At 67.5% G+C, this 54225-nt stretch carries 44 protein-coding genes and 1 tRNA gene (1 of these 45 only partly in view); 27 read left to right on the forward strand and 18 right to left on the reverse strand.

Going from position 1 to position 54225, the window contains the following annotated elements; all coding sequences use genetic code 11:
• The 6 genes from QRN07_RS05595 to QRN07_RS05620 all read left to right on the forward strand — a co-directional run.
• Window positions 1-1316 carry the 3' portion of an MFS transporter gene (locus QRN07_RS05595; RefSeq protein ID WP_056595734.1) on the forward strand. It extends 88 nt beyond the left edge of the window, so the window shows 1316 of its 1404 coding nt (coding positions 89-1404); its start codon lies beyond the left edge, outside the window; its stop codon occupies window positions 1314-1316.
• A 95-nt stretch (window positions 1317-1411) separates the two neighbouring features.
• Window positions 1412-2512 (forward strand): Gfo/Idh/MocA family protein, encoded by a 1101-nt coding sequence (locus tag QRN07_RS05600; protein ID WP_285240574.1) that lies wholly within the window; start codon window positions 1412-1414, stop codon window positions 2510-2512.
• A complete protein-coding gene (locus QRN07_RS05605; RefSeq protein WP_285240575.1) occupies window positions 2509-3453 on the forward strand; it encodes a DUF6807 domain-containing protein in 945 nt (314 codons plus the stop codon). The genes QRN07_RS05600 and QRN07_RS05605 overlap by 4 nt, the downstream gene beginning before the upstream one ends.
• A gap of 38 nt (window positions 3454-3491) precedes the next feature.
• Entirely contained in the window at window positions 3492-4184 is a 693-nt protein-coding gene (locus tag QRN07_RS05610) for a cupin domain-containing protein (protein ID WP_235504630.1), read from the forward strand.
• Window positions 4185-4224: 40 nt separating this feature from the next.
• Window positions 4225-4707 (forward strand): cation:proton antiporter regulatory subunit, encoded by a 483-nt coding sequence (locus QRN07_RS05615; protein WP_050685267.1) that lies wholly within the window; start codon window positions 4225-4227, stop codon window positions 4705-4707.
• A 5-nt stretch (window positions 4708-4712) separates the two neighbouring features.
• Entirely contained in the window at window positions 4713-5894 is a 1182-nt protein-coding gene (locus QRN07_RS05620; RefSeq protein WP_285240576.1) for a cation:proton antiporter, read from the forward strand.
• Between the two features lie 29 nt (window positions 5895-5923).
• Here the strand turns inward: QRN07_RS05620 and dcd are convergent, their stop codons facing one another.
• The gene (gene dcd / locus QRN07_RS05625) at window positions 5924-6499 is read right to left on the reverse strand and encodes a dCTP deaminase (RefSeq protein ID WP_285240577.1); all 576 of its coding nucleotides are present in this window, start codon (window positions 6497-6499) and stop codon (window positions 5924-5926) included.
• 111 nt (window positions 6500-6610) lie between these two features.
• On the opposite strand from dcd, the gene QRN07_RS05630 reads away from it, so the two are divergent.
• On the forward strand, window positions 6611-8440 hold the full coding sequence (locus QRN07_RS05630) for a CAP domain-containing protein (protein WP_285240578.1): 1830 nt from the start codon (window positions 6611-6613) through the stop codon (window positions 8438-8440).
• Window positions 8441-8448: 8 nt separating this feature from the next.
• On the opposite strand, the gene QRN07_RS05635 is transcribed toward QRN07_RS05630, so the two are convergent.
• Window positions 8449-8910, reverse strand: coding sequence for an SRPBCC family protein (locus QRN07_RS05635; protein ID WP_285240579.1), 462 nt, complete (start codon window positions 8908-8910; stop codon window positions 8449-8451).
• A 232-nt stretch (window positions 8911-9142) separates the two neighbouring features.
• On the opposite strand from QRN07_RS05635, the gene QRN07_RS05640 reads away from it, so the two are divergent.
• From QRN07_RS05640 to QRN07_RS05655, 4 genes are all read left to right on the forward strand, one after another.
• Window positions 9143-9216 (forward strand) — tRNA-Gly (locus tag QRN07_RS05640).
• A 152-nt stretch (window positions 9217-9368) separates the two neighbouring features.
• On the forward strand, window positions 9369-9509 hold the full coding sequence (locus QRN07_RS05645; protein WP_197273550.1) for a hypothetical protein: 141 nt from the start codon (window positions 9369-9371) through the stop codon (window positions 9507-9509).
• A complete protein-coding gene (locus QRN07_RS05650; protein WP_050685271.1) occupies window positions 9506-10687 on the forward strand; it encodes a N(5)-(carboxyethyl)ornithine synthase in 1182 nt (393 codons plus the stop codon). Before QRN07_RS05645 ends, QRN07_RS05650 begins: the two co-directional genes overlap by 4 nt.
• Window positions 10688-10865: 178 nt before the next feature.
• On the forward strand, window positions 10866-12116 hold the full coding sequence (locus QRN07_RS05655) for an amidohydrolase (protein ID WP_285240580.1): 1251 nt from the start codon (window positions 10866-10868) through the stop codon (window positions 12114-12116).
• 2 nt (window positions 12117-12118) lie between these two features.
• On the opposite strand, the gene QRN07_RS05660 is transcribed toward QRN07_RS05655, so the two are convergent.
• Window positions 12119-13501 carry an MFS transporter gene (locus QRN07_RS05660; protein WP_285240581.1) on the reverse strand — a complete coding sequence of 461 codons (1383 nt, stop codon included), beginning with the start codon at window positions 13499-13501 and terminating at the stop codon, window positions 12119-12121.
• A 140-nt stretch (window positions 13502-13641) separates the two neighbouring features.
• Between QRN07_RS05660 and QRN07_RS05665 the strand changes: the two genes are divergently transcribed.
• Entirely contained in the window at window positions 13642-14496 is an 855-nt protein-coding gene (locus QRN07_RS05665; protein WP_050685274.1) for a LysR family transcriptional regulator, read from the forward strand.
• 132 nt (window positions 14497-14628) lie between these two features.
• The gene (locus QRN07_RS05670) at window positions 14629-14943 is read left to right on the forward strand and encodes a hypothetical protein (protein ID WP_285240582.1); all 315 of its coding nucleotides are present in this window, start codon (window positions 14629-14631) and stop codon (window positions 14941-14943) included.
• A gap of 85 nt (window positions 14944-15028) precedes the next feature.
• Here QRN07_RS05670 and QRN07_RS05675 read toward each other — a convergent pair whose 3' ends face one another.
• Window positions 15029-18523, reverse strand: a complete 3495-nt coding sequence (locus tag QRN07_RS05675) for a bifunctional proline dehydrogenase/L-glutamate gamma-semialdehyde dehydrogenase (protein WP_285240583.1) — start codon at window positions 18521-18523, stop codon at window positions 15029-15031.
• A gap of 232 nt (window positions 18524-18755) precedes the next feature.
• Entirely contained in the window at window positions 18756-20216 is a 1461-nt protein-coding gene (locus tag QRN07_RS05680; RefSeq protein WP_285240584.1) for an amino acid permease, read from the reverse strand.
• A 149-nt stretch (window positions 20217-20365) separates the two neighbouring features.
• Between QRN07_RS05680 and QRN07_RS05685 the strand changes: the two genes are divergently transcribed.
• The gene (locus QRN07_RS05685; RefSeq protein WP_285240585.1) at window positions 20366-21328 is read left to right on the forward strand and encodes a LysR substrate-binding domain-containing protein; all 963 of its coding nucleotides are present in this window, start codon (window positions 20366-20368) and stop codon (window positions 21326-21328) included.
• Here the strand turns inward: QRN07_RS05685 and QRN07_RS05690 are convergent.
• Window positions 21281-21709, reverse strand: coding sequence for a hypothetical protein (locus QRN07_RS05690; RefSeq protein ID WP_285240586.1), 429 nt, complete (start codon window positions 21707-21709; stop codon window positions 21281-21283). The genes QRN07_RS05685 and QRN07_RS05690 overlap by 48 nt on opposite strands.
• Before the next feature lie 133 nt (window positions 21710-21842).
• Here QRN07_RS05690 and panD point away from each other — a divergent pair, with 133 nt between their 5' ends.
• From panD to QRN07_RS05705, 3 genes are all read left to right on the forward strand, one after another.
• Window positions 21843-22274 (forward strand): aspartate 1-decarboxylase, encoded by a 432-nt coding sequence (panD, locus tag QRN07_RS05695; protein ID WP_197273551.1) that lies wholly within the window; start codon window positions 21843-21845, stop codon window positions 22272-22274.
• A gap of 116 nt (window positions 22275-22390) precedes the next feature.
• The gene (locus QRN07_RS05700; RefSeq protein ID WP_056595764.1) at window positions 22391-23317 is read left to right on the forward strand and encodes an AEC family transporter; all 927 of its coding nucleotides are present in this window, start codon (window positions 22391-22393) and stop codon (window positions 23315-23317) included.
• A 49-nt stretch (window positions 23318-23366) separates the two neighbouring features.
• Complete coding sequence (locus QRN07_RS05705) at window positions 23367-24497, forward strand: FAD-dependent oxidoreductase (protein WP_285240587.1); 1131 nt, start codon at window positions 23367-23369, stop codon at window positions 24495-24497.
• 3 nt (window positions 24498-24500) lie between these two features.
• On the opposite strand, the gene QRN07_RS05710 is transcribed toward QRN07_RS05705, so the two are convergent.
• Both QRN07_RS05710 and QRN07_RS05715 read right to left on the reverse strand, forming a co-directional pair.
• Entirely contained in the window at window positions 24501-27167 is a 2667-nt protein-coding gene (locus tag QRN07_RS05710) for a trehalase-like domain-containing protein (RefSeq protein WP_285240588.1), read from the reverse strand.
• A gap of 180 nt (window positions 27168-27347) precedes the next feature.
• Window positions 27348-28337, reverse strand: coding sequence for an LLM class flavin-dependent oxidoreductase (locus QRN07_RS05715; protein WP_050685284.1), 990 nt, complete (start codon window positions 28335-28337; stop codon window positions 27348-27350).
• A 140-nt stretch (window positions 28338-28477) separates the two neighbouring features.
• On the opposite strand from QRN07_RS05715, the gene QRN07_RS05720 reads away from it, so the two are divergent.
• The 6 genes from QRN07_RS05720 to QRN07_RS05745 all read left to right on the forward strand — a co-directional run bounded on the left by QRN07_RS05720 (window position 28478) and on the right by QRN07_RS05745 (window position 36171).
• Entirely contained in the window at window positions 28478-29347 is an 870-nt protein-coding gene (locus tag QRN07_RS05720; protein WP_050685285.1) for an aldo/keto reductase, read from the forward strand.
• Window positions 29348-29566: 219 nt separating this feature from the next.
• Entirely contained in the window at window positions 29567-30550 is a 984-nt protein-coding gene (locus tag QRN07_RS05725; RefSeq protein ID WP_285240589.1) for an ABC transporter substrate-binding protein, read from the forward strand.
• Between the two features lie 94 nt (window positions 30551-30644).
• The gene (locus QRN07_RS05730) at window positions 30645-31247 is read left to right on the forward strand and encodes a TetR/AcrR family transcriptional regulator (RefSeq protein WP_050685287.1); all 603 of its coding nucleotides are present in this window, start codon (window positions 30645-30647) and stop codon (window positions 31245-31247) included.
• Between the two features lie 123 nt (window positions 31248-31370).
• A complete protein-coding gene (locus QRN07_RS05735) occupies window positions 31371-32888 on the forward strand; it encodes an aldehyde dehydrogenase family protein (RefSeq protein ID WP_285240590.1) in 1518 nt (505 codons plus the stop codon).
• Window positions 32889-34529: a GMC family oxidoreductase gene (locus QRN07_RS05740; protein ID WP_285240591.1), complete on the forward strand. Its 1641-nt coding sequence runs from the start codon at window positions 32889-32891 to the stop codon at window positions 34527-34529.
• 46 nt (window positions 34530-34575) lie between these two features.
• Entirely contained in the window at window positions 34576-36171 is a 1596-nt protein-coding gene (locus QRN07_RS05745) for an APC family permease (RefSeq protein WP_285240592.1), read from the forward strand.
• Between the two features lie 72 nt (window positions 36172-36243).
• Here the strand turns inward: QRN07_RS05745 and QRN07_RS05750 are convergent, their stop codons facing one another.
• From QRN07_RS05750 to QRN07_RS05780, 7 genes are read right to left on the reverse strand one after another with little or no spacing between them, the layout of a single operon-like run.
• Entirely contained in the window at window positions 36244-37632 is a 1389-nt protein-coding gene (locus QRN07_RS05750) for an NtaA/DmoA family FMN-dependent monooxygenase (protein ID WP_285240593.1), read from the reverse strand.
• Window positions 37633-37641: 9 nt separating this feature from the next.
• Entirely contained in the window at window positions 37642-38718 is a 1077-nt protein-coding gene (locus QRN07_RS05755; protein WP_056595785.1) for an LLM class flavin-dependent oxidoreductase, read from the reverse strand.
• Complete coding sequence (locus QRN07_RS05760; RefSeq protein WP_285240594.1) at window positions 38715-39542, reverse strand: DUF1684 domain-containing protein; 828 nt, start codon at window positions 39540-39542, stop codon at window positions 38715-38717. The genes QRN07_RS05755 and QRN07_RS05760 overlap by 4 nt, the downstream gene beginning before the upstream one ends.
• A complete protein-coding gene (locus QRN07_RS05765; protein WP_285240595.1) occupies window positions 39526-40656 on the reverse strand; it encodes an LLM class flavin-dependent oxidoreductase in 1131 nt (376 codons plus the stop codon). Before QRN07_RS05765 ends, QRN07_RS05760 begins: the two co-directional genes overlap by 17 nt.
• Window positions 40653-41684, reverse strand: a complete 1032-nt coding sequence (locus QRN07_RS05770) for an ABC transporter substrate-binding protein (RefSeq protein WP_285240596.1) — start codon at window positions 41682-41684, stop codon at window positions 40653-40655. Before QRN07_RS05770 ends, QRN07_RS05765 begins: the two co-directional genes overlap by 4 nt.
• 10 nt (window positions 41685-41694) lie before the next feature.
• Window positions 41695-42504 carry an amino acid ABC transporter ATP-binding protein gene (locus QRN07_RS05775; protein ID WP_050685296.1) on the reverse strand — a complete coding sequence of 270 codons (810 nt, stop codon included), beginning with the start codon at window positions 42502-42504 and terminating at the stop codon, window positions 41695-41697.
• The gene (locus QRN07_RS05780) at window positions 42504-43544 is read right to left on the reverse strand and encodes an amino acid ABC transporter permease (protein WP_050685297.1); all 1041 of its coding nucleotides are present in this window, start codon (window positions 43542-43544) and stop codon (window positions 42504-42506) included. The genes QRN07_RS05775 and QRN07_RS05780 overlap by 1 nt, the downstream gene beginning before the upstream one ends.
• 314 nt (window positions 43545-43858) lie before the next feature.
• Between QRN07_RS05780 and QRN07_RS05785 the strand changes: the two genes are divergently transcribed.
• From QRN07_RS05785 to QRN07_RS05800, 4 genes are all read left to right on the forward strand, one after another.
• The gene (locus QRN07_RS05785; protein WP_285240597.1) at window positions 43859-45835 is read left to right on the forward strand and encodes an FAD/NAD(P)-binding protein; all 1977 of its coding nucleotides are present in this window, start codon (window positions 43859-43861) and stop codon (window positions 45833-45835) included.
• 4 nt (window positions 45836-45839) lie between these two features.
• A complete protein-coding gene (locus QRN07_RS05790; protein ID WP_285240598.1) occupies window positions 45840-46379 on the forward strand; it encodes a GNAT family N-acetyltransferase in 540 nt (179 codons plus the stop codon).
• A gap of 45 nt (window positions 46380-46424) precedes the next feature.
• A complete protein-coding gene (locus tag QRN07_RS05795; protein ID WP_285240599.1) occupies window positions 46425-48149 on the forward strand; it encodes a helicase HerA-like domain-containing protein in 1725 nt (574 codons plus the stop codon).
• 180 nt (window positions 48150-48329) lie between these two features.
• Complete coding sequence (locus tag QRN07_RS05800) at window positions 48330-49322, forward strand: hypothetical protein (protein ID WP_285240600.1); 993 nt, start codon at window positions 48330-48332, stop codon at window positions 49320-49322.
• 63 nt (window positions 49323-49385) lie between these two features.
• Here QRN07_RS05800 and QRN07_RS05805 read toward each other — a convergent pair whose 3' ends face one another.
• The 3 genes from QRN07_RS05805 to QRN07_RS05815 form a co-directional block, all read right to left on the reverse strand.
• Window positions 49386-51386, reverse strand: a complete 2001-nt coding sequence (locus QRN07_RS05805) for an NHL domain-containing thioredoxin family protein (protein ID WP_285240601.1) — start codon at window positions 51384-51386, stop codon at window positions 49386-49388.
• A complete protein-coding gene (locus tag QRN07_RS05810; protein WP_285240602.1) occupies window positions 51386-53551 on the reverse strand; it encodes a bifunctional copper resistance protein CopD/cytochrome c oxidase assembly protein in 2166 nt (721 codons plus the stop codon). The genes QRN07_RS05805 and QRN07_RS05810 overlap by 1 nt, the downstream gene beginning before the upstream one ends.
• A 111-nt stretch (window positions 53552-53662) precedes the next feature.
• Window positions 53663-53950 (reverse strand): HU family DNA-binding protein, encoded by a 288-nt coding sequence (locus QRN07_RS05815; protein WP_009358243.1) that lies wholly within the window; start codon window positions 53948-53950, stop codon window positions 53663-53665.
• Window positions 53951-54225: the final 275 nt, after the last annotated feature.

Below are 54225 nucleotides of genomic sequence, written 5' to 3' on the forward strand. Positions count from 1 at the left end.
CCTGGGCGGCCTGGGACTGGGGTTCCGCTGCCTTCAACGCGGTCATGACCACGTTTGTGTTCACCGTTTATCTCACCTCGGATGCGTTCGGCGGCGAGGACCGCGCCTCGGCGGTGCTGGGCGGTGCGCTGGCCATCGCGGGCCTCGCCATTGCCCTGCTGGCCCCCGTCACCGGGCAACGCTCTGATGCCGGCGGCAGGCGAAAGCTGTGGCTGGGGGTCAACACGGCCGCCGTGGCACTGCTCACCGGGCTGTGCTTTTTTGTCTTCCCCCAGCCCGGGTTTCTGATTCTGGGCGTCACCCTGATTGCGCTCGGCAACGTCTTTTTTGAGTTTGCCGGGGTCAACTACAACGCCATGCTCGCCCAGATCTCAACGCCGAAAAACATCGGCAAGGTCAGTGGATTCGGCTGGGCCTCGGGGTACCTGGGCGGCATCGTTGCACTGCTGATCGTGCTGCAGCTGTTCGTCCAGCCCAGCTTCGAGTGGTTTGGCTCCGCCACCGCGGACGGCCTGAACATCCGGCTGGTGGCCGTGTTCTCGGCGCTCTGGTTCCTCATTTTCGCTTTGCCTGTCCTCTTCGCCGTCCCCGAGGTGCCGGCAACGGCCGCGGCGGGGCGGCTGGGGTTCCTTGCCAGCTACGGGTTGCTGTTCCGGCGGATCAAGGCCATCTACGCCACCAGCCCGCACACCATTTACTTCCTGCTCGCCAGCGCCGTGTTCCGCGACGGCCTGGCCGCCGTGTTCACCTTCGGCGGCATCATCGCCGCCGGCACCTTCGGGTTCGCATTGCCGCAGGTGATCTTCTTTGCCATCTTCGGCAACGTGGTGGCAGCCGCAGGGGCGGTACTCGGCGGCTTCCTCGACGACAGGGTGGGGCCCAAGGCCGTGATCATCGGCTCCCTGGTGGGGCTCCTGGTTGCCGGCACGCTCATCCTGGTCCTGGGCAACGCCGACCATGTCTTCTTCGGCACGGCGTGGGCAGGCAGCACCACCTTCTGGGTGTTCGGGCTGTTCCTCTGCCTCTTTGTGGGCCCTGCGCAGTCCTCGTCCCGCGCGTACCTGGCGCGGCTTGCCCCGCACGGGGAATCCGGCGAACTGTTTGGCCTGTACGCCACCACCGGCCGGGCCGTCAGCTTCCTGGCTCCGGCGCTGTTCACCCTGTGCATCGCCATCGCCACCCCGCTGGTCGCGGCCGGAGAGGCCCAGCGCTGGGGGATCCTTGGCATCATGGTGGTCCTGCTGGCCGGCCTGCTGGTACTGCTTCCCGTGAAATCGCCGGGCAAAGCGCCCATCGCCGTGGTCCCGTCGTCCTGACGCATCTCCGAACCAGCCCTTGACGGCATTACGTTATCGATCACATAATAAAGGTGATCGATAACATTCTGCTTCAATGACGAGGAGTTCCGCCCATGACACCACCCCTTCCCCGCCCCCGGGCGGGAATAGTCGGCACGGGCGGGATCGCCAACGCCCATGCTGAAGCACTGCTGGCGGGGGGCGCCGAACTGGCGGTGGCAGTGGACATCGATCCCGGCCGCGCCGCGGCCTTTGCCGAAAAGTGGGGCATCAACGCCACTGCCCCGACCCTCGCTGACGCCGCCGCCGCCGGCCTGGACTTGGTTGCAATCTGCACGCCGCCGTCGTCGCACGCCCCCCTGGCACTGGAAGCCCTGGCGCTGGGCTTGAACGTGGTCCTGGAAAAGCCGCCGGCGCTGTCGCTGCGGCAGATGGAGGAACTTGAGGCTGCGGCGCGGGCCTCGGGCCGGCAGGTCAGCTGCATCTTCCAGCACCGGTTCGGCTCCGGCGCCAGGAAACTTGCGGCCCTGCAGGAGAGCGGCGCCCTGGGCAGCCCGCTGACCGGATACTGCAACACGCTGTGGTTCCGGGACCAGGACTACTTTGATGTGCCGTGGCGCGGTAAGTGGGATGTTGAAGGCGGCGGGCCCACCATGGGGCACGGCATCCACCAGTTCGACCTGCTCCTCCACCTGTGGGGGCCGTGGCAGGAAGTCACGGCATTTGCCGGCCGGCTGGCCCGGCGCACGGAAACCGAGGACGTTTCCACCGCAATTGTCCGGTTTGAATCCGGCGCGCTGAGCACGGTCATCAACTCCGTCATCTCCCCGCGGGAGACCTCGCAGCTGCGGTTGGACTACGAAAACGCCACCGTTGAACTGGAGCACCTCTACGGCTACGACGACGCGCACTGGCGTTTCACGCCCGCCCCGGGCAACGAGCACCTGGCCGCAGCGTGGGCCGACGGCCAGCCGGTGACCCCCAGCGGACACGCCGCCCAGTACGCGCACATCGTCGCTGCACTCAGTGCGGGCACTCCGCTGCCCGTACCACCGGCCGATGCATACCGCACCATGGAACTCGCCGCCGCCATCTACGCGTCCGCCATCGGCGGCAGCACCGTTCGCCGCGGCGAAATCACGGACGGAAACCCGTTCTTCGACCGCGCCGACGGCAACCTCGAACCCTGGAAACTTGAAAAGAGCACCGCATGAGCACCTCCGCCAGCCCGTTCTCGTGGACTGACGACGGCGCCGCCGTCGAACTTTCCCTCGACGGCGTCCAGGTCCTGACCTACACCTACGCGGCGGACGACCCGCAGGTGGAGTCCCCGCGCCCCTACTTCCACCCCGTCCGGACCCCCGCCGGGGATGTGGTGACGGCGTACCGTCCGCACGACCACACCTGGCACAAGGGCATCGCCTGGTCCCTGCCGCACCTGGGGCCCGACAATTTCTGGGGCGGGCCCAGTTACCGGCGCGGCAAGGACTACCAGTGGCTGCCCAACAACGGAGCCATGCGGCACCGGGGGCCGGCCGCCGTGACGGACGACGGCGGGACGTTCCGTTTTGCCCACACCCTGGACTGGATCACGCAGCAGGACGTCATGGTGGTGGCGGAGGAGCGTTCCTTCCACGTGGTGCCCGGCCCTGACAGCAGCTACACCCTGGTGTTTGCCACGGCCATGACAAATGTTTCCGGGGCCGATATCCAGATTGGCTCCCCCACCACAGAAGGCCGCGACAACGCCGGTTATGGTGGGCTGTTCTGGCGGGGGCCCCGGGAATTTGCCGGCGGCACCATCCTGGCTCCCGGCGGCGCCACCGGAGAGGAACTGCGCGGCAAGCGCGCACCGTGGCTCTCCTTTGTGGGCCAGCACGACGAAACCTGCCGCTACTCCACCCTGGTCATGGTGGACGATCCGGCCGCCGGAAACCCCCAGCCCGAATGGTTTGCCCGGTCCGAGCCGTTCGCCTGCATGGGGCCGGCCCCGTTCTTCAGCACCGAGGTCCTGTTCGCCGCCGGCGCCACGCTGCACTTCCGCCACGCAGTGGTGATCGCCGATGGCCAGTCGGACGCCGGCCGGATTGAAGCCCTGGCCGGAACCGCGCTGGAGGCCCTGGCCGCCGGCTCAGCCGGGGGGGCGGACCGGTGACCCGGCCGCCGGTTCCAGGGTTTCCGGGCGGCACGGCCGTGACCGGCCTCCGCGTCTACGACTGGGAGGCGGCGGATGGGTTATGCGGCGGCTCACCTCACCTGCACACCGTTTCCGCCGAGGCATACCTGGTCACGGCAGGCTCGGGGGCGGTCCATACCCTGACCATGGCTGGCGCTGAAGAGCACGTCCTGGAACCGGGTTCCCTGTTGTGGTTCAGCCCCGGCACCGTGCACCGCCTGGTCAACCCGGATGGCCTCACCCTGACCGTCATCATGTCCAACGCCGGACTGCCCGAGGCCGGCGACTCCGTGCTGACCTTTCCGCGCCGGATCCTCGAGGATCCGGAGCTGTATGCCGCAGCCGCGGCCCTGCCCGCGGGCGCTGCAGACTCCGCGGTGGCCGCCGCAGCCCGGCGGCGGCGGGACCTCGCCCTGGAAGGGTACGCCGAACTGCATACATCGGTGCGGCGCGATGGACCGGCGGCCCTGACGGCCTTCCACCACCTCGCGGCAGCACTGGTGCGCCCCAAAGTGGCCCAGTGGACAAAAATCTGGGAAGACACGGTGCGCCGGCAGGTGGAGGCAACCGGGCAGGCGCTGGCAGACCTGGCTGCGGGCTCCGCTGCGCCGCTCTCCGGTTCCGCCGTGGCCACCGCCCGGCAGCGCCCGGAGGAGGGGTACGGCATGTGCGGCCGGCTGACCACGTGGGCGGATTCCCGGCAGTCCTGAATCCACCCCACAAGGGGCCGGCGCAGACTAGGCTGGACGCATGAATGTGGATGAGACAGACCTTCCCGGCCTTGGCCGACGGAAGGATTTCATGACGGCGACAGGACGCCGGATCGGTGTCGTTGAGCTGCGCGAGGGGCAAACCGAACTCATCGTTTCCACCTGGGACGATCCGGATACCTGCCAGGCCTCAATCCCGCTGACCGGCGACGAGGCCGCCACCCTGGGAAACCTCCTGGGCGGGCAGCACCTGGCCATGAAACTGACGGAAGAGCACAAGGACATTCCCGGGATCGTCACGCGGCAGTTCTCCATTACGCCGGGCTCCCCGTTCCAGAACCAACCCATGGGAAAAGCGTGCATCCGGACGCGGTGCGGCGTATCCATCGTTGCCATCATGCGGGAGGGCGAAGTCCTGCCCTCCCCCGGCCCGGATGCCATCCTCCACACCGGTGACCTGCTGGTGGCTGTCGGAACCCAGGAAGGCCTTGACTCCGCGGCCGATATCCTGCGTAACGGCTGATCCCGGTGGACCCGCTGGCCCTGACCCTCATTGAACTGGGGGCCGTTGTGTTCTGCCTGGGCCTGCTGGCCCGGCTGGCCGGACGGATCGGAATGTCACCCATCCCGCTGTACCTCCTGGGCGGCCTCGCCTTCGGTGCCGGCGGCGTCATCAAACTCGACGGCATGCACGAGTTCGCCCACCTTTCCGGCGAAATCGGCGTGATCCTGCTGCTGCTTATGCTCGGACTGGAATATACGGCGGCCGAGCTTTTCACCGGTCTGCGCAGGTCCTGGCAGGCCGGCGTCCTTGACCTGGTCCTGAACTTCCTGCCGGGCGCCGCCCTGGCCCTGCTGCTGGGGTGGGGCGGCGTAGGCGCCATGGTGATGGGCGGCGTCACCTACATCTCCTCGTCCGGCATCGCCGCCAAGGTGATCACGGACCTGGGCCGGCTGGGCAACCGCGAGACGCCGGTGGTGCTGTCCATCCTGGTGTTCGAGGACCTGGCCATGGCCGTGTACCTGCCCATCTTGACCGCCACCCTGGCTGGCGTCAGCTTCCTGGGCGGCCTGACCACCGTGGGCATCGCCCTGGCGGTGGTCACCTTCGTCCTTGTGGTGGCGCTGCGCCACGGGCACCACGTGTCCAAGGCGGTGCACAGCGAGAACTCCGAGGTGTTCCTGCTCAACGTGCTGGGGGCCGCGCTGCTGGTGGCCGGCGTCGCCTCGGCCATGCAGGTTTCCGCGGCGGTGGGCGCCTTTATGCTGGGCATCGCCATCTCCGGAGCCACCGCCCATAACGCCACCCGGATCCTTGAGCCGCTCCGGGACCTGTTTGCCGCCATCTTCTTTGTGGCCTTCGGGCTGAACACCGATCCCACGTCCATCCCGCCGGTGCTGGGATGGGCGCTGGCGCTGGCACTTGTCACCGCAGCCACCAAGATGGTCACCGGCATCTGGGCAGCCAAAAGGGCGGGCATCGCCCGGCCCGGCCGGTTCCGGGCCGGGGCAGCCCTTATTGCCCGTGGTGAGTTCTCCATCGTCATCGCCGGGCTCGCGGTCACTTCAGGCGCCGTCCCGGACGAGCTCGCGGCCCTGGCCACCGCGTACGTGCTGATCATGGCCGTGGTGGGACCGCTGGCCGCCCGCTTTGTGGAACCTTTGATGAAGGCCATCCTGGGCGGTCCCCGCGTCACCGCCAAGGCGTAGCGGAAGCCGGCGCCGGACCCGGCCGGGTCCTAAATGTCCGTGCGGTGGAAGTTCAGGTGGCTGCGGCTGGCGGTGGGACCGCGCTGGCCCTGGTAGCGGTTGCCGTATTCGCCGGAACCGTAGGGATGCTCCGCTGCGGACGTCAGCCGGAAGAAGCAGAGCTGGCCGATTTTCATACCGGGCCACAGTTTGATGGGCAGGGTTGCCATGTTGGAGAGTTCCAGGGTCACGTGGCCGGAGAACCCGGGATCGATGAAGCCTGCGGTGGAGTGCGTCAGCAGCCCAAGCCGGCCCAGGGAAGACTTGCCTTCCAGGCGGGCGGCGATGTCATCCGGCAGCGTCACCGTTTCGTAGGTGGAGCCCAGCACGAACTCGCCCGGGTGCAGGATAAATGCCTCGCCCTGCTCCACTTCCACCAGGCGCGTGAGCTCCGGCTGTTCCTCGGCCGGATCAATGTGCGCGTACTTGTGGTTGTCGAAAAGCCGGAAGAACCTGTCAATCCGGACGTCCACTGAGGACGGCTGGACCATTGCGGGATCGTACGGTTCCAGCACAATCCGCTGGGAGTCTATTTCGGCACGTATGTCGCGGTCAGAGATCAGCACGATCCCAAATTACCGTATGCATTGTTCCTGCTGCACGGCGCGGCTAATGTTGCCTCAGGATCTCAGGCGCCGGATGGTCTCCCGGATGGCCCAATTTAGCTGGGGAAAATAGTGAATAAATTCTTTGCGCCTTCAATTGTTGGCGCTTTCTGCGCCCTTGCGCTCGTTTCGTCGTCTGCAGGCCTCTCCGCCGCGCAGCTCGACGCCGGCCCCGGCACCGGCGGCCAGGTCCAGGCGCAGGACGCCCCGGCCGGGTCGACGGCGGGGCTGGAACCCGGCAGCCTGACGGGCACGGCGGCACAGCCCGCTCCCGCAGCATTGACGGTCGACGCTCCGGAAACTGCCCCGGCCGGAGAAACGGACGCTGCGGCACCTGCCCCCTTGGCACCCGACCTTTCGATGCCGGTCCTTCCCGCGGTGGACGCTCCGGACCCGGAGGCCTCAGCTCCGGACACCCCACACACGGTGCTGGCTCCCGCGTCCGTTCCGGCGGCCCCGGCCCAACCGGCCGCGCCCCAGCCGGCTGCTAAGCCGGCAACCAACCCGGTCCCGGCCCCAAAACCCGCAGCCGAGCCGGTTGTCCCGTCCATCGGCCCGCTCTGGGCACCGGACGAGGAGCTCGCCGCGAACCAGGCCCAGCGCCGCGCAGCTCCCGAGGCCACAGCCAGGAGCCTGCAAACCGAGTCACTGGTCCCGGACAGCAACGCAGCCGCGGTCCTCACGGTCTTCACAAAAATCAATGAATACCGTGTTTCGCGTGGCCTGAACCCGTTGAAATACCACGCCACCGTTGCCGGGTTGGCCCAGGAATGGTCCAACAACATCGCTTCCCGGGAGGTCATCGAGCACCGGGCAAACTTCTGGACCGATCCACGGGCCATGAACCCCAACAACGGCGCGGGTGAAGTGATTGCAATCCGTACGGACCGGGATGCCGCGCAGCTGGTGGAGTGGTGGAAAGGCTCCCCCGGCCACAACGCCATGCTGCTCGATCCCCGCTTCAACGTTATGGGCGCCGGGATCACCTACACGGACCGGCAGTACCGAATCTGGGGCGTGGTGAACTTCTTCGGCTACACCACGCTTCCGGCCGGAACCACCAACAGCCCGGGCGGCGCCGCCGTCACACCGCCGCTTCCTGCTCCTGCGCCCACCATGTGCGACGCGCCGGGCAAGCAGATGCCGCCCACCCTCAACCTGTCCGCTGCGGCCATCAAAGGCCCGGGAGACCTGGTCAGCGTCAACGCATCGGGGCAATTGGTCAACCGGGCATCGAACGGCGCCAGGTCCTACGGCGCGGCCAAGACCATCGGTACGGGATTCGGCGGTGCCAAGGACGTCTTTGTCACGGACTGGAACCGTGACGGCGCCTACGACCTGCTGGTCCAGTGGACCAACGGCAACCTGACCGTGCACCAGGGCATCCAGGCAGGCGGCTTTCGCGCCGCCGTGACAGTGGGCAGCGGCGGATGGAACACCTTGTCGCTCGCGGTGGGTGGCTGGTGTGCCAATAACCGGCTGCCCCAGATCCTCGCCCAGGACACGGCCGGGAATGTTTTCCTTTATCCCAACAAGGGCCTGGGCGACCTCTCGGCCAGGACCCTGGTGGCCACGATCAACCCCGCCCGGAAACTGTCAATGGTTGATTTCGACGGCGACGGCTTCCAGGACCTGGTCGCGGTCGCAAACGACGGCACCGCCAGGCTCTACCGCGGCTGGGGAACCCCGGCGCTGCGCGCGGAGGCCAGGCCCGTGATCGCGGCGGGGTGGCAGGACGTCACCGGGATCAGGCCCCTGCGCGGAGTAACCGGCACCAATTCCACGGGACTGGCGCTCAAACGCTCAGGTGATGTTGTCCAGTTCTGGGATGTCAGCGCGGGCCGCCTCGCATCACCGTCCAACATTCCCGGCCCGTGGGCAGGACACCGGCTGGCCCAGTAGGGCAGCAGCTAAGCGGCCGGCTGGAGCTCCATCACTGCCCGGAGGTTTTCCAGTTGCGCCACCTCGGAGCGAAGGCTGCGCTGGAGCAGCCTGCTCCGGAAAGCAGACCGGTTCAGGAACCCGAACCGGCCTTCGGGCGGAGCTTCGAGTGCGCACCGGACCCGCGTGCCGGCCGTTTCGGTGCTGAGGAAGTAGCCGCCCAGGCGGAGCGCGGGACCAGACGTGATCCGGAACTGGATCTCGGCCCCCGGCCTGGCCTCGGTAATCTCCAGTTCGGCCGGAATACTCAGCCCGGACCGCCCGGCCACCATCTGCCGGTACACGGTGCCTTTGGTGCCCTCGGAACCTTTCAGCAGGGCGACGCTCCGGACGCCGTCGCGCCACACCGGAAGGTTGGTCACGTCCAGCAGGTACAGGTACACGGACATCGCATCGCGCCTGATGAGGACCTCATGTTCTGCGGTTGCCATGGATCCTTCCCGTGATCGATGCGTGCCTGGCGGTTGACTGGCTGCGTCCCCCGACGCCGCAGCTTCCGCTTCAGGTTAACCAGCGCCGCGGTGCCCGTTCCACCTGCAGCAGGGGACGTTATGGAAGAGTTACGCAGATGACGCGCAGCCCGTGACACGGCGGGAAGGCATGGGCGGCCGGGGCCCGACATCTGCGCTAAGCTAAGTTCTGCCCCGCTGAGGCGGCGGCATTGCGGCTGTAGCTCAATGGTAGAGCGCTAGCTTCCCAAGCTTGATACGCGGGTTCGATTCCCGTCAGCCGCTCCAATCTTCCCGCCTTCACCGGCACCACGGACGACGCCGGCACCCGGCCCGGCAGCGCGGGTCACCTGCCGCCGTATGCCCGCCAGCCGGCCATTAGGTCCGCCCGTGTAGGGTCAGAAGCCAGGAACCTATTCGGTTCCGCTACAGGAGCACAAATGGCTGACAAGTCCCCGCGTCAAGCAGCATCCAAAAAATCCGGCAAGTCCATCAAGGAAAAGCGCGCAGACAAGAAGGCCGCCTCTGCGCCGGCCAGCTCCATCGACACCACCCCCGGCAAGGCAGCCAAAAAGAAGTGAGCGGCCAACAGACCCGGCTGAGCCTGGGCGTCCTGGCCTCCACGCGCAAACCCGACGAACGCCGCTTGCCCATCCATCCCCTCCATTTCGAGCGGATCGCCCCGGAACTGCGCGAACACATCATCCTGGAACACGGCTACGGCGAACGGTTCGGCGTCGGCGATGCGCACTTAGCCACCCTCGTGGGCAAAATGGTGTCACGGGAGAGGCTGCTGGCGGAGGCCGACGTTGTGCTGCTGCCCAAACCGCAACCCGAAGATCTGGCGGAACTGCGTGACGGCCAGGTCCTGTGGGGATGGCCGCACTGTGTCCAGGACCGGGCCATCACCCAACTGGCAATCGACAAAAAACTGACGCTGATCGCGTTTGAGGCCATGAACCACTGGGCCAGCGACGGCGGTTTTGGCCTGCACGTGTTCCATAAAAACAACGAACTGGCCGGCTACTGCTCGGTGCTGCACGCACTCTCGCTCACCGGTTCCACCGGCGACTACGGCCGCCGGCTCAGTGCCGTGGTGATCGGGTTCGGCGCCACCGCACGGGGCGCCGTGACCGCGCTGAACGCCCACGGCGTCCACGACGTCAAGGTCCTCACCAACCGCGGAATTGCGGCTGTGGGCGCCCCGATCCACTCGGTGAACATCGTGCAGTTCGACCACGACGACGAAGCGCCCTTCCTGAGCCAGGTCATCACCGACCGGGGCCGGCTGCCGCTGGCGCCGTTCCTGGCCGAAAGCGACATCGTGGTCAACTGCACGCTGCAGGATCCGAACAATCCGCTGACCTATCTCCGGACGGAAGACCTCGCGGCGTTCAGCCCGGGCAGCCTGATTGTGGACGTCTCCTGCGATGACGGCATGGGGTTCAGCTGGGCCCGTTCCACCACCTTCGCCGAGCCCATGTTCACGGTGGGCGACCACATCAACTACTACGCGGTGGACCACAGCCCGTCGTACCTCTGGAATTCCTCCAGCTGGGAGATCAGCCAGGCCCTGCTGCCGTTCCTCGAGCCTGTGATCAGCGGCCCGGCGGAATGGGACCGCAACGAAACCCTGGCACGGGCCATCGAAATCCGCGCCGGCGTGATCCTCAACAAGGACGTGCTCAAGTTCCAGCAGCGGGAGGCGGACTATCCGCACGCCGCCAGGAACCAGGCCGCCCCCGCCGCGCAGCCCTGACCCTGGGCCCCGGCCGCCGGCTGGTCCACGATCCGGACCGGCCGGCGCGGGCAAGGCCACACTTTTCCCTTTTCCGACGGCGGTTTTGCGATCGGTGAACGCCCAGCCTTCGGCCCGGCCTTCGCCAGCCTGCGGGCGTAGGGTCGCAAGGCAAGCGAACCCGGAAGTAAGGACTGGCATGACAAAGGTTTTGGACGACGTTGCAGGGTTGGCACAGGACCTCACCGGAGTTTACGAGGATCTGCACCGGCATCCCGAACTCTCCGGCGCCGAAGTCCGAACGGCAGGAATCGTGGCCGAACGGCTCACCGGGCTGGGCTGGGAGGTCCACGCCGGAGTGGGCGGGACCGGCGTCGTGGGTGTCCTGCGGAACGGCGACGGACCCACAGTGATGCTCCGTGCGGACATGGACGGCCTTCCCGTCCTGGAGAAGTCCGGATTGGGCTACGCCAGCACCGCGCGCGGCACCGGGCCCACGGGGGCCGATGTTCCCGTAATGCACGCGTGCGGCCACGACGTCCACGTCACCTGCCTCCTCGGCGCGGCCACCCTGTTCAGCGCCCATCGGCCGGCCTGGGCCGGAACCATCGTGGCGGTGTTCCAACCGGCCGAAGAAACCGGCGCCGGCGCCCGGGACATGGTGGCGGACGGCCTCTTTGACCGTTTCCCGGTGCCGGACGTTGTCCTGGGACAGCATGTGGCCCCGTTCCCCGCCGGTGCGCTGGGCGTGCATGCCGGACCTGCCTTCGCCGGGTCCGACAGCTTCTCGGTGACGCTGTTCGGCCGCAGCGGCCATGGCTCCCGGCCGGAAACCACCGTTGATCCTGTGGTGATGGCCGCGGCCACCATCATGCGGCTGCAGGCGCTGGTATCCCGCGAAATCGGCGGCAACGAGACAGCCGTCCTGACCGTCGGCCAGCTCCACGCCGGCACCAAGGACAACATCATTCCCGAAGAAGCCCAGCTGGGCATCAGTATGCGGACCGCGGATCCGGCGGTCCGGGAGCGGATGATCAGCGGGATGACCCGCATCATCAACGGTGAGGCGGCGGCTTCCGGCGCTCCCCTGCCGCCGGCGATCACCGCCGGGGAACACTTCCCCGTGGTGGTCAACAACCACGACGCCACGGCCCGCGTGCGGGAAGCGTTCGCCGCGGAGCTGGGTGGCGCCGTCGACCCCGGCCCCGTCACCGGCAGTGAGGACGTGGGCACCCTCGCCACAGCCGTCGGGGCTCCCCTCGTTTACTGGCTGCTGGGCGGCACCGATCCCGTGGTTTACGGCAAGGCGGTGCAGGACGGGACGGTCGCGTCCACCATCCCGTCCAACCACTCCCCGCATTTTGCCCCCGTCATCCGCCCCACGCTCGACGCCGGCATTTCGGCGCTGGTGGTGGCCGCATTCGCCTGGGTGGGCAAACCCGAGGGGTAGGGCTACGTGGCCGCCGGCCGGTCCACGATCCGGACCGGCCGGCGCCGGTCCCGCACATCCACCTTCAGGTGCAGTGAGCCCTTCCTGGCGAGCACAATCGCGACCGTCAGGGCGGCGAGCGCCGGCACGCCGCCGGAAACCAGCAACGCCACGTGCGGATCCGCATGTTCGGCGATCCAGCCGAGCATCGGCCCGCCCAGGGCCTGGCCGCCGATGAGAACCATGATGTACAGGCTCATCACACGGCCGCGGATCCCCATGTTGGAGCTGATCTGGACCAATTGGTTGGAGCCGGTCAGGAACATCAGGCACCAGAACCCGGAGAGGACCATCACGGCGCCGAACCACACCATGGATGGCATCAGCGCCGCGAGGCACAGCATGGCACCGTACATTCCGGCGCAAAACACCACCGACCGCAGCCGCAGCTGCCGCCGCCGGGTGGAGGCAACCGCGCCGACCAAGGCACCGAGCGCCACCAGTGCGTTCAGGAGTCCGTAGCCGCCGGCGCCGATGTTATAAACGTGGTCGGCGAAGGCGGCCAGGATCACGGGCAGGCTCATGGCAAACACGGCAACAAAGCCGGCCATCAGCCACGGCCAGTAGATGGTGGGCTTGCTCAACGCGTACCGAAGGCCCTGCCGGAGCATTCCCTTGCTCTTGGGTGCCGGCGCGCTGACAAACAACTGGTCCTTGCGGAGCACCAGGAGCATGGCCACCGTGGAGCAGCAGGCCACAGCATTGGCGGCGAAGGCCCAGCCGGCACCCACGGCAGTCAGGAGCAGCCCGGCCAGCGCGGGGCCGATCAGGCCGCCCAGCTGGAACGTGGTGGAGTTAACGCTGATGGCGTTGCGGAGGTACTTCGGGCCCACCAGTTCGTTGACAAAAACCTGCCGGGCCGGCTGGTCGAGGACTGTCACCAGGCCCAGGACCAGCGCAATCACGTAGACGTGCCACACGGCGATGGCGCCGGTCAGGGCCAGTGCGGCCAGCGCAGCCGCGAGGACTGCTGCCATGCTTTGGCACAGGATCAGGATTTTCCGTTTGGCGAACCGGTCGGCGACCATGCCGCCCCAGGGGCCCAGCAGGAGTGAGGGCAGGAACTGGAGGGCCACGGTGAAGCCGACGGCGGTGACCGAACCGGAGAGCTCCAGCACCAGCCAGTCCTGCGCGATCCGTTGCATCCAGATGGCTATCACGGCGATGAAGTGGCCCACGGCGAAGATGCGGAAGTTGGGCACCTGCAGCGAAATGAACGTATGCCGCCAGGGCAGCCGTTCAGCCACAACCGGAATGGGCTGGGTCCGGTCCGCCGGCGGAGCGGCTGCTGCGGAATCGATGACGGGCTGGGCGACGGTTGCCTGCGACGGCGGTGGGGGTGCCACGGAAATATCCTCGGATAGCGTGCGGGTGGGAATGCCCTTAACGTTAGGCTGGCAACAGCGATTATGGAGACGTATTGTCCCTATAACTAGTATTGCGATCCGCAATACCTCAGCCAAGCCACCTTCCCCGGAGCCGTCCCATGTTTGAACCCGCACAGCTGCGGTCCTTCCTGGCAGTCGCCGAGACCCTGAGCTTCACCAAGGCCGCCGAGCGCCTTGGCCTGGCCCAGCCCACCATCAGCCAGCACATCCGGAAGCTGGAAACGGCCGCTAAACGGGTCCTGATCAGCCGCGACACCCGCGATGTCAGGCTGACGGACAACGGGGACGCGATGGCCGGTTTTGCCCGCAACATCCTGTCGGCCCACGATGCGGCGGCGCGTTATTTTTCCGGCTCCGCCATGCGCGGCCGGCTCCGGTTCGGTACGGCTGACGACCTAGCCATTACGGGACTGCCGCGGATCCTGCGGGAGTTCCGCCAGATCTACCCCCAGATCAACCTGGAACTCACTGTGGGCCAGAGCGACCAGCTGTACCGGAAACTCAACGCCGGCCAACTGGACCTTGTCTTCGTGAAATGGGTGGCCGGAGCCAAGGACGGCACGGTGGTCCAGCATGATTCCTTTTCCTGGGTGGGCCTGGAGCAGACTGTTCTTGAGCCCGGCGCCCCGGTTCCGCTGATCGCCTATCCCTCCCCCAGCCTGAGCCGCAAGCTCGCCATCGATGCGCTTGAGGCCCACGGCCGGACGTGGCGTATCACCTGCACAACACGGCAGATCAGCGGCGTCCTGGCGGCCGTCCGGGCAGGCATCGGCGTCGCGGTAATGCCGTCCTCGCTGGTGCCAGGGGACCTGAAAATCATCACCCGCCGCTTCGACCTTCCCGCCGTGGGGGACGTGGACTTCACGCTGATCCGCAATCCACTGGCCAACTCGGAAGTGATCGATGCACTGACGTCCTCGATCGTGGGCAGGACCATCAACCGGCAGGCCTGACCCCTTGAAGCGGGAAATCCATTGATGGCACGGGCTTGCTGGCATATGCTGGGCTTTCCATGGTCAAGCAGCGGCCCTCCAGCACTACGGGCGCGCGCACCTGTTCGCTTCCGCGCCCGGGACAGGCAGCCAATGACGACCGCCAGGAACATCCAGCCCAGCCAGGCGCATGCGCGCCCGCACGCCGGGCTCCGGCACGCCGCCCGCCCGGCCGCGACCGGCACCAGGTACCCCACCACAGACAACGCCTATGTGGGCAAGCCGACCTGTGACAAGTGCCGCACCGACGAATTCATCTACCTTGAGTCCTTTATCCCGCCCTCTTACCGGCGCGACGGCAGCATCGCTGTCCTCGGCGAGGTGGCCTACACCTGCACGCGCTGCGAGGATTTTTCCGCCCACAGTGTCCCGGCCACCTGGACGCCGCCCGGCTGGTACCTGGGCTGAACCGCGGCCGGCCGTTAACCGGCAAAGCCGGGCCGCCCCCTTCAACGGGGCGGCCCGGCTTTGCCGGTTTGGACGCTGCCGAAGCCTAGATCAGGCCTGCCGAGATGTGGTTCGGGGTGCCGAACCGGTGCGCGGTGATGCTGATGGCCTGCTCGTGGAGGAACGGGAGCAGTTCCACGCGTCCGGCTTCCGTGACCGGGTGGGAGTAGACCGCGACGTCGGGCCTGCCGCCGGTGGCCGCGGCCAGGGCAGCCGAGTCGCCGCCGATCAGGCGGATCCGGGCGCCGCTGAGCTTGCCGGACGCGGCGAGCAGGCCCACCGAAGCCAGCCAGCCGGCGTCGGACTCCACCACAACGCCTACGTTCAGCGCGGTGAAGACAGGGCGCAGCTGCGCCGGAAGCTCGACGGCGGTGGACACTGTAACCGCGGAGCCCGCAAGGACTCCGGCGGCCGCGGTCCGGACCAGGTCAGCCAGCGGCGCACCTTCTGAGAGGCGGATGGTCACCGGGAGGCTGCGGTAGCGGAAGATGTTCCGTTCCGCGCTGAGCCCGGAGACATCCCTGGCAGTGCCGAACTCGTTGGCCCAGGCCTCGGCGTCGGACGCCAGGGCCCGGTTGACGGACTTCAGCTCGGCCGGGGCAAGAGCGGCACTGGCTGCGTTGATGATCCGGCGGACGCCCGGGTGGCTGATGTCGGCCGTGGCGGTGCCGGTGGCCGGGGTCCAGGTGCCCAGGCCGGCCAGGTAGTTCGGTCCGCCTGCCTTGGTGCCGGCGCCAACGGCGGATTTCTTCCAGCCGCCGAAGGGCTGGCGCTGGACGATGGCGCCGGTGATGCCGCGGTTCACGTAAAGGTTGCCGGCCTCAATGGACTCCAGCCAGGTGCCCAGCTCGTCGGGGTTCAGGGAGTGCAGGCCCGCCGTGAGGCCGTATTCAATCTGGTTTTGGATGGCGATGGCTTCGGCCAGGGTATCCGCCGTCATCACGCCCAGGACGGGGCCGAAGAACTCGGTGAGGTGGAAGTAGGAGCCGCGCTTGACGCCGTAGCGCACGCCCGGGCTCCAGAGCCGGCCGGTCCCGTCCAGCTTCCGCGGCTCGACGGCCCAGTTTTCACCGTCGCCCAGGGAGGTGAGGGCAGCCAGCAGCTTCCCGCCGGCCGGTTCGATGATGGGCCCCATCTGGCTGGTGGGGTCCTGCGGGTAGCCAACCTTCAGCGAGGAAACCGCGTCGATCAGCTGGTTGTGGAATCGCTTGGACTTGGCCACGGAGCCCACCAGGATCACCAGTGACGCGGCGGAGCATTTCTGCCCGGCGTGCCCGAACGCGGAGTACGCCACGTCCTTGGCCGCCAGGTCCAGGTCTGCACTGGGTGTGACGATGATGGCGTTTTTGCCGCTGGTTTCCGCCAGCAGCGGCAGGTCCTGCCGGAAACCGCGGAACAGTTCAGCGGTTTCGTACCCGCCGGTGAGGATCACGCGGTCCACGTCCGGGTGGGATATGAGCTGCCGGCCGAGTTCCCGCTCGCCCAGCTGGACCATGGTCAGGACCTCCCGGGGAACGCCTGCCTCCCAGAGGGCCTCGACCATCACGGCGCCGCTGCGGGCGGCCTGCTTGGCGGGCTTGATCACCACGGCGGAGCCGGCGGCGAGGGCCGCGAGGGTGGAGCCGGCGGGAATGGCCACCGGGAAGTTCCAGGGCGGGGTGACCACGGTGAGCCTGGCTGGGACGAACGTGGCGCCGTCGACCGTTTCCAGTTTCCGGGCTGACTCGGCGTAGTAGTGCGCGAAGTCCACCGCCTCGCTGATCTCGGGGTCGCCCTGGTCGATGGTTTTGCCGGTCTCGCTGGCCATCACCTCGAGCAGGTCGGCGCGGCGGGCCTCGAGGACGTCGCCGGCGCGGTGCAGGATCTCGGCGCGTTCGGCGCCGGACAGCGCGCCCCAGGCCTTGCCCTTTTCGACGGCGGTGCCGATCACGGTGTTGAGGGCGGCCTCATCCGTGATGGTTGCCGCCTGTACCGCTGCGTTGCCCAGGGTGGAACCTTCAACCCTGGCCAGGATGCTGCGGCCCCAGGTTCGGTTGGCGGGCAGCGACGGGTCAGTGTCGGGAGTGTTGTCGAACCCGTCGCGGGGCGCGGGCGCGGGGGCCGCGTTGCGGTCCTGGCGGCGGTTAGGCGGCGGAACGGTCTCATCCAGGGTGTCCAGGGAAGCCAGGAAGCGCTGCTTTTCGCGTTCGAACAGCACTTCGTTGTCGCTCAGTTCGAAGACGGCAGACATAAAGTTGTCCTGGCTGGCACCCTCCTCCAGCCGGCGGATCAGGTAGGCGATGGCCACGTCGAACTCGGCAGGGTGCACCACCGGGGTGTAGAGCAGGAGGGAGCCCACGTCCTTCTTGACGGCTTCGGCCTGGCCCTGGGCCATGCCCAGCAGCATCTCGAATTCGATGCCGGCCTCGACACCGCGCTGCTTGGCCAGCAGCCAGGCGAAGGCGATGTCGAAGAGGTTGTGGCCGGCCACGCCGATGCGGATGTTGTGGATCCGGTCCGGGTGCAGCGAATAGTTAATGACGCTCTTGTAGCTGGTGTCGGAGTCCTGCTTGCTGCCCCAGGTGGCCAGCGGCCAATCGTGCAGTGAGGATTCCACCTGTTCCATGGGCAGGTTGGCGCCCTTGACCACGCGGACCTTGATGGCGGCGCCGCCGGCGGCCCGCCGTCCCGCCGCCCAGCCCTGGAGCCGGACCATGGCGGACAGTGCGTCCGGCAGGTAGGCCTGGAGCACAATGCCGGCTTCCAGGTCCTTGAATTCGGGCTTGTCCAGGATCCGGGTGAACACCGCGATGGTCATGTCCAGGTCCTTGTACTCCTCCATGTCCAGGTTGATGAACTTGGCTTTGGTCCCGGGGCCGGCAAAGGAGGCGGCACGGGCAAAGAGCGGGGTGAGTTTTTCCACCACGTGCTCCACGGCCTCGTCGAAGGCCCAGGCGGAGTGCGGTGCAACGGTGGACGAAACCTTGATGGAGACGTAGTCGACGTCGGGACGGGCCAGGAGCGTATGGGTGCCTTCGAGCCGGCGGGAGGCCTCGTGCTCGCCCAGGACTGCCTCGCCCAGCAGGTTCACGTTGAGCTTGATGCCGTCCTTGCGGATTTTGGCGATGGCCGGGCCCAGTTTGGCATCCGTGGCGTCCACGATCAGGTGGCCCACCATTTCGCGCAGCACCTTGCGGGCCACGGGGATCACCACCTGCGGCAGGATCGGGGCCATGGTGCCGCCCAGGTGAACGGCGCTTCGCATGTACCACGGCAGGAAGGCCGGCACCTTGGGGGCCAGTGCTGCGAGGTTGCGTGCTGCCACCTGCAGGTCCTCGGGCCGGACCACGCCGTCCACGAATCCCACGGTGAATTCGAGGCCGTTGGGGTCTTTCAGGACACCGGCCAACTGCTGGGCTGACGCGTCAACGGGGACCTTCGAGGCTTCCGTCAGCCAGTGCCGGACCAACGCGATGGCCTCGGTGGCGAGTCCCTTCGCCTGCTGCACGTCGACGTCGACATGCTGCGCAGTCGCTGCCGGTTCCATTGCGAGGTGGGTCATGGTTTGCCCCGTTCTTTCTGAGGTGGTGAGGAGTCTCTTTCCACCAGTATGGGCTCGCGCTCACATAAGATAAAGCGATCTTTTCTAAGCAATACAGGTTAGAAAAGCCAACTCTTCTTTCGCCCCGTTAACCCCATGTTGCCCTATCACTTATGGTCCCCAAACGCGGCGTTTGGGGACCATAAGTGATAGGGCAACGGGGAGGGAGTGGGCAAGGCGGGAAGGGGGTGGGTCAGTCGGCGGGGCGGGCCCCTACGGCTTCGTGGCGGCGCGGACTGTTGGGGTTCATCAGCGAGTTGCGCCGGCCGTAGGCGAAGTAGATCACCAGGCCGATGACCAGCCAGACGCCGAACCGCACCCAGGTTTCCCAGTGCAGCTGGAACATCAGGAAGGCCGAGGCCAGGACGCCGAAGGCCGGAACCAGCGGCATCAGCGGCAGGCGGAAGGTGCGTGGGGCGTCCGGGCGCTTGTAGCGGAAGATGATCACCGAGAGGCAGACCACCACAAAGGCGGCCAGGATGCCGATGTTGGTCAGGTCGGCCACTTCCTTGATGGGGAAAACGCCGGCCAGGAAGGCCGAGGCGACACCCGCGATCCAGGTGACGCGCTGTGGCGTGCCGTGGCGGTCCGTCTTGGCGAACCAGCCGGGAAGGAGACCGTCACGGCTCATGGCGAACCACACGCGGGTGACGCCCAGGAGGAACGTGAGCATCACGGTCAGGATGGACAGCACCGCGAACACGGAGATGATGGTGGCGATCACGGGCAGGCCAACGCCCGTGAAGGCGGAAGCGAAGCCCGCCTTGGGATCGATGTCCTTCCAGTTCTGCATGCCGGTCAGCACCAGGGTGGCGGCAACGTAGAGCAGCATGGCAACGATCAGCGACAGGATGATGGCCTTGGGCATGTGCTTTTTGCCGTCCTTGGCCTCTTCGGCGGCGGTGCTCATGGCGTCGTAGCCGAAAACGGCGAAGAACACCGTGGCGGAACCGGCCAGGACCGGGCCGAAGCCGCTGGGCATAAATGGGTTGTAGTTGTTGGTGTCGATGTAGAAGACGCCCAGGCCAATGATAAAGAGGATGAGGATGACCTTGATGGCCACGGCCACCAGTTCGAAGCGGCCAAAGGCCTTGGTGCCGCGGGACAGGATCCAGGTGACCAGCAGGCACACCAGGATGGCCGGGAGGTTGATGAGTCCCCCCTTGCCCTCATCCGCGGTGGAGGTCATCCAGACGGGCATGTGGATGCCGATGCCGGAGAGGAAGGCCTCCAGGTAGCCGGAGATCCCGATGGCCACCACCGCCACGATCGCGATGTATTCCAGCAGCAGGTCCCAGCCGATGAACCAGCCGATGACTTCCCCCAGCGCCACATAGCCGTAGGTGTAGGCCGAGCCTGCCCGCGGAATCATGCCGGCGAATTCGGCGTAAGAGAGGGCAGCCGCCGCGGACGCGAGGCCGGCAATCAGGAAGGAAATAAGCACCGCGGGCCCCACCCCTGGTGTTCCTTCGCTGCCGGCTGCCACCAGCCCGGCAAGCGAGAAGATGCCGACGCCGATGATGCCGCCGACGCCGATGGCCGTGAGCTGCCACAGGCCCAGGGACTTAAAAAGCCCGCTGTTTTTACTCTCTTCTTCGATGTCGTCAATGGGCTTGCGCCGCATGATCGACTGGCTCAGGTCTTTGCTGCTCATGGATGACTCCTGCTTGGGGTGCGACCCCGACGCGGCGCCCGGAGATGGCTGTGACGGGGGTAACTGGGTTCCAACAGTATGCACAGCGGCTTCCGTTAGATAAAGTGACTACTTCTAACCGATATTCATTAGATTCGATAAGGAATTCCATGCTTGATGTCCGCAGGCTGCGGCTCCTCCGGGAGCTGAGCATCCGGGGGACGCTTGCCGAGGTGGCGGAGGCCCTGCAGTACAGCCCGTCGTCGGTATCCCAGCAGCTGGCCCTGCTGGAGAAGGAAGTGGGGGTTGAGCTCCTGCGCAAGACCGGCCGCCGCGTGCAGCTGACGCCGCAGGCCGAGGTCCTGGTGGCCCACACCGCCCAGCTGCTGGAAACCATGGAGCAGGCGGAAGCGGACCTTGCCGCGTCCCTGACCACCGTCACCGGAACCGTCCGGATCGCCGTGTTCCAGTCGGCAGCCCTGGCGCTGATGCCCGATACGCTGACCCGGATGGCCACCGCGTATCCGGAGGTGCGGATCGAAATGATCCAGCGGGAGCCCGAAACGGCCCTTCATGAGACCTGGGCGCGGGACTTCGACCTGGTCATCGCGGAGCAGTATCCGGGCCACGCCGCACCCCGTTATCCTGAGCTGGACCGGCTGAGGCTCACCACGGATGCCATCCGGCTTGCGGTTCCACCGGCGGCCGACGGCGGGACCACCATCCGCTCGCTCGAGGACACCGCGGACCTCGCCTGGGTCATGGAACCGCGGGGTGCCGCGTCCCGGCACTGGGCGGAACAGGCGTGCCGCAGCGCCGGCTTCGAACCGGATGTCCGCTTTGAGACCGCCGACCTGCAGGCACAGGCGCGCCTGATTGAGTCGGGCAACGCCGTGGCGCTGATGCCGGACCTGGTGTGGACCGGCCGGGGCACCACGGCCCAATTGGTGGAGCTGCCCGGCAGGCCGCACCGGACCATCTTCACGTCGGTCCGCCGCTCCAGCGCCCAAAGGCCGGCCATCCTGGCGGCCCGGGAAACCCTTGCCGCCGCGGCCGCAGCGGTGGCAGCCGGGGCGGGCCGGTCCTCAGCTGCGCCTGTTGATGACCTGGAAGGCCACCGCGCCGGTCAGTAGTTCGGCGAACAGCAGGACCGCCAGAGCCACCTCCACCGGGGCGCCCAGGCCGATCGCCACCACGGCGGCGCAGGTCAACAGGACCGAGAACAGGCCCATCACCGCCAGCGCCCTGGTGAAGACGGCGTTATCGCGTTCATCCCCGGTCTGCGCGAAGGCCCGCTCGAAGGTGGTGACGGACTGCGGCCGGCGCATGGCCCGCCACACGCCGATGCCTGCCGCGGCCAACCCCAGCGCACCGCCCACCAGGAAGCCATTTCCCATGTTGCCGGGCCCGTATTCGCGCAGCAGGAGCCCTACCACCACAACGGTCGCGAGTCCCGTCAGGCAAAGACCCACCATCAGCGGCTTGTTTTGGCCAAGGAATCGTTCAGTCTGCATGGAAGATCTCCTCAACAGTGCGGTGGAAGTGGCGGGCGATGGCGATGGCCAGCGGCAGGAGACGGGTCATAGCGCCCCACTGTCGGTTGCGTCACAGCGCCGCGGCTGGGCTCCGGCGTAGACTTGGTCCGTTATGAATCGAACAATGTTCAAGTCCAAAATCCACCGGGCCACCGTCACGCACGCGGACCTGCACTACGTAGGTTCCGTCACCGTTGACCTGGACCTGCTTGACGCTGCCGACATCCTGCCCGGGGAACTCGTGGCCATCGTGGACGTCACCAACGGCGCCCGGCTGGAAACCTACACCATCGCCGGCGAGCGCGGTTCCGGCGTCCTGGGGATCAACGGCCCGGCAGCGCACCTGGTGCAGGAGAACGACGTTGTTATCCTCATTACGTACGCCCAGATGACTTCCGCGGAAGCCCGCGCGTACACTCCCCGCGTGGTCCATGTGGATGCCGGCAACAGGATCATCCAGCTGGGCACCGACCCCGCCGAGGGCATCACCCCTGGGTTGGTGCGGCCGCCGTACGCCCTGGACAACTCGGCCCTGCCCGCGTAGTCCCTGTCCGGATGGCGGTATTTTCGCCGGCCACACCCGCCCTTCAGGCTTAAATCTGATTAGCTGGGGGTTGTGAACCCCCGTCTGTTGACCTTCCGCCCCGCGGTGCGCGTGCCGTGCTAGGCGTGTTGGCGGGTTTTTTTGTGGTGTGGACCATCATCCTGGTGGGCTGGTTTGTTGGCCGACGGAAAATCCTGGGCGAGAACGCCCGCAACGTCCTCAGTTCGCTGACCTTCTTCGTGGCCAGCCCGGCTCTTTTGTTCGAAACCCTGAGCAAAGCGCACCTGCAGGAAGTCTTCGCGGCTCCCCTGCTCGTCACGGCCGTGGGCGCGATCGCCACCGCGCTGATATTTTTCACCATCGCCAGGTTGTGGCTCAAGCGCTCCCTGCCGGAAGCCCTGATGTCCTCCATGGCGGCTTCACTGGCCAACTCAGCAAATTTGGGCATCCCCATTGCCGTCTACGTCCTGGGCGACGCGAGCTATGTGGCGCCGCTGCTCATTTTCCAGCTGGCATTCTTCACCCCGTTGTTCCTGATGATCCTGGATTCGAGCACCAGCTCGCACCGCACCACTCCCCTTCGCTTCATCCTCATGGTCCTGCGCAACCCCATGATCGTCGGCTCGGGGTTGGGCCTGCTGGTTGCGGGAACGGGAGTACAGATCCCCGCCCTGGTGATGGAACCAATCCACCTCATCGGCGGGGCCGCGATCCCCGCCATGCTCATCGCCTTCGGCATGAGCCTGAACGGGACCCGGCCACTGCAGGCCGACGCCGGCCGGCGCGTGGACACGCTGCTGGCCAGCGCGTTCAAGCTGGTGGTCCACCCCACCCTGGCGTACGTGTTTGCCCGGTTTGTGCTGGGCATGGAGGGGCATGCCCTGTTCGCCGTGGTGGTCACCTCGGCGCTCCCCACGGCCCAAAACGTATTTGTGGCCGCGAGCCGTTACAAAACAGGGCTGACGGTGGCCAAAGACACCGTGCTGATCACCACCGTAGTCGCCGTCCCTGCCATGATCGGCGTCGCCCTGCTCCTCGCCTGAGCCTTAAGCGCCCAACGGATTTACCCACCGAACCAGAACCGGAGAACTCATGGCCACCATCCTCGACACCGTCATCATCGGCGGCGGCGCCATGGGCTCCGCCGCCGCCTGGGCGCTGGCCCGGCGGGGCCGCCAGGTGACCCTGGTGGAGCAGTTCGGCCCGGGGCACAAGATCGGGGCCTCGCACGGCGCCACCCGGAACCTCAATCCCGGCTATGAGCGGCCCGAATACATCGCCATGCTCGCCGAGTCACTGGCCCTGTGGGACGACCTTGAGCAGGAGGGCGGCACCACACTGCTGGAACGCACCGGCATCGCCAGCCATGGCCCGCACCCGCGGCTTCCCGCGGTGGCGGCGGCGTTGGAGGCGGCCGGCATCCGGGCCGAAATGCTCCATCCCGACGCCGCGGCCGAGCGCTGGCGCGGCATCCGCTTCGACCGGCAGGTGCTCCACATGCCCGACGGCGGCCAGCTCAACCCGGATGCGGCCCTCCCGGTTTTCCAGCGGCTCGCCGCCGCCCGCGGCGCCGACATCAGGCACCACACCAGAGTGGCTGCCCTGGAGATCCTGACCGACGGCGTCCGGCTGGTCCTCGAATCCGCCACGGGCACGGAGGTGGTCACCGCCGCCCAGGCCGTGGTTACGGCCGGCGCCTGGACCGGGAAGCTGCTGGGCGGGGAGTCCGGAGCAGGGCTGCGGTTCCCGCGGCTGCGGGTCACGCAGGAACAGCCCGCGCACTTCCGCATCGCAGACGAAGGGGCGCTCTGGCCAGGGTTCAACCACTACCCGGGTGCCGGGTCAGCCTACGGAGACTGGTACTCCCCGGTGTACGGCATGCAGACCCCGGGCGAGGGGATCAAGGCCGGCTGGCACGGGGTGGGTCCCGAGGTGGACCCGGACCGGCGGAACTTCCTGCCGGAACCGGCGCAGCTGGCCGCCCTGCAGTCCTACGCCCGCACCTGGCTGCCCGGGGTGGACGCGGACGCATTCGAGGCCATCAGCTGCACCTACACCAGCACCCCCGATGAGGACTTTGTGCTGGACCGGATCGGGCCGGTGGTCATCGGCGCGGGGTTCTCCGGGCACGGGTTTAAGTTCACCCCGGTGATCGGCCGGATCCTCGCGGACCTGGCCACCGGCACCCGGCCGGCGCCGGAAATGTTCCGCGCGTCCCGCTGACGGCTAGCTCCGGCTGGCCTCGTCGTGCCGTTTCCGGGTGCCGTGCTGGTCCTGGTGGGCGTCGAGGATCCTGGCGCAGCGGATGAAGCCCAGGTGCGAGTACGCCTGCGGGTGGTTGCCCAGGTGGGTTTCGGTGCCGGGATCGTACTCCTCCGGCAGCAGCCCGGTGGGCCCGAACAGGTTGACCAGCTGGTCAAACAAGTCCCAGGCCTCTTCGATCCTGCCCACCGCGACATAAGCTTCGATCAGCCAGGTGGTGCAGATGTGGAACCCGCCCTCCAAACCCGGCAGGCCGTCGTCGTACCTGTACCGGAAAACCGTGGGCCCCACCCGCAGTTCGCGTTCCACAGCCGTGACGGTGTCCAGGAAGCGCTGGTCCGTGACGTCCAGCAGGCCCGAAAGGCCGATGTGCAGGACGGCCGCGTCAAGGTCCGGGCTGTCGTAGGCCACCGTGTAGGACTGAGCCGCCGCGTCCCAGCCTTCCTGCAGGACTTCGGCCTTGATGGCCGCAGCGGCAGGAGCCCATTCCGGTTTCGGCGCCCTTCCGTGGCGTTCGGCGGTACGCAGCGCCCGGTCCAGGGTGACCCAGCACATTACCTTGGTGTAGACGTGGTGGCGCGGGGCCCGGCGGGCTTCCCAGATGCCGTGGTCCGGCTCATGCCAGCGGGCCAGGACGGCAGCAGCCATCTGCACCAGGAGCTCCCAGTGGGGATCGGCGAGCGCGTCCTCCCGCTCGCTGAGGCTGTTCACCAGCTCGGCGATGGGACCGAAGACGTCCAGCTGGACCTGGTGGTCGGCGGCGTTCCCGATCCGGACCGGCCGTGAGCCGGCGTATCCGGGCAGGCTGTCGATGACGGCCTCGGTGGACAGCGGCGCGCCCGTCACGGAGTACAGCGGGTGGAGCCACTCGGGGCCTGGGGCGTTGGCCAGGATCCGGCCCAGCCAGGCCAGGAATCCTGCGGCCTCACTGGTGGAACCCAGGTCAACCAGGGCATTGACGGTCATGGACCCGTCCCGCAGCCAGCAGTAGCGGTAGTCCCAGTTCCGGGTTCCGCCAATGCCCTCCGGCAGGGACGTGGTGGGGGCGGCCAGCACGGCGCCGGTTGGCTGGTGGACCAGGGCACGCAGTACCAGCGCGGAGCGGCGCACCAGGGACGGCTTGACGGCGGGCAGCGCCAGGTTCTGCACCCATTGTCGGGCGTGCAGCGCTACGCCGGCCCGGCGGCCGGTCTCGCCCGCCGGATCGGCGGGTTGCGGCTCGGTGTCACCGCAGCGGAGGTTCAGCACCACGGGCCCGTTGGCCAGGTTTACGGCGGCCGTGGCGGTGGCGTGGCGGCCATCGGAGGTGATGTTGAACGTGACGCCGGGTGCCAGCAGGATGATGGGCTCCGAGGTGCCCATCACGTGCACCTCATCGCCCCGGGCTTCCATGCTGAAAGGGGCGGTGGCGTAGTCAGGCCTGGGGGCGAAGGTGATGGTGGCGGCGCCATGGCCGGACAGGACGCGGACCAGGCTGGTGATGCCGTCCGGGGCCGGTTCAAGGTAGTCGGTGACGGTGACGTCTGCCCAGCGCGTTTCCACGATCATGGTGCTGTCCACATAGCGCTGCCCCAGGACCTGGGAGGCCTTGACAGGGGCCACTGTGAAGTGGCCGGCGGCGTCCCCGCCCAGGATGTGGGCGAACAGGGAGCCTGAATCCGGCAGCGGGTGGCTCATCCAGCAGATCTTGGCATCCGGCGTGACCAGGGCCGTGACGGAGCCGTTGCCGATCATCGAGTGCCGTTCCAGGCCCACGGCGTCCTCGCCGAAGAGCCAGGCCCGGCGCAGTTCAAACAGGATGGCCAGCACGCGGGCAAAGGATTCCGGGTCCCGGAGCCGGTGCGCGGCCACCGACTTCCCGGCGCCCACCCGCAGGCCCATGTCCGGGCCGCGGAGCGTTGCCATGGCCAGTTCATCGCTGGCGGCGTCCCCGGCAAACATCGCGGCGCTGGCGCCCAGCCGGGACCGGAGGTTCTCCAGCGCGTCTGCTTTGGCCGGCTCCAGGATGGACAGGTCCAGCACCGAGCCGTCCACGATGAAGGCGAGCCCGTGCCGGGCGGCGATCTCCCGGGCGGCCTTCGTCACGGCGGAAACCACGTCCGGGGCGGCCGGCCGGGTGTGGACTGAGACGGCAACGGGTTTGCGTTCCATCCAGATGCCTTTCATGAACCCCACCGCCTCGTTGAGTTCGGCGCCGACCTTCTGGAGGAGGGCTTCCGTGGCAAGGGTCTGGGCGTGCGCGAAACCCATGTCGAACTCCGCGCCGTGGGAGCCCACCAGGTGCACTTCCGCGGGCAGCCGGGACACAGCGGCAAGGTCGCGGAGCGAGCGGCCGGAGATGACAGCGGCGTGGGTGTTGGGCAACGCGGCCAGGGCGCGCAGCGCGATCGCGGCGCTGCCCAGCGGCAGGGTTTCGGTGGAAATGCCCTCCGCGTCGCAAAGGGTGCCGCCGTAGTTGCAGGCCACCAGCAGGCCGGGGACGCGGGCCAGGACCTTCAGTTCGGCAAGCAGTGCCGGCGTGAGTCCGTCATCCGCTGCGTCCGTCTGGACGAAGGCGCGCAGCAGGCCCAGGGGAAGTGACCGGGTGAGGAGCGCGGAGTCCGCAACGCTTTGGTTCAACGGCGTCGCCATCCTGGTGCTCCTCGCGGCAGGCCCGGCCCGGGGAAACTGCCGCGGGCTGCGGACTGCCGGGTGGTGCCCCGCCCCGGCATCCACGGACGCCGGAGGGGACACTGACCATGGTCCCGCCGGCCAGTTTCACCTGAATATCGGGGTGATTGCCGCCATGTTAAGTCGGGGCGCCGGTGGGAATCAGACCCGCAGCAGGCCGGCGGCTTCCGCCAGCAGCTCCACGGACCGCAGCCGGGAATCGGTCCCGGTGCTCTGGTGGGCCACGATGAGTTCGTCGGCGTCGGCGTGCCGGCCAAAGGAGTCCAGGTAGTCCAGCACCACATCCGGGGTGCCCACGGCGGAGTACGTCATCATCTGCGACACGTGCTGGCCCTGCGGGGAATCCAGCACCATGTCGGCCTCATCGTCCGTGAACTCGCGGCCGCCGCCGAAGAACAGGGACACGCGCGCACGCTTGGTGGCCTGCATCATGGCCTGCGCCTCTGCGGCGGAGTCTGCGGCGATGACGTTGACGCCGGCGATCACGTGCGGGGCGTCCAGCTGTGCGGACGGCTTGAATTCGCGTCGGTAGGTGGCCACGGCATCCTGCAGCGCCGCCGGCGAGAAGTGCGAGGCAAAGGCGTACGGCAATCCCAGTTGGGCAGCCAGGCGGGCGCCGAAGAGGGAGGAGCCGAGGATGTAGAGGGGCACGTCGGTGCCCTTGCCGGGGGTCGCTTCCACACCCTGGACCCGGGTGGGACCGGTGAGGTAGCCCTGCAGTTCCAGGACGTCCTGCGGGAAGCTGTCTGCGGACATCGGATCGCGGCGCAGGGCGCGCATGGTGTTCTGGTCGCTGCCGGGCGCGCGGCCCAGGCCCAGGTCGATCCGGCCCGGGTGCAGGGTCTCCAGGGTGCCGAACTGCTCGGCGATGGTCAGCGGCGAGTGGTTGGGCAGCATCACGCCGCCGGAACCCAGCCGGATGCTTTCCGTGTGGGCCGCCACGTGGGCGATCAGCACACTGGTGGCGGACGACGCGATGGAGGACATGTTGTGGTGCTCCGCGTACCAGACCCGCCGGTATCCCAGCTTCTCGGCCGCCTGCGCCATGGCCACGCTGCCAGCGAAACTCTCCGCAGCCGTCTGGCCTTTGCCGATGGTTGCCAGATCAAGGATGGAGAGGGGAAGAGTCACGGTGCTGCCGGCCTTTCAGAGCGTTGCGTTGGAAATGCCGGCCGGGTCACGGCAGGCACAGCAGGTATAACGACGGCGGCGCCCGGCTTATTTCGACGGGTTTCCGGAATACCCGGCACACTGGGGCTGTTGCCGCCTCCATGACCCCTGATACGAACCAGCTGGAACTTTCCGCCACCATCAGCCTTAAGGATCTCGGCACGGTGCACAGACTTGGCTTCGGCGCCATGCGCATCGTCGGCGATGGCGTCTGGGGCGAGCCCACCGACCGGGCGGCCGCCGTCGCGGTGGTGCGCCGCGCCGTCGAACTCGGTGTTGACTTCATCGACACGGCAGACTCCTACGGCCCGAACATCAGCGAGGAGATCCTGGCCGAGGCCCTGCACCCGTACCGGGAGGGCCTGAAGATCGCCACGAAGGTGGGTTTCACCCGCACCGGGCCGAACCGCTGGGTTCCGGTGGGACGGCCGGAATACCTGCGCCAGCAGACCGAGCTGAGCCTGCGGAAGCTCAAGGTGGACACCCTGGACCTCCTGCAGCTGCACCGGATCGATCCCAAAGTGGACGCCGAGGAACAGTTCGGGGTGCTGCGCGAGCTGCAGGACGAGGGCAAGGTCCGTGCGCTGGGCCTGTCGCAGGTCAGCGTTGCGGAACTGGAGGCGGCCGGCCGGCACTTCACTGTGTCCACTGTCCAGAACCGCTACAACCTGACGGACCGCAGTTCGGCGGACGTGCTGGAGTACGCGGAAAAGAACGGCATCGGGTTCATCCCCTGGGCCCCCATCTCCGCCGGTGAACTGGCGCAGCCCGGCGGCCCGCTGGATGCTGCCGCCAAGCGGTTGGGGGCCACCACGTCCCAGGTGGCGCTGGCGTGGCTGCTGCGCCGCTCCCCCGTGATGATGCCCATCCCGGGGACCGGCTCCGTGGCACACCTCGAGGAGAACCTGGCTTCGGCCGGTGTTGGCCTCGACGACGCCACGTACGCTGAGCTCGAAGCAGCCGGCAAGTAGCACCACTCGGATGCGGAAAGGCCCGGCCACGGCGGACCGGGCCTTTTCCGGCGCCGGGTGATGCCGCCACGAATATGACCGCCGCGGTCGCCCGGTTAACGGCGGTTACGCCGCGTATCTCCGGGTTGCGGAGGCCTTTGGCCTGGCGGGGAGGGCTGCCGGATAGTTGCTGCACAAGCACACTTCCGCTGCATCAGTCCTTACCTCCCAGGAGAAAAAATGGCCACCATTAAGGCAAAGCCGCTCGCGGCCGCGGCCCTGACCATCACCGCATTGCTGGGGCTCGCCGCCTGCTCGGACCCCGGCGCCTCCGCGGCCGCAGGGCCGGCCACCGGCGCCGCCACCACCGCGGCCGGCAAGCAGTTCAACCTGGCGCCCGAGCAGGACCGGTTCAAGGTGTCTGTCGACGCCGAGGCAGCCGCCCTGGTCCCCGAAGCCATCAAGGCCGACGGCAAGCTGACGGTAGTGTCCACGGGCGGCACCGCGCCGCTGAGCCTGTTCGCCACGGACAACAAAACCGTGATCGGCAGCGAAGTGGACATCGCCCACGCCGTGGGTGAGACCCTGGGCCTGCAGGTCGAGGTGCTTCCGGTGGCCTGGGCCGACTGGCCGCTGGGCGTTGAGTCCGGCAAGTACGAGGCCGTGCTGTCCAACGTCACCGTGACCGAGGCCCGCAAGGAAAAGTTCGACTTCGCCACCTACCGAAACGACCTACTGGGCTTCTACGCCAAGACGGACTCCGACGTCGGCGAGGTCAAGGAAGCCAAGGACGTGGCCGGCAAGCGCATCATTGTGGGCTCGGGCACCAACCAGGAAGCCATCCTGGTGCGCTGGGACGAGGAAAACAAAAAGAACGGCCTGGCGCCGGTGGAATTCCAGTATTACGACGACGACTCGGCCTCCACGCTGGCACTGCAGTCCGGCCGGGCGGACCTGACGTTTGCCCCCAACGCGGGCTCGGCCTACAAGGCCGCCCTGGACGGCAAAACCAAGCAGGTGGGCACCCTGAACGGCGGCTGGCCCCTGACGGCCGAGATCGCGTTCACCACCAAAAAGGGCAACAACCTCGCCGTGGCCGCCCAGGCGGCATTGAATGAACTGATCGACAACGGTACCTACGCCAAGATCCTGGACCGCTGGGGCCTCACCTCCGAAGCCATCAAAAAGTCCGAGCTGAACCCGCCTGGCCTGCCCAAAAAATAACGGGACCTCCCGCCGACTGAATCCCAGCCCCGCTCCGGCGGGGCTGGGATTCTTCGAATGTGGGCTCCCGGCGGGTTTGGCATACTCTGGCCAGATGGGGACAAAGACCGTGAACTCAGGTGAGCAGCTTGACAGGCAATCGCGCATTCTCGAGGCGGCCCTGGAACTGCTGTCACGGCACGGCATTTCGGGTGTGAGCATGCGTGCGGTGGCCCGGGAGGCCGGCGTCGCGCTGGGCCTGGTGAACTACTACTACGACGACAAAACCAGCCTGATACGGGCCGCCCTGCACCGGGTTGAGGAGCAGGACCTCCTGCTGCTGGCACCGGACCCCTCGGCCGAACCGGATGAACAACTCCGCAGGGCCCTGCGGCGGATCGCCGGTGCCGACCTCCTGACCACCAGGTACCTGTCCCTGCGCCTTCACCTTTGGGCCCTCGCCCAGGCCGATGCAGACTATGCCGAGATTAATGCCGCCGCCTTCGACGGGTATCTCGACGGGCTCGCGGCGCTCGTCTCGAAGGCCATCCCCGGGCTTGCCTGGCAGGAATGCCGGGAGCGGGCCGCAGACATTGTGGTGGTGCAGAACGGCATGTGGCTGACGTCACTGCTGGGCGTGGATGAGGCCTCCATCCAGCGAAGCATCGCCCGCACGGAAGAGATCGCTTTCGCCCCACAGGCCGGCAGCCAGACCTAGGCGTCGGGCCCAGCCCCGCCCCAAGGCGGACCATTTCCAGCAACCGGTATCGGCCTGAGACATCTTGAACGTTTGTTCAAAAAAGCATTGAACAGTCGTTCAACTTCAGCTAATGTCCTCCGTATGACCTACGCCACACCTTCTGACGACGTGCCAGCAGCCACCCTGTTCATCAACGGCTCGTGGGAGCCTGCCGCATCCGGCGCGGTGCGCCACATCCGCAACCCGGCCGACGGCGAACTGGCCGCCACCGTATCCGAAGCCGGGCAGGAAGACGCTGAACGCGCCATCGCTGCAGCCCGGGCCGCCTTCGATTCAGGAGTCTGGTCGAACGTCCCGGCCCCGGATCGCGGCAGCTTCCTTCTGAAGGTCGCTGCCGGACTGCGCGAACACCGCGAAAAGTTCGCCCGCGCCGAGTCGCTGGACACCGGCAAGCGGATGGTCGAAAGCCGCATCGATATGGACGACATCGCCGCCTGCTTCGAATATTTCGGCAGGCTCGCCGGGCAGCAGGCGGGCCGCATCGTCGACGCCGGGGACCCCGCCGTCGTCAGCAAAATCACCTACGAACCCGTGGGCGTCTGCGGCCTGATCACGCCCTGGAACTACCCGCTGCTCCAGGCGGCCTGGAAGATCGCCCCCGCCCTGGCCGCCGGCTGCACCTTCGTCCTGAAGCCCTCCGAGCTGACCCCGTCCACCGCCATCCTGGCCATGCAGCTGCTGCAGGACCTCGGCCTGCCGGACGGCGTCGCCAACCTCGTCACCGGAGCCGGCGCGGAGGCAGGCGCGCCGCTCTCCGAACACCCCGACGTCGACCTCGTTTCCTTCACCGGCGGCCTGGAAACCGGCAAGCGCATCGCGGCCGCCGCAGCCGGCACCGTCAAGAAAGTGGCACTGGAGCTCGGCGGCAAGAACCCCAACGTGGTGTTTGCGGACGCGGACTTTGACGCCGCCGTCGACAACGCCCTTAACGGCGCGTTCGTCCACTCCGGGCAGGTCTGCTCGGCCGGGGCGCGGCTGGTGGTGGCGGAATCCATCGCCGAAAGCTTCGTGGCCGAACTGGTCCGCCGCGCACAGGCGATCAGGCTTGGCGGCCCCTTCGACGAGGCGGCAGAAACCGGCCCCCTGATCTCCGCGGCCCACCGGGACAAGGTCCACGCCTACGTCCAGCGCGGCATCAACGAGGGCGCGCGGCTGCGGTGCGGCGGCGCGGCACCTGTTGGGGAAAAGTACGACGCCGGCTTCTACTACCAGCCCACCGTCCTGGACCGCGTTGCCAGGGGAATGTCCGTGGTCACCGACGAAGCGTTCGGCCCGGTGGTGACGGTGGAGACGTTCCGCACCGAGGACGAGGCGGTGGCCATCGCCAACGACACCGTCTACGGCCTGGCCGGAGCGGTCTGGACCCAGGACGCGGGCAAGGCGCAGCGCGTGGCGTCCCGGCTGCGGCACGGCACCATCTGGATCAACGACTACCACCCCTACCTCCCCCAGGCCGAGTGGGGCGGCTTCGGCCAGTCCGGCGTCGGCCGCGAGCTGGGCCCGACCGGCCTGGCCGAGTACCAGGAAGCCAAGCACACCTACCAGAACACCAGCCCGCAGGTAACCGGCTGGTTTGCTGACCACAGCAAGGAGAACTAGATGCACGTGGAAAACATCGGGGATCTTCCCGGGCGCGGATTCGACTACGTCGTTATTGGTGGCGGATCCGCCGGAGCCGCAGTGGCCGCCCGGCTGAGCGAGGATCCGGACGTGACCGTGGCCCTCGTGGAGGCCGGCCCGGATGACCGCGGCCTGCCCGAGATCCTGCAGCTGGACCGCTGGATGGAGCTGCTGGAATCCGGCTATGACTGGGACTACCCGGTGGAACCGCAGGAGAACGGCAACTCCTTTATGCGCCACGCCCGCGCCAAGGTGATGGGCGGCTGCTCCAGCCACAACTCCTGCATCGCGTTCTGGGCCCCGCGCGAGGACCTGGACGAGTGGGAGTCGAAGTACGGCGCCACCGGCTGGAACTCTGCAACCGCCTGGCCGCTCTATCAGCGACTGGAAACCAACGAGGATGCCGGCCCTGACGCGCCGCACCACGGTGACTCAGGCCCCGTGCACCTGATGAACGTGCCCCCGGTGGATCCTGCCGGCGTCGCGCTCCTGGATGCATGCGAACAGACCGGCATCCCCCGGGCAAAGTTCAACACCGGAACCACGGTGGTCAACGGCGCCAACTTCTTCCAGATCAACCGCCGCGCGAACGGCACCAGGTCCTCCAGCTCGGTCTCCTACATCCACCCCATCATGGAGCGCGAAAACTTCACCCTGCTGACCGGCCTCCGCGCCCGCCAGCTGGTGTTCGACGCGGACAAGCGCTGCACCGGCGTCGACGTTGTGGACTCGGCGTTCGGCCGGACCCACAGGCTGTCCGCCCACCGCGAGGTCATCCTGTCCACTGGCGCCATCGACTCGCCCAAGCTGCTGATGCTCTCCGGCATCGGCCCCGCGGCGCACCTTGCCGGGCACGGGATCGAAGTCCTGGTGGACTCCCCCGGCGTAGGCGAAAACCTGCAGGACCATCCTGAGGGCGTGGTCCAATTCGAGGCCAAACAGCCAATGGTGCAGAGCTCGACGCAGTGGTGGGAGATCGGCATCTTCAGCCCCACCGAGGAAGGCCTGGACCGCCCGGACCTGATGATGCACTACGGCTCCGTACCGTTCGACATGAACACCCTGCGGTACGGCTACCCCACCACCGAGAACGGTTTTTCCCTCACCCCGAACGTCACGCACGCCCGTTCCCGCGGCACCGTCCGGCTGCGCAGCCGCGATTTCCGCGACAAGCCGATGGTGGATCCACGCTATTTCACGGATCCCGACGGCCACGACATGCGGGTCATGGTGGCCGGCATCCGCAAGGCCCGCGAGATCGCCGCCCAGCCGGCCATGGCCGAGTGGGCCGGGCGTGAGCTGTCGCCCGGGATCGGGGCACAAAGCGACGAGGAACTTCAGGACTACATCCGCAAGACGCACAACACGGTTTACCACCCCGTCGGCACCGTCCGGATGGGCCCGCCCGACGACGGGATGTCGCCGCTCGATCCCGAGCTGCGGGTCAAGGGCGTCACAGGACTGCGCGTCGCTGACGCCTCCGTGATGCCTGAACACATCACAGTCAACCCCAACATCACCGTCATGATGATCGGCGAGCGTTGCGCGGACCTCATCCGCGCCGGCCGCACCGGCGAAACGACAACGGCCGAACTGGAGTTCAGCGCCTCCCACGCCTGAGTACCAGGCGTCATCACCATCGTGCTTTTCTGATCGAGGAGTCCAAATGTTGGAACCCAGCAAGAGTATTGATTCAAGCGGCATGGACGAGTTCGGCTACACCCAGACCCTGGACCGGAGCATCGGCAAGTTCGCCAGCTTTGCAGCAGGCGTCAGCTACATCTCCATCCTCACCGGCGTTTTTCAACTGTTCTACTTCGGTTTTTCCATGGCCGGACCGGCGTATGCCTGGTCCTGGCCCATTGTCTTCGTTGGCCAGCTGATGGTGGCGCTGTGCTTCGCCGAACTGGCCGGCCGCTACCCCGTGGCGGGATCCGTCTACAACTGGGCCAAACGGCTGGCGTCCGGTACGTCGGCGTGGCTGGCCGGCTGGCTGCTGCTGCTGTCCTCCATCATGGCGCTGGGGTCCGTGGCCCTGGCGCTGCAGCTCACCCTGCCGCAGCTCTGGTCCGGGTTCCAGTTCGTTGGTGACGGCACCGGCCCGTTCGACTTTGCCATGAACGGCGTGGTGCTGGCCACCATCATGATCACCATCTCCACCCTCATCAACGCGTTCGGCGTGAAGCTTATGACCCGGATCAACAGCGTTGGGGTTTTTGTGGAGTTGGTGGCAGCCGTCCTGCTGATCCTAGCGCTTGGCTGGCATGTGGTGCGGGGGCCTGAGGTCTTCTTCGACACCACCGGTTTCGGGGAAGGCCATGACCTGGGCTTCTTCGGCGTCTTCCTGATCGGGGCCATGGCATCCGGCTACGTTATGTACGGCTTCGATACCGCCAGCTCTCTTGGAGAGGAGACGAAGGACCCCAAACGCACGGCACCCAAGGCCATCCTGCGGGCCGTCACCGCCTCGTTCCTGCTCGGTGGCCTGATCCTGCTTTTTGGCATCCTCGCCGCGCCGGACCTCACCGATCCCAAAATCGGTTCTGCCGACGGCGGCCTGCAGCACATCGTGCTCTCCGTCCTGGGCGGACCCTTCGGCAAAGCCTTCCTTGTCTGCATCGTGGTGGCCGTGGTGGTCTGCACCCTGTCCGTCCACGCGGCCGCCATCCGGATGATGTTCGCCATGGCGCGGGACAACAACCTCCCCTTCAGCAGGCAGCTCAGCAAAGTGGATCCGGTCCGCAGGACCCCTACCGTCGCGGCCATCGTTATCGGCGCCCTGGCCGTTATGCCGCTGCTCATCAACGTTATGCAACCGGCGATCTTCACGATTCTGTCCAGCATCAGCATCGTGCTGATTTACCTGTCATATCTCCTGGTCACTGCGCCCATGCTGCGCAACCGGCTCCTGGGCAGGTGGCCGGGTGAAAATTCCGACGCCGGATTCAGCATGGGCAAATGGGGGCTGCCGGTGAACATCCTCGCCGTCCTGTGGGGCGCCGCCATGACAGTGAACCTGATCTGGCCGCGCCCCGAGATCTACAACTCGGTGCCTCCGTTCGAGTGGTACCTGCAGTGGGGCGGGGTGATCTTCGTCGCCGCCGTCACCGCTGGCGGCGCCCTGCTGTACCGCCTGAAGATCCGCCATCAAACGGGTGTCCTGGCCGAGCATGCCGCGGCCGTCGCAGCCCATCCTTCGTCGGGTCCGGGCGGGGAGGAAGCACCGGCTGCCGCCGCCGGACTGGAGGCCAAGGTGCCCTAGAGCAGTTGTTCCCACACGGTCAGCTCCAGCCGGACCAGCTCCGCGGTGGATTCCGCCGCGGAGCTGTCCTGCTCACGCATGCCGGACCGGGCCGGCGGCGGTGACGGCATCGCCGGAACGGACAGGCGTCGCCAGGCCAAGGTTTTCCCGGAGCGTGGTGCCGCGGTACTCCGTGGGGTAGACGCCGCGTTCCTGCAGTTCCGGCACCAGGTGGTTGACGATGTCGTCCAGGCCCGTGGGGATGAGCCACGGCGAGATGTTAAAGCCGTCCACAGCCCCCACCCTGGCGAATTCCGAGAGGTGATCGGCCACGGCGGAGTAGGAGCCGGTAAACGTGGCGTCCATGCGGGAGGTCTTGGCGGAGACGAACTGCCGGATGGACAGGCCTTTGTCCTTCGCCTCGGCCCGCCACTGGTCCGCGAGCTGCCGCGCTTTGGCGCCGTGGAATCCGCTGCCGCGCGTCTCGGACGTCTCCTCCACCACGGGATCGATTTCGGGGAGCGGCCCGTCGGGGTCGTAGCCGGAGAGCTCCCGGCCCCAGAACTGTTCGAGGTAGGCCAGGGCCTGCTGCGGCCCGATCTGCAGGCTGCGGACCCACTCCTTCTTGGCCTGGGCCTCCTGGTCGGTGGCCGCGAGAATGAACTCGCTGGCCGGCATGATCTGGACGGCGTTGGCAGGACGGCCTGCCGCCAGTGTCCGGGCCACCAGGTCGGTGCGGAATTCAATGGCTTTCTCCAGCTTGGGATGCGCGGAGAAGATCACGTCAGCCTGCCGGGCGGCGAAGTCCCGGCCTTCCGGGGAATCCCCGGCCTGGAACAGCACCGGGCGGTACTGGGCGCTGCGCGGAAGGCGGGGCGTGACGTCCACGGTGTAGTGCTGGCCCTCGTGGCGTACGTGGCGGGCCGGGCCGGCGGGGGTCTCCCACGAATCCCAGATCCGTTTGGCGGTCTCCACAAAGGCTTCCGCGTGCTTGTACCTGTCAGCGTGGTCAAGGTAGCCGCCGCGGCGGAAATTCGCTCCGGTCCAGGCGTTGTCGGTGGTAACGATGTTCCAGGCGGCCCGGCCGCCGGAAATCAGGTCGAGGCTCGCCAGCCGGTGTGCCAGGTCCGCGGGATCGTTGTAGGTCGTGTTCTGAGTGGCTACCAGGCCGATGTTGGTGGTGACGGCGGCGAGGGCCGCCAGGGCGGTCTGCGCGTCCGGGCGGCCCACCACGTCCAGGTCGTGGATCCGGCCCAGGTGTTCACGGAGCCGCAGTCCTTCGCCCAGGAAGAAGGCGGCGAACAGGCCGCGCTCTGCGGTCTGCACCAGCCGGCGGAAGGATTCGAAGTCCGTTTGCGAGCCGGATTCGGCGGCCTTCCAGATGGTGCCCGAATTCACCCCCTGGAAAAAGATGCCGAACTGCAGGGTGCCCGAGGGCGCAAAAACGGTGGGATCGGATTTAGCACTGCTGTGCGAAGTCATGGTTTTTCCTTATTCTGCGGCGGCAATGGCGGTTGCGGCGGCGTCGGCGTAGCGGCTGGCGGGGCGGTCAAGGCCCAGCAGGTCCCGGAAGGTGGCATCCTGCAACGGTGCGCGCAGGGCGCCGCTGCGCCGCAGCTCCGGCAGGACCACGCGGGAGAGCTCGTCGAGTTCCACATCGAACGACGCCGGGTGGAGGCGGACGCCGTCGGCTACCGCCAGGATCGGTGCCAGTAAAGCGGCAAGCCCGGCCGCGCTGCCCGTAAAGAGCGCACGGCCGCTGTCCGCCGGCGCGGGGCGGTCTGCCGCTGCCAGCCCGCGTGAGTCCAGGACCACGTCAAGTTCGGCGATGATGGCCACCCCGGTGCGCAGCCGGCTGCGGGCATCCCGGACCTCTGCGGTCAACAGTTCGGGCGTGGGTGCGGTCACCAGGACCGCGTCCACTGCGGCGTCGTCCACCAGTCCGCTGCCCAGCAGGCCCAGCGGGGCGATGACCGGCAGCTGGCCCTGAAGCGGCCGCGGAATGATGGAAGGGCCCTTGATGGAATAGCCGGGGCCGGCCTCTTCCGGGGCGGTGAAGTCCACATAGTGGAGCTTGTCCACGTCGATGTAGCGGCCGGTGGCCACGTCGCGGATGACGGCGTCGTCCTCCCAGGAATCCCAGAGCCTGCGGGAAACCTCGATCGCAGCCGAAGCCTCTTTGGCCAGGCCTTCGCCCGTGACGCTGCGCCGGCCCACAGCTGCGGCGGCCGCCGGGGATTCGGTTGCCGTAGCAATCCAGCCGGCCCGGCCGCCCGAAACGTAGTCCAGGCTGGCCAGCTGGGTGGAGACGTGGAACGGTTCGGTGTACACGGTGTCCACTTCGGGAACCAAGGCGATGGACCGGGTCACGGGGCCGGCAAAGGCTGCGCGCTGCAGCGCGTTGGCACGGCCCGCTTCCGGGGCGTCCTTGAACGTGGCCACGTGGAAACCTGCGGATTCCACTGCCAGCACGGCGGCGGCGAGGGTGCCGGATCCGGCCCCGTCCCAGCCGGCGCCGTCGAGTTCGATGGCCAGGAAACCGGGGCGTGCTGTAGCTGCGGTGCTCACTGCTGGTCCTTCCGTTCGTAGGGTGTCTTTTCGCCGGCTTCGATGGCCACCGGAAGCCGGTTTTCGGCCGGCGGCAGCGGGCAGGTGGCAAGGTCGGTGTAGGCGCAGGGAAGGTTAACGGCGCGGTTGAAGTCGAGCTCCACCGATCCATCAGCGGCCGGAGCCACGGACACCGACCGGTTGGCGGCGTAGGTGGTCTTTCCGGAGGTCTGGTCCGTGAACAGCACCGTGAGGGATCCGGCCGTGTAACCGTTGAACGCGGTCAGCGACAGGTCCTGGCCTTCGAGCCGGAAACGCAGCTCGCCCGGGGCTTCGTAAACGTGCTGGATGCCCTCGACGGCGGCGCCAACGGTGGTGGTGCGCGGCGTTTCGAAGGGCACATACGTCGCGGGGACGGCAAAGGCCGCGTTCGGGGCGTAGGCAGGGGTCCCCTGGTAGGTGCCGAGCAGGGCGTTGTCCGGGTGCCGCGGCCGGACGATGTACAGCCCGCCGCGTTTAGCCAGTTCCACCACTGCGTTACCGGCTGCGAGGTTGATCCCGCCGCGTTCCGGAATGGGGCCAAAGGTGATGGTGGTGCCCGTTGCAGTATTGAGCTCCTGCCCGTCCTGCTCCAGGCTTTCGCCGGCCGCCAGGACCACCGTGACGGTGTCGGCATCCGCGCTCCAGGTGCCCGGTGCGCCGTCCAGCGGGGTGGGCGTGGCGTCAAGCCAATGCAGGTGGGTGACGGCGAGGAAGCCGTGCGGGGAGGCCCGGTGCTGTTCGTGGGCTGTGTGCCATTCTTCCCACTCAGCGGCGAACGGCGTCGTTTCAGCGTGCGTAGTCAAGGGTGCTCCTGGTCTGGATGGAAGTGGCTGGGACAGCAGGTTCGGGGCGCAGCCCGTACGGGTCTTCGGCCTCCCACAAGGTGGTGGGAGCGGCGGCCCGCACGGCGGGGATGACTTCAAGGGCGAACCGCTCCAGGATGTCCAGCTGCTGCCCGAAGGGAAGGGTGGTGGGAAGGGAAATGGATTGCAGGTCGTGGCCGTACAGCCCGTGGTAGCTCAGGATCTTGTCCACCACCTGTTCGGGGCTGCCCACCAGGGCCGGTCCTTCCGCCACCGCGTGGTTGATGTCCCGGAAGGGCGAGTTGTTGCCGGGGACGTTGCGGTTGCGGGTCAGCGCCTCGTACACAGGCCCGAACTGGCGGATGGCCTCCTGCGTGGTGTCCGCGATAAACACACCACCGGCGCCGCTGCCCGAGCCAACATACTGGTGTTTCGGGTCATGGCCGTGGCGCTCGTATTCGTCCCGGTAGTGCTGGATCAGCACATGGTAGTTTTCCCGCGGCTGGATGGCGTTCGCCGTGAACAGCGGGTCCCCCCACTTGGCGGCCAGGGCCGCCGATGTCAGCGTTGTGGCAGAGCCGTGCCAAATCCGGGGCGGGCCGTCAAACGGACGGGGCGTGGTGGTGGTGGGCTCGGTCAGGGGTGCCCGGAACCGGCCGGACCAGGTGAGGTTCTCCTCGCGCCACAGCCGGCGCAGCAGTTCATACTTTTCGGCCAGGAGCTCCCATTGGTGGTCCAGGTCCAGGCCGAAGAGCGGGTACTGGAGCACCTCATTGCCCTTGCCGATCACCAGTTCCAGCCGGCCGCGGCTGAGCTGGTCGATCGTGGCGTAGTCCTCGGCCACCCGGACCGGGTCCAGGACGGAAAGGACGGCGACACCGGTCTGCAGCCGGATCCGCTCCGTGACGGCAGCGATGGCCGCCAGCACCGTGGTGGGCGAGGAGGAGATGAACTCCCCCGCATGCCGCTCACCCACGGAGAACCCGTCGTAGCCCAGTTCCTCGGCCCGCTGTGCGGTCTGCACCACCTGGTTCAGCCGGTCCGCGGTGGAAACGATGTCCCCGGTGAGCGGGTTCTTCAGGTGCGGAATAATGTCCAGGACCTGGAACTTCATTTTGCGGCCCCGAAACTTTCCGCCGTGACCGTTGCCGACTCCGGCAGGGCTTCCTCGCTCAAACCCCAACGTTCCAGGACGTCCCCGTAGCTGCCGTCCTTGATGGCGGCGTTCAGCGCCTCGGTGATGACCGGGGCCAGGCCGTTGCCCCGGAGCGTGGTGGCTGCCACCAGGGTTTCTGCCGGCCAGCCGGCATTGACCTTGCCCACCACTTTGAGGTCGTCGCGGGTGTTTTCCCGGTACACGGTGGACGGGTAGGGGGCGATGTTCAGGTCCGTGCGGCCTGAGGACAGCGCCAGGATGGTATCGGCGTCGGACGAGTAGTACTGCAGCGTGGCCGGGGCCTTGCCCTTGTCCTCAAGTTCCTTGTTCCAGGCCAGCAGGATCTTTTCCTGGTTGGTGCCGGACCCCACGGAAACCTTCAGGCCGGAAATGTCGTCGGAGCCCTTGATGTCGTAGCTTGCGGATTTTTTGGCTTCGAACCCCATAAACGCGGCCCGGTAGGTGGCGAAGTCGAAGAGCTTCACCCGGTCCTTGTTGACGCCCACGTTGGAAAACACGGCTTCGAAGTCGCCCGACTGGGTTTTCAGCGGCCAGTTTTCCCAGGAGGTCACCTGGATGTCCAGGTCCAGGCCCAGCTTGTCCGCTACCAGCTGGGCGATGTCGATCTCCACGCCGATGGGCGTTTTGTCATCCGTGGCGTGGAACGTCAGCGGAATCGACCCTGCCGTGGTGGCGATGGTCAGCTTGCCGTCCTTGCCGATCAGGTCCGGCACCTTGGCGGCGAGCGCGGCGTCCTTCTCTGCCCGGATGCGCTGCTGGTCCGGCGAAGTGTTGTAGACCACGCCGTTGCGGGCAGCCGTCGGCTCCGCCGCCGCCGAGGCGTTTCCAGCGGCGGAGGCGCCGGGGTCGGCGCACGCGGACAAGGCAGCGGTGCCCAGGAGGACGACGGCGGGCAGGGCGGCAAGGGTGCGGACGCGGCGCGGGTGCCGGCGGCCGGCGCCGGGGAGACTGGAGGAGAAAGCCATGGTGGATCCTTTAGATGTTGAAGGCGGGTTCGAGGACCTTGGAGAAGAAGCTCCTGGTGCGCGGTTCGCGGGGGTTGGTGAAGAGTTCCTGGGGTGTGCCCTGTTCCACGATCTGGCCCTGGTCCATAAACACCACGGTGTCCGCGACGTCCCGGGCGAAGCCCATTTCGTGGGTGACGATGATCAGGGTGGTGCCGGACTTGGCCAGTTCACGGATGACGTCCAGCACTTCGTTGACCAGCTCGGGGTCTAGTGCGGACGTTGGCTCGTCGAACAGCAGGATCTTGGGGTCCAGGGCGAGTGCCCGGGCAATGGCCACGCGCTGCTGCTGGCCGCCGGAGAGCTGGCGGGGGTAGGCGTCGGCGCGGTCCTTGAGCCCTACGCGGTCCAGGAGTTCCAGGCCGCGGCGCCGTGCTTCCTCCTTGGTGCTTTTGGCTTTTCCGGGGCGCTGTGCCACCACCGGGGCTTCGGCGACGTTCTCGAGCGCCGTCAGGTGCGGGAAGAGGTTGAAGTTCTGGAACACCATGCCGATTTCGGTGCGCTGCTTCAGGATGTCCTTTTCCCGCAGCTCGTGCAGCCGTTCGCCGCGGACCTCGTAGCCCACCAGCTTTCCGTCGATCGAAATGTGGCCGCCGTCCATCTTTTCGAGGTGGTTGATGGTGCGCAGCAGCGTGGACTTTCCGGAGCCGGAGGGGCCCACAATGACTGCCACGCCGCCTGGTTCCACGGTGAGGCTGACACCTTTAAGGACTTCAGTGGTCCCGAAGGATTTCCTGACCCCGGTGATTTCCACCAGGCCGCGGGTTGGTGTTTCAGTCATCAGAGGCTCCTTGCCCGGTTGCTGTCCACGGCGTGGGTGGCGAAGAATTTGCGGGCCTTCTGCAACGGCGTCAGGGGCAGGTTGCGGACCGCTCCCTTGGAGTAGTGCCGTTCGATGTAGTACTGGAAGACGCTGAGCACCGAGGTGATCACCACGTACCAGAGCGTGGCCACCAGGAGCAGCGGGAGGACCTGCTGGGTGCGGTTGTAAATGACCTGGACGGTGTAGAAGAGCTCCGAGTAGGCCAGCACGTAGACGATCGAGGTGCCCTTGACCAGGCCGATGATCTCGTTGAAGGCGGTGGGCAGGATGGCGCGCATGGCCTGCGGCAGGACGATGCGGGTGGACCGCCGCCAGGCCGGGATGCCCAGCGCCGCAGCAGCCTCCAGCTGGCCCTGGTCCACGGAGAGGATGCCGCCGCGGATGATTTCCGCGGAGTAGGCAGCCTGGTTGAGTGTCAGGCCCAGGACGGCAGCGGCAAACTGGCTGATCAGGGTGGTGGTCTGGATTTCGAAGAACCGGACATCAGTGAACGGGATGCCCAGGCTGATCTTTTCGTACAGGTAGCCCAGGTTGTACCAGAGCAGCATCTGCACCAGCAGCGGGGTGGACCGGAAAATCCAGGAGAACGTCCAGGACACGGAGACCAGCAGCGGGGACGCAGAGAGCCGCATCAGCGCCAGGATGAAGCCCAGCACAAAGCCGAGCAGTCCGGAGATGGCGGTGAGCTTCAGCGTTTCCACCAGGCCGTTGATGACCGATTGCGCGGTGAACCACTGGGCCACCACGCCCCACTCCCAGCGGGGGTTGGTGGCCAGCGACCAGGCGATCGCCACCACGCCCAGCGCCACGGCCGCGGTGCCCACCCACCGCCACGGGTGTTTGGCCGCCACCACGCGGTAAGCGGAGTAATCGGCGGCCTGCCGCCCCGGGCCACCTGCCGGCGGCTGGCTCCCGGCACCGGCAGCAGCCGGCGCAGGTCCTGCGGACGGGTCCGCAGCCTGTTCCGGCTGCGCCACCCTTGTTGTTGCTGAACTCATGTGCCACCTCGCTTCTGGTCTGTGCCCGGAGCATCCGCCCTGGTCCGCGACGTTCTGCCGCGGTTGCTGGCTGCAAATCTAGGACCGCGCCGAGAGGCCCGGCAAGGCGGCAGGTTGCATTCCTTCACCTGGCTTCGCACGGCGTCATGAGTCCGTTTTTTGCCTTTCTTGACGCGGGATGACGCGGAGTTAACGGGCGTGAACAAGGCGCTCGACCGCCGTCGGGAACGCTGCCTACCATGGCACTCCGGCAGCCCCTTCAATGTCCGGGTCCCGCTGCCGCAACCCACCACCGCCTGCCACCAGGAGCCCCCATGCCAGCCACCATCCCGGCCATCGTCTTTATTGGCGGCGGGCCCCGTGCGGCAGGCGTCCTGGAGAGGCTGGCAGCCAACCGGCCGGAAGTTTTCGCCGGCCCCGTGAAGATCCACGTGGTGGAGCCGCATGTCCCAGGTTCGGGCCGGATCTGGCGCTACGACCAGGACCCGGGCCTGCTCCTGAACTCCATGGCCGCAGACATCACCATGTTTACCGACGACTCCGTAAGCTGCGACGGCCCGGCGCTGCCCGGGCCGTCGCTGGCGGAGTGGGCCGCCGGGATCCTGGCCGGCAGCATCACGGACGTCCCGGATTTTCCCCGCCCCCTCCAGGAGCAACTGCGCACCCTCACCGGCGCCACGTTCCCCACCCGCCGCCTGCAGAGCCAGTACCTTGAGTGGTTCTTCCGGAGGACCGCCAGGACCTTCGGCCGGAGCCTGACGGTGCACCGGACCACCGCGGAGGACATCACCGCCTCCGACGGCGGCGGCCACGACGTCACGCTGGCAAACGGCCGGGTCCTGCACGCCGACCTCCTGGTCACCGCGGTGGGCCACACCGATTCCCTGCCTGATGCCGCGTCCGAACGGTGGCAGGACTTCGCCCGGCGCCACGGCGGGTTCCACGCCGCACCCAGCTACACCACCGACGTCGACTATTCGGCCATCGCACCGGGCCAGGACGTCATTGTGGCCGGCATGGGCCTGGCGTTTGTGGACCTCCTGGTCATCCTGATGGAAGGCCGCGGCGGCAGGTTTGAAGAAGCGGCCGACGGCGGGCTCCGCTACCTTCCGTCCGGACGGGAACCGCGGTTGTGGGCCGGGTCCCGACGCGGTGTTCCTTACCACTCGAAGATCTCCGCTGCCCTTGCCGGTGACGCGCCGGGTCCGTTGGAGTTCTTCACCGCGGACGCGGTGGCCGGGCTGCTGGAACAGCACGGGGAACTGGACTTCCGCAGCCACCTGTGGCCGCTGATCGCCAAGGAGGCCGGGTACGGCTATTACCGCGAGCTGCTGACAGGTGCACCCGGACGCGGCGCCCTGGCCTGGGACACGTTCGCAGTGAAGTACGCGGGCCTGGACTGGTACAGCGACGCCCGCCGGGACCTGGTGGCCGCCGCTGTACCCGATGCCGCGCTCCACCTTGACCTGGAACAGCTGGACCGCCCGTTTGAGGGACGCCTGTTCGAGGGCGCCGAGGATGTCCAGGCCGCCGTGGCCGGCTACATCGAGCATGACCTGGCCCTCCGCGACAGCCCGGACCATCCGGAAACCCTGGCGTTGTTCCTGGCTCTGCTGCGCGTCTACATGGAACTGGGCCGGGTGGTTCCCGCGGAGCGGCTCAATGCCCGGTCGCAGCAGACCGTCCACGGCTGGTGGCACGGGTTCTTCAGCTTTGTGGATTCCGGCCCGCCCCCGCACCGGCTCCGGCAGATGCTGGCCCTGCACCGCGCCGGGCTGCTGCAGTTCCTTGGCCCCGGCCTGGAAGTCTCAGCCGATGAAACAACCGGCGCCTTCCACGCCACGTCCCGGCAGTCCGGCGCGGGCATCAGCGCCACCGCCTTCATCGAGGCCCGGCTGCCGGCCACCTCCTTGGCCCGGACCCGCAACCCTGCCCTGGCCGCCCTGCACCGAACCGGGCTCGGCACCGAGCAGCAGCTGCTGACGGCGGACGGGATCCATTCCACCGGCAAGCTTCTGGTCAACGGGGACCTTCAGCTGGTGGGCGCCTGCGGCCAACCCCAGGCGGCGGTCTTCGGAATCGGGCCCGGCACCTCGGGCTGGGGCGCCGGCGCGTTTGCGCGGCCCTCGACCAACGCGGCACCGTTCCGGGAGAATGATGCCCTGGCCCGGCGGATCCTCGCCGCAGCGCAATCGCTCGCAGCAGCATCCGCCGCCGCTTCGGCGACCGCACCAACGCAGTATCCGCAACCAACCCGTCATCCCCAACCAGCCGCCGTCGGAAAGAACTGAAACCATGACTGCCGAACCCACTGTGGCGCACCGCCCCCTCGACCCGGCCTCGCTGGCCGTCCTGAGCCTGCCCATGGATGACCCCAGGGTCCGCCCGCTCCTGGACGAGCTCGCCGTCGAATACGGCACCCGCTACAACGACCTCTTCGGCGACCGGGAGGTGGCCGACGAACTGAACCGGTACCCGGCAGCCGAGTTCGCCGCCCCCGGCGGGGCGCTGCTGATCATCCAGGAAAACGGCGAATCCATCGCCGGCGGCGCGTTCCGCCGCTACGACGCCACCACCGCTGAGTTCAAGCGGATCTGGACCGCCACCGGGCACCGGCGCCGCGGCCTGGGCCGGCTGGTCCTGGCCGAACTGGAGGCCGTGGCCGCCCAGGCCGGGTACACCACCGTGTACCTCACCACCGGACCGAGGCAGCCCGAAGCCAAGCACCTGTACCTCAGCACCGGCTACCAGGCGCAGTTCGACCTTGACGCTGATCCCGAGACCATTGGCGCGCTGGCCTTCACCAAGGAACTTCCCCCGGTTCCACAGCCCTGAGACGCACGCCACCACAAAGGGCCCTGCCGCCGCTAAGCTAACGCCATGGCCATCAAAACCACAGCAGAGAAGCTCGCCACCATCCAGAAGGGCTACACCCTGGAAGGCGCCACCATCGAGCTGGGGGCCGCCATCATCGACGGCGAACTCCACAAGGACGCGCCGGTGCGGCTGCCGCTGGCCATGATGAACCGGCACGGGCTGGTGGCCGGCGCCACCGGTACCGGCAAGACCGTCACCCTGCACATGATGGCCGAGCAGCTGTCCACGGCGGGTGTGCCGGTGTTCCTGGCCGACATCAAAGGCGACCTCTCCGGCCTTGCCACCGCGGCGCCGGGCAGCGAAAAACTGGCAGCCCGCACAGACAGCATCGGGCAGGCCTGGCAGGGCAAGTCGTATCCCGTGGAGTTCCTGGCCCTGGGCGGCGACGGGGTGGGGGTTCCTGTCCGGGCCACCATCACCTCGTTCGGGCCCATCCTGCTGTCCCGCATCATGGAGCTCAACGACACCCAGGAATCCAGCCTGCAGCTGGTCTTCTACTTCGCAGACAAAAACAAACTGGAACTGATCGACCTGAAGGACCTCCGCGCCGTTATCCAGTTCCTGACCTCCGATGAGGGCAAGGAGCAGCTGGCGGAGCTCGGCGGCCTCTCCAAAGCCACCGCCGGCGTCATCCTGCGCGAGCTGGTCAACCTTGAGGCCCAGGGGCTGGAGAAGTTCTTCGGCGAGCCGGAGTTCGACACCGCCGAGCTGCTGCGCACCGCCCCGGACGGGCGCGGGGTGATCAGCTGCCTGGAGCTGCCCACCCTGCAGGACAGGCCCATGCTGTTTTCCACGTTCCTGATGTGGCTGCTGGCCGACCTGTTCGAGGACCTGCCCGAAGCCGGCGACCTGGACAAACCCAAACTGGTCTTCTTCCTGGACGAGGCGCACCTGCTGTTCAACGGCGCCTCCAAAGCCTTCCTGTCCGCCATCACCACCACCGTCCGGCTCATCCGGTCCAAGGGCGTGGGGATCTTCTTTGTCACCCAAACCCCCAAGGATGTGCCTGCGGAAGTGCTGGGCCAGTTGGCCAACCGGGTCCAGCACGCGCTGCGCGCGTTCACCCCCGAGGATGCCAAGGCCCTGAAAGCCACCGTCTCCACCTTCCCGGTCAGCGACTACGACCTCGAGGAGACCCTCACCTCCGCCGGCATCGGCGAAGCCGTCATCACCGTGATGAACGACAGGGGCGCGCCCACCCCCGTTGCCCTCACCCGGCTGCGTGCCCCCGAATCCGTGATGGGACCCAGCGACCCTGCCCTGGTCCAGGGAAGCGTTGGCGCGTCGGCCCTGCTTACCAAGTACGGCACTGCCGTGGACAACCACTCCGCGTACGAGAAACTGACGGGCAAGTCGGCCACCGCCACCGGCCCGGCCGCTCCCGGCCAGCCCCCGCTGCCCGCAGGCGCACCCAACCAGGATGGGCAGGGCACCGGCGGGCATGCCGATCTCGACGCCGAGGCCCGCCGGATCGAGGAAGAAATCCTGGGCCGGCCCAGCAGCAGGCCCGCCCCCACATCACCGGCGCCCGCCGAACAGCCCCGGGCGCAGGCGCCACGCCAGGCCCCGCAACAGAACGCCGGCGGCGGGATGATGGGCGATCTCGGCGGGCTGCTGGGCGGGGCCCTGGGCGGCGGCATTAAAAGCATGGCCAGGTCCGTGGGCACCCAGCTGGGCCGGGAACTCCTGCGCGGCGTGTTCGGCACGTCCTCCCGGCGCCGCCGCTGAGCCAGCACCGCTGAGCCGCCGCCGCGGACTCCCCGCGCCTGGCGGAACGGCACCCTGCCGGCCGTCCCCCGGGCCTGCGGGCCGCCGTCGGACGCGTCTTTCCGGCGACGTAACGCCACGCGCCACGCGCACGCCGACTTTAGCGGGATTGGCACGCACGTTAGTGTAAGGACCGTGCAGATGAGTCAAGCGTTGGTGAGGATAGCGGCCGGATGGCTGCTGGGCCTGATGCTTGCCGTCGCCGGCGCCATCGTGGCGGTCAACGTGGTGAACAATACGGTGGCCAGTGCGCAGCAACCGGTGCGCGAGTACCTGGACGCGCTGCAGAGCGGCGACGGTGGCCGGGCCCTGGGCCTGCTGCGTGCCACGGTTCCGCCGTCCAACGCCGCGATGCTGGACGGGACGGCGCTGCAGACGGCAACGTCGCGGCTGTCCAACGTGGACATCGGCGATCCGGAGGACCAGCCGGGCAACCGCGTGATGGTTCCCCTGGAGTACACCATTGACGGCAGCCGGCTCCGCAGCGAGTTTGTGCTGGAAAAGACCGGCACGGAGTGGCTTTTCTTTAACACCTGGGCGTTTGTCCCGTCCCGGCTGCCCACGGTGGACATCACGGTGGTCAACGGCAGCGAGGCGATCGTCAACGGCGCCGCCGTCAACATGCCCAACGGCAGGAACTCGTTCGCGGTGTTTTACCCCGGCGAATATGAGGCTTCCCTGAACGGGCAGTACTTCGCCGCGCCTGCCACCCGGGCGACGGTCACGGCCCGGGACGCCCCCGTGGCGCCCCTGAACCTGCTGACGCAGGCCACCGACAGGCTGAAGCAGGACGTTGCGGCAAAGGTCAAGGAATTCCTGGACGGCTGCGCCGGCGAAGCGGTCAAGGAGCAGAAACTCCAGCCCGACTGCCCGTTCTATTACGCCAGCAACAACCGGGTCCAGGACGGCACCATCAAATGGAACGTCACCAAGTATCCCGGCGTGTCCATCGAGCCGTTCGACGGCCGGTGGGTGGTGGCGCCCCTGGACGGGAAGGCCACCGTGGAAGCCCTGCAGCAAAACGCGTTCACCGGCATCTGGTACCCGCTCAAGGAAGAAGTGGACTTCAGTTTCACCACCCGCCTGGACGTCACCCCGGATGCTGTGCGCGTCACCCCGCAGCTGAGCTTCTAGCCCGCCGCCCCCAACGCTCCGTCAGGGGCGGCTGCTTTTACGGAAGCGGACGACGGCGGCGCGTCAGTCCATGCCGCGGAGGTCCAGTACCAGCCCGGTATCGCCGTCCGCCTGCAGCAGCACGGGAATGCCCCAGTCCTGCTGGTACAGGTGGCAGGCGGCGTGGTCGGGGATCTCGCCGTCCTCGGTCTCCGGACCGTCGCAGGCAGCGGCCCGGGCGGTGATGTGCAGGACACCTTCGGGGACGTCGGCCGAGAGCTCCAGGGTGCGGCGCAGGCCCACCGAGGTGCCGCCGCCGGAGAGCAGCAGCTCCGGCGGGGTGGCGGAGATCTTCAGCTGGGTGGGGTCTCCCCACCGGTCGTCGAGTTTCTGGCCCGTCGGGGCCGTGAAACGGACCGTGAGCTCCAGGAGGCCCGGCGCCACCGGACTCTTGGGCCGCTGGGTCCGGGACGCGCCCTCGTCCACCTGCTGGGCTTCCTTGGGGATGGGCACGTACACCAGCTGGTGCCGGTTGGCTTCCACCACCACCAACAGCGGCTCGGAGCCTGCGGCCTGGGTGTGGTCAACGATCACGTCGGACGGCTCGGCCAGGCCGCGGGCCAGGGTGGACACAGTCCCGGACGCGGGGTCGAACCGGCGTACGGCACCGTTGTAGGTGTCGGCGATGGCCACGGAACCGTCGGGGAGGACGGTGACGCCCAGCGGATGCTGCAGCCTGGCCCCGGCGGCGGGGCCGTCGCGGAACCCGAAGTCGAACAAGCCCTGGCCCACGGCCGTTTCCACGGTGACGGTGCCGGCGTCGTCAATGACCAGCCTGCGGAGCGCCGAGGTCTCGGAGTCGGCTACCCAGATGTTCCCGTCAGCGTCTTCGGCCAGGCCGGAGGACTGGGCAAACCAGGCCTCGTGGGCGGCACCGTCCAACAGGCCCTCCAGTCCGTTGCCGGCCACGATGGAGACCGCGCCGGTGCGGGGGTCGAAGCCGAAGATCTGGTGGGTGCCGGCCATGGCAACCACCACGGCGTTGAGCTTGCCGGACCACACCACGTCCCACGGTGAGCTCAGCGAGACGTCCAGCGGGTGCGCACTGAGCTGGCCGGTGAAGCCGGCGGCGTCCTCGTCCACCCGGGCGGGGCCGGTCTCCAGCAGCCGCTGGATGCCGTTGCCCACCAGTGTGGTGGCCTGCCCGTCGCGCAGCGAGAGCCCACGCAGCCTGTGGTTGACGGAGTCGGCGATGACCACGTCGTAGCCAACTGAGGCTGCCACATCGTCCGGCAGGAGCACCAGGCCCTGGGGCTCGTTGAACTGCGCCGTGGCCGCGTCACCGGCGGCCTGGCCGTCAACGTGGCCCTTGGTGCCGGTGCCGTAGGCGGCCAGGACCGTCTGGAAATCGGTACCCAGTTCCACCAGGCGGTGGTGCCCCGTGTCGGTGACCAGCCAGGAACCCTTGGCAGCGGCAGCACCGTCGTCGGACGCCTGCCGGGAGCCCGCGGAGCCGCGGCCCGGCGGCAGGAAAAGCGCCTTGCCCGGGAAGCGGAGCGTGCCGGAGGTGGCAACCGGTGCCACGTAGGGGCCGGAGCCGCGGTGCAGGGTGCCCTTGGCCTCATGTTCGGCGATCAGCTCGGGGATCAGCACCGCGAGGCCGTCCGCGTGGCCTTCACCGGACAGGTGCGCCACGATGTAGCCCTCGGGGTCGATGACCACCAGGGTGGGCCAGGCGCGGGCGGCGTACGCCTTCCAGGTCTCCAGCTCAGGGTCATCCAGCACGGGGTGGTGGATGTCGTAGCGTTCCACGGCGGCGGCGAGGGCCACGGGGTCGGCCTCGTGTTCAAACTTGGGTGAGTGGACTCCCACGGTGACCAGCACGTCGGAGTACTGCTCCTCCAGGGGGCGCAGCTCGTCCAGGACGTGGAGGCAGTTGATGCAGCAGAAGGTCCAGAAGTCCAGGAGCACAATCTTGCCGCGCAGGGCTTCAAGGTCCAGGGACTTGCCGCCGGTGTTCAACCAGTTGCGGCCCACCAGTTCGGAGGCGCGGACCCGGTGGTGGGTACGTACTGTTTCGCTCATCAGCGTCCTTCCAGCTTTGAATTGCGGTCAGCCAGCTTGGCGTCGCGTTCAGCCAATTTGGCAAACATATCGTTGTAAGCGGTCATATCGGCGTCGTTATTCCTGTCCGCCGCCCGGTCCACGCGTTTGGACTCGCGCTGGTCGGACCGCGACCACATGATCGCAACGCCGATGGCCACCAGGAGGGTGGGGACCTCACCGATGCCCCACGCCACGGCGCCGCCTGTCTGCTGGTCCATCAGGGCCGACTGGCCCCAGGTCCGGCCCAGGTTGCCGAAGTAGTCGGCGGCCAGCAGGTTGGTGCCGCCCATGATGGACACCCCGAAGAAGGCGTGGAAGCCCATGGTGGCCAGGAGCAGGAGCAGCCGCATGGGGTACGGCGCCCGGCGCGGCAGCGGGTCCGAGCCGATCATGGTGAGCACAAAGATGTAGCCGGTCAGCAGGAAGTGCACGTTCATCAACTCGTGGCCCACGTGCTCCCGCATGGCGAGGCCGAACAGGTCCGAGTAATAGAAGAGCACAATCGAGCCGGCGAAGTTGGCGGCCGCAAACAGCGGATGCGTCACGAGTTGCGAGAACTTTGAGTGGACAAAAACCAGGATCCATTCCCTCGCGCCCCGCGAACCGTCACCGCGGGCGGGCAGTGCCCGCAGGGCAAGGGTGACCGGTGCGCCAAGCACCAGGAAGATAGGCGCCACCATGGTCAGGGCCATGTGGTCCACCATGTGCGCCGAGAACAGGATGCGGCCGTACACCGCAGGCGGTCCCGAGGTGATGAACGTCAGGACGGCCAGGCCCACCACCCAGTTGATGGTGCGGAACCAGTTCCACTTGTCGCCGCGCCGCAGGACCTTGGCGACGCCCAACGCGTAAGCAACCAGGCCGAACAGCGCCACGGCAATCCAGAGCCAGTCCAGCCGCCACTCGGTCAACCAGCGCTCCGGGGTCAGTTCCGGGGGCAGCTCGTAACCGGTCAGGATAAAGGCCGGGGAAGCGTCCGGCGCATAGGTGGTGGGCTGAGGCGGGGCGGAACGGCCCAGCGCCACGGCGATCCCGGACGTTGCGCCCATGATCAGCAGCTCCGCCAGCACCAGCTGCCACAGGACCCGGCGGGTGGACATGGCGGCGCCCTTGCGGCCCAGCTGCGGGATGACCCATTGCCGGTGCATAAACCCGATGCCGCCCAGCACCAGCGTGGCAGTGGTCTTCGCAAGGATGAGCTGGCCGTACACGGAGCCGAAGAGATCTGCCCAGCTGGTGATCCTGATGCTGGCGTTGATGATGCCCGACGCGAGGACCAGGACGAAGGCAAAACCGGCCAGCGTGGAGAACCTGCGCAGGACCGCCTCGGTGAGGTCCGTTGTTGCGCCGGCCTTGGCGCCGGTGAGGATTCCGGAGAGCAGCACCAGCATGATGATGCCGCCCACCCAGGCGCTGACGCCCACCAGGTGCAGGCCCAGCGAATTGATGGCGCCTTCGTGGTCCGAGGAACTGGATGAATGGCCGATCAGGGCGGTGGGTACCAGCCCTGCGAGGGCCAGGATCAAGGTCAGGGCCAGCCCGCCGAGGGAGCGGACCCCGAACAGGGCGGTCGTGACCACGGCGGCGATGATCGTGACGGCCAGCCAGGCCCGGCCCGTTTCGATGTCGGTCATGAAGTAAACCAGGGCCTTGGTGAACTCCGCGTCGCCGGAGACCGGCTGTCCCGCCACATCGGAATAGGTCAGCACCAGGACGGCGATGGCGGAGAGCGTCCAGATGGCACCGGCGCCCGCAGCAATCGACAGGGCCCGGGTAAAGGCCGGATGCTCGGCGGCCTCGCCGTCGGCTGCGGCCGCCCTGCCGCGGTTACGGCCGCCCAGGTGTTTGGGCAGGATCCCCACGGCGAAGATCAGGCCGCCGATAACAGTGGCAAGGGCGATGTTGTGGATGGCCTTGCTGGCGGGCAGGCCCCAGCGAACCAGCTCACCGGGGTCGGAGACCGACCGGGCCGCAGCGGCGCCGGAGAAAATCAGTGCGGCGGCCAGGCCCAGGAACATGGCGCCGAGCCCCGCCAGCTGCCAGCCCAGCGAAATACCCGGGGCGCCGCCGTCGCGCCCCTGCCCTCCCTTGCCGGGAGGGGACTGAAGCGGCACGGAACGTGGTTTGGCGGCAGAAGACACCATTCCATTGTCCGCTACGCCCGGGCGGGCGGCGAATCGGCTTAAAGCAAAAGGAGCGGCAACCGGATGGTTGCCGCTCCTTGCCGGTGCCGGCTGTGCGCCGGGCCGGAAAGCCTACTTCTTGTTGGAGACAGCAGCCTTCAGCTTCGAACCTGCGGTCAGCTTAACGCTGTGGCCCGCGGCGATCTGGATGGTCTCGCCCGTCTGCGGGTTGCGGCCGGTGCGTGCAGCACGGTCGGTGCGCTCGACTGCGAGCCAGCCCGGGATGGTGATCTTTTCGCCGGCGGCGACGGACGTCTCGAAGACCTCGAACAGGGCATCGAGGACGGAGTTGACGGCTGCCTGGCTGGTGCCGGCCTTGCCAGCTACCTCTGCAACAAGTTCACTACGGTTCTTAGCCATTTATGTCCTCCTGGACGGTTTGATCTGGAGCCTGCACACGGCATGCGCACAAGCCACTGTTCGAAAACTTACCAGCTTGGGCGCCGCGGTACGGCAAATTCCGCGTGTTTCCGCCAGTTTTTGAGGTTAATCACCGGAATTCCGGCCTAATTTGTCCCCATTTTGCGTTTCTGCCCGGGTCAACCGCTCCAACCTGTCCTGCCTGTGGTGGGGTCGGTGGCGTCCCGTCTGTCCCTCACCGTTACGCTATCGGTTGTGGTTGTTATTCGGGGTGT

Origin of the sequence: Pseudarthrobacter sp. MEB009 (assembly GCF_030208875.1) — a bacterium.
GTDB lineage: Bacteria > Actinomycetota > Actinomycetes > Actinomycetales > Micrococcaceae > Arthrobacter.

Coding starts and splice junctions, on each gene's coding strand:
- QRN07_RS05600 (WP_285240574.1), top strand. CDS start 1,412: ATGACACCACCCCTTCCCCGCCCCCGGGCGGGAATAGTCGGCACGGGC.
- QRN07_RS05605 (WP_285240575.1), top strand. CDS start 2,509: ATGAGCACCTCCGCCAGCCCGTTCTCGTGGACTGACGACGGCGCCGCC.
- QRN07_RS05615 (WP_050685267.1), top strand. CDS start 4,225: ATGAATGTGGATGAGACAGACCTTCCCGGCCTTGGCCGACGGAAGGAT.
- QRN07_RS05635 (WP_285240579.1), bottom strand. CDS start 8,910: ATGGCAACCGCAGAACATGAGGTCCTCATCAGGCGCGATGCGATGTCC.
- QRN07_RS05645 (WP_197273550.1), top strand. CDS start 9,369: ATGGCTGACAAGTCCCCGCGTCAAGCAGCATCCAAAAAATCCGGCAAG.
- QRN07_RS05655 (WP_285240580.1), top strand. CDS start 10,866: ATGACAAAGGTTTTGGACGACGTTGCAGGGTTGGCACAGGACCTCACC.
- QRN07_RS05665 (WP_050685274.1), top strand. CDS start 13,642: ATGTTTGAACCCGCACAGCTGCGGTCCTTCCTGGCAGTCGCCGAGACC.
- QRN07_RS05670 (WP_285240582.1), top strand. CDS start 14,629: ATGACGACCGCCAGGAACATCCAGCCCAGCCAGGCGCATGCGCGCCCG.
- QRN07_RS05675 (WP_285240583.1), bottom strand. CDS start 18,523: ATGACCCACCTCGCAATGGAACCGGCAGCGACTGCGCAGCATGTCGAC.
- QRN07_RS05680 (WP_285240584.1), bottom strand. CDS start 20,216: ATGAGCAGCAAAGACCTGAGCCAGTCGATCATGCGGCGCAAGCCCATT.
- QRN07_RS05685 (WP_285240585.1), top strand. CDS start 20,366: ATGCTTGATGTCCGCAGGCTGCGGCTCCTCCGGGAGCTGAGCATCCGG.
- QRN07_RS05690 (WP_285240586.1), bottom strand. CDS start 21,709: ATGCAGACTGAACGATTCCTTGGCCAAAACAAGCCGCTGATGGTGGGT.
- panD (WP_197273551.1), top strand. CDS start 21,843: ATGAATCGAACAATGTTCAAGTCCAAAATCCACCGGGCCACCGTCACG.
- QRN07_RS05705 (WP_285240587.1), top strand. CDS start 23,367: ATGGCCACCATCCTCGACACCGTCATCATCGGCGGCGGCGCCATGGGC.
- QRN07_RS05710 (WP_285240588.1), bottom strand. CDS start 27,167: ATGGCGACGCCGTTGAACCAAAGCGTTGCGGACTCCGCGCTCCTCACC.
- QRN07_RS05720 (WP_050685285.1), top strand. CDS start 28,478: ATGACCCCTGATACGAACCAGCTGGAACTTTCCGCCACCATCAGCCTT.
- QRN07_RS05725 (WP_285240589.1), top strand. CDS start 29,567: ATGGCCACCATTAAGGCAAAGCCGCTCGCGGCCGCGGCCCTGACCATC.
- QRN07_RS05730 (WP_050685287.1), top strand. CDS start 30,645: ATGGGGACAAAGACCGTGAACTCAGGTGAGCAGCTTGACAGGCAATCG.
- QRN07_RS05735 (WP_285240590.1), top strand. CDS start 31,371: ATGACCTACGCCACACCTTCTGACGACGTGCCAGCAGCCACCCTGTTC.
- QRN07_RS05740 (WP_285240591.1), top strand. CDS start 32,889: ATGCACGTGGAAAACATCGGGGATCTTCCCGGGCGCGGATTCGACTAC.
- QRN07_RS05745 (WP_285240592.1), top strand. CDS start 34,576: ATGTTGGAACCCAGCAAGAGTATTGATTCAAGCGGCATGGACGAGTTC.
- QRN07_RS05750 (WP_285240593.1), bottom strand. CDS start 37,632: ATGACTTCGCACAGCAGTGCTAAATCCGATCCCACCGTTTTTGCGCCC.
- QRN07_RS05765 (WP_285240595.1), bottom strand. CDS start 40,656: ATGAAGTTCCAGGTCCTGGACATTATTCCGCACCTGAAGAACCCGCTC.
- QRN07_RS05770 (WP_285240596.1), bottom strand. CDS start 41,684: ATGGCTTTCTCCTCCAGTCTCCCCGGCGCCGGCCGCCGGCACCCGCGC.
- QRN07_RS05775 (WP_050685296.1), bottom strand. CDS start 42,504: ATGACTGAAACACCAACCCGCGGCCTGGTGGAAATCACCGGGGTCAGG.
- QRN07_RS05780 (WP_050685297.1), bottom strand. CDS start 43,544: ATGAGTTCAGCAACAACAAGGGTGGCGCAGCCGGAACAGGCTGCGGAC.
- QRN07_RS05785 (WP_285240597.1), top strand. CDS start 43,859: ATGCCAGCCACCATCCCGGCCATCGTCTTTATTGGCGGCGGGCCCCGT.
- QRN07_RS05790 (WP_285240598.1), top strand. CDS start 45,840: ATGACTGCCGAACCCACTGTGGCGCACCGCCCCCTCGACCCGGCCTCG.
- QRN07_RS05795 (WP_285240599.1), top strand. CDS start 46,425: ATGGCCATCAAAACCACAGCAGAGAAGCTCGCCACCATCCAGAAGGGC.
- QRN07_RS05800 (WP_285240600.1), top strand. CDS start 48,330: ATGAGTCAAGCGTTGGTGAGGATAGCGGCCGGATGGCTGCTGGGCCTG.
- QRN07_RS05805 (WP_285240601.1), bottom strand. CDS start 51,386: ATGAGCGAAACAGTACGTACCCACCACCGGGTCCGCGCCTCCGAACTG.
- QRN07_RS05810 (WP_285240602.1), bottom strand. CDS start 53,551: ATGGTGTCTTCTGCCGCCAAACCACGTTCCGTGCCGCTTCAGTCCCCT.
- QRN07_RS05815 (WP_009358243.1), bottom strand. CDS start 53,950: ATGGCTAAGAACCGTAGTGAACTTGTTGCAGAGGTAGCTGGCAAGGCC.